Annotated in this window: 55 protein-coding genes and 1 tRNA gene; 39 read left to right on the forward strand and 17 right to left on the reverse strand. The window is 27.8% G+C overall.

Going from position 1 to position 42,793, the window contains the following annotated elements:
- Positions 1–244 precede the first annotated feature (244 nt).
- The gene (locus BUA62_RS02300) at positions 245–529 is read left to right on the forward strand and encodes a PfkB family carbohydrate kinase (protein WP_072863045.1); all 285 of its coding nucleotides are present in this window, start codon (positions 245–247) and stop codon (positions 527–529) included.
- A 76-nt stretch (positions 530–605) separates the two neighbouring features.
- Here BUA62_RS02300 and BUA62_RS02305 read toward each other — a convergent pair whose 3' ends face one another.
- Positions 606–1,586 (reverse strand): 2-hydroxyacid dehydrogenase, encoded by a 981-nt coding sequence (locus BUA62_RS02305; RefSeq protein WP_072863047.1) that lies wholly within the window; start codon positions 1,584–1,586, stop codon positions 606–608.
- Positions 1,587–1,791: 205 nt separating this feature from the next.
- Between BUA62_RS02305 and BUA62_RS02310 the strand changes: the two genes are divergently transcribed.
- Positions 1,792–4,770, forward strand: a complete 2,979-nt coding sequence (locus BUA62_RS02310) for an alpha-mannosidase (protein ID WP_072863050.1) — start codon at positions 1,792–1,794, stop codon at positions 4,768–4,770.
- A gap of 2 nt (positions 4,771–4,772) precedes the next feature.
- Positions 4,773–5,753 carry a dipeptidase gene (locus tag BUA62_RS02315; protein ID WP_072863052.1) on the forward strand — a complete coding sequence of 327 codons (981 nt, stop codon included), beginning with the start codon at positions 4,773–4,775 and terminating at the stop codon, positions 5,751–5,753.
- A 35-nt stretch (positions 5,754–5,788) separates the two neighbouring features.
- On the opposite strand, the gene BUA62_RS02320 is transcribed toward BUA62_RS02315, so the two are convergent.
- Positions 5,789–6,229 carry an OsmC family protein gene (locus tag BUA62_RS02320; RefSeq protein ID WP_072863054.1) on the reverse strand — a complete coding sequence of 147 codons (441 nt, stop codon included), beginning with the start codon at positions 6,227–6,229 and terminating at the stop codon, positions 5,789–5,791.
- A 182-nt stretch (positions 6,230–6,411) separates the two neighbouring features.
- Between BUA62_RS02320 and pcp the strand changes: the two genes are divergently transcribed.
- Entirely contained in the window at positions 6,412–7,038 is a 627-nt protein-coding gene (gene pcp, locus BUA62_RS02325; protein ID WP_072863056.1) for a pyroglutamyl-peptidase I, read from the forward strand.
- 12 nt (positions 7,039–7,050) lie between these two features.
- Here the strand turns inward: pcp and BUA62_RS02330 are convergent, their stop codons facing one another.
- Positions 7,051–8,082: an L-Ala-D/L-Glu epimerase gene (locus BUA62_RS02330; protein ID WP_072863058.1), complete on the reverse strand. Its 1,032-nt coding sequence runs from the start codon at positions 8,080–8,082 to the stop codon at positions 7,051–7,053.
- Complete coding sequence (locus tag BUA62_RS02335; RefSeq protein WP_072863060.1) at positions 8,075–9,424, reverse strand: transglutaminase-like domain-containing protein; 1,350 nt, start codon at positions 9,422–9,424, stop codon at positions 8,075–8,077. Before BUA62_RS02335 ends, BUA62_RS02330 begins: the two co-directional genes overlap by 8 nt.
- 219 nt (positions 9,425–9,643) lie before the next feature.
- On the opposite strand from BUA62_RS02335, the gene BUA62_RS02340 reads away from it, so the two are divergent.
- Entirely contained in the window at positions 9,644–10,261 is a 618-nt protein-coding gene (locus tag BUA62_RS02340; RefSeq protein WP_072863062.1) for a hypothetical protein, read from the forward strand.
- A 270-nt stretch (positions 10,262–10,531) separates the two neighbouring features.
- Here BUA62_RS02340 and BUA62_RS02345 read toward each other — a convergent pair whose 3' ends face one another.
- From BUA62_RS02345 to BUA62_RS02385, 10 genes are all read right to left on the reverse strand, one after another.
- Complete coding sequence (locus tag BUA62_RS02345) at positions 10,532–12,001, reverse strand: recombinase family protein (protein WP_072863064.1); 1,470 nt, start codon at positions 11,999–12,001, stop codon at positions 10,532–10,534.
- Positions 11,998–12,168, reverse strand: coding sequence for a hypothetical protein (locus BUA62_RS11435; protein ID WP_159429488.1), 171 nt, complete (start codon positions 12,166–12,168; stop codon positions 11,998–12,000). Before BUA62_RS11435 ends, BUA62_RS02345 begins: the two co-directional genes overlap by 4 nt.
- A 138-nt stretch (positions 12,169–12,306) precedes the next feature.
- Entirely contained in the window at positions 12,307–13,143 is an 837-nt protein-coding gene (locus BUA62_RS02350; protein WP_072863066.1) for a DNA adenine methylase, read from the reverse strand.
- Between the two features lie 101 nt (positions 13,144–13,244).
- On the reverse strand, positions 13,245–14,894 hold the full coding sequence (locus BUA62_RS02355) for an AAA family ATPase (protein ID WP_072863068.1): 1,650 nt from the start codon (positions 14,892–14,894) through the stop codon (positions 13,245–13,247).
- 121 nt (positions 14,895–15,015) lie between these two features.
- Positions 15,016–15,519: a hypothetical protein gene (locus tag BUA62_RS02360; RefSeq protein ID WP_072863070.1), complete on the reverse strand. Its 504-nt coding sequence runs from the start codon at positions 15,517–15,519 to the stop codon at positions 15,016–15,018.
- A 72-nt stretch (positions 15,520–15,591) separates the two neighbouring features.
- Positions 15,592–15,852 carry a DUF2283 domain-containing protein gene (locus BUA62_RS02365; protein ID WP_072863072.1) on the reverse strand — a complete coding sequence of 87 codons (261 nt, stop codon included), beginning with the start codon at positions 15,850–15,852 and terminating at the stop codon, positions 15,592–15,594.
- Between the two features lie 2 nt (positions 15,853–15,854).
- The gene (locus BUA62_RS02370; protein WP_072863074.1) at positions 15,855–16,301 is read right to left on the reverse strand and encodes a hypothetical protein; all 447 of its coding nucleotides are present in this window, start codon (positions 16,299–16,301) and stop codon (positions 15,855–15,857) included.
- A 12-nt stretch (positions 16,302–16,313) separates the two neighbouring features.
- Positions 16,314–16,832 carry a helix-turn-helix domain-containing protein gene (locus tag BUA62_RS02375; RefSeq protein ID WP_072863076.1) on the reverse strand — a complete coding sequence of 173 codons (519 nt, stop codon included), beginning with the start codon at positions 16,830–16,832 and terminating at the stop codon, positions 16,314–16,316.
- 12 nt (positions 16,833–16,844) lie between these two features.
- Entirely contained in the window at positions 16,845–17,285 is a 441-nt protein-coding gene (locus BUA62_RS02380; protein WP_072863078.1) for a hypothetical protein, read from the reverse strand.
- 180 nt (positions 17,286–17,465) lie between these two features.
- Entirely contained in the window at positions 17,466–18,086 is a 621-nt protein-coding gene (locus BUA62_RS02385; protein WP_072863081.1) for a LexA family protein, read from the reverse strand.
- Positions 18,087–18,269: 183 nt separating this feature from the next.
- On the opposite strand from BUA62_RS02385, the gene BUA62_RS02390 reads away from it, so the two are divergent.
- Together BUA62_RS02390 and BUA62_RS02395 are read left to right on the forward strand one after the other, a co-directional pair.
- A complete protein-coding gene (locus BUA62_RS02390; protein ID WP_072863083.1) occupies positions 18,270–18,479 on the forward strand; it encodes a helix-turn-helix transcriptional regulator in 210 nt (69 codons plus the stop codon).
- Positions 18,480–18,483: 4 nt separating this feature from the next.
- Positions 18,484–19,200, forward strand: coding sequence for a phage antirepressor KilAC domain-containing protein (locus tag BUA62_RS02395; RefSeq protein WP_072863085.1), 717 nt, complete (start codon positions 18,484–18,486; stop codon positions 19,198–19,200).
- Between the two features lie 98 nt (positions 19,201–19,298).
- Here the strand turns inward: BUA62_RS02395 and BUA62_RS02400 are convergent, their stop codons facing one another.
- The 3 genes from BUA62_RS02400 to BUA62_RS02410 form a co-directional block, all read right to left on the reverse strand.
- The gene (locus tag BUA62_RS02400) at positions 19,299–19,490 is read right to left on the reverse strand and encodes a hypothetical protein (protein WP_072863087.1); all 192 of its coding nucleotides are present in this window, start codon (positions 19,488–19,490) and stop codon (positions 19,299–19,301) included.
- A gap of 46 nt (positions 19,491–19,536) precedes the next feature.
- Positions 19,537–20,259 (reverse strand): hypothetical protein, encoded by a 723-nt coding sequence (locus BUA62_RS02405; protein WP_072863089.1) that lies wholly within the window; start codon positions 20,257–20,259, stop codon positions 19,537–19,539.
- A 73-nt stretch (positions 20,260–20,332) separates the two neighbouring features.
- The gene (locus BUA62_RS02410; RefSeq protein WP_072863091.1) at positions 20,333–20,686 is read right to left on the reverse strand and encodes a helix-turn-helix domain-containing protein; all 354 of its coding nucleotides are present in this window, start codon (positions 20,684–20,686) and stop codon (positions 20,333–20,335) included.
- Positions 20,687–20,852: 166 nt separating this feature from the next.
- Here BUA62_RS02410 and BUA62_RS02415 point away from each other — a divergent pair, with 166 nt between their 5' ends.
- The 32 genes from BUA62_RS02415 to BUA62_RS02560 all read left to right on the forward strand — a co-directional run bounded on the left by BUA62_RS02415 (position 20,853) and on the right by BUA62_RS02560 (position 42,613).
- Positions 20,853–21,086: a helix-turn-helix transcriptional regulator gene (locus tag BUA62_RS02415; protein WP_072863093.1), complete on the forward strand. Its 234-nt coding sequence runs from the start codon at positions 20,853–20,855 to the stop codon at positions 21,084–21,086.
- 27 nt (positions 21,087–21,113) lie between these two features.
- Positions 21,114–21,275 carry a hypothetical protein gene (locus tag BUA62_RS11440; RefSeq protein WP_156166116.1) on the forward strand — a complete coding sequence of 54 codons (162 nt, stop codon included), beginning with the start codon at positions 21,114–21,116 and terminating at the stop codon, positions 21,273–21,275.
- 14 nt (positions 21,276–21,289) lie between these two features.
- A complete protein-coding gene (locus BUA62_RS02420) occupies positions 21,290–21,751 on the forward strand; it encodes a hypothetical protein (protein ID WP_072863095.1) in 462 nt (153 codons plus the stop codon).
- A gap of 78 nt (positions 21,752–21,829) precedes the next feature.
- Complete coding sequence (locus BUA62_RS02425) at positions 21,830–22,312, forward strand: hypothetical protein (protein ID WP_072863097.1); 483 nt, start codon at positions 21,830–21,832, stop codon at positions 22,310–22,312.
- Positions 22,305–23,186, forward strand: a complete 882-nt coding sequence (gene bet / locus BUA62_RS02430) for a phage recombination protein Bet (protein WP_072863099.1) — start codon at positions 22,305–22,307, stop codon at positions 23,184–23,186. Before BUA62_RS02425 ends, bet begins: the two co-directional genes overlap by 8 nt.
- A gap of 324 nt (positions 23,187–23,510) precedes the next feature.
- Entirely contained in the window at positions 23,511–23,699 is a 189-nt protein-coding gene (locus BUA62_RS02435; RefSeq protein WP_072863101.1) for a helix-turn-helix domain-containing protein, read from the forward strand.
- Positions 23,700–23,782: 83 nt separating this feature from the next.
- Positions 23,783–24,520 (forward strand): hypothetical protein, encoded by a 738-nt coding sequence (locus BUA62_RS02440; RefSeq protein WP_072863104.1) that lies wholly within the window; start codon positions 23,783–23,785, stop codon positions 24,518–24,520.
- Positions 24,483–25,892, forward strand: coding sequence for a replicative DNA helicase (gene dnaB / locus BUA62_RS02445; protein ID WP_072863106.1), 1,410 nt, complete (start codon positions 24,483–24,485; stop codon positions 25,890–25,892). Before BUA62_RS02440 ends, dnaB begins: the two co-directional genes overlap by 38 nt.
- Complete coding sequence (locus BUA62_RS11445; protein ID WP_159429489.1) at positions 25,889–26,050, forward strand: hypothetical protein; 162 nt, start codon at positions 25,889–25,891, stop codon at positions 26,048–26,050. The genes dnaB and BUA62_RS11445 overlap by 4 nt, the downstream gene beginning before the upstream one ends.
- A gap of 4 nt (positions 26,051–26,054) precedes the next feature.
- Positions 26,055–26,480: a single-stranded DNA-binding protein gene (locus BUA62_RS02450; RefSeq protein ID WP_072863108.1), complete on the forward strand. Its 426-nt coding sequence runs from the start codon at positions 26,055–26,057 to the stop codon at positions 26,478–26,480.
- 11 nt (positions 26,481–26,491) lie between these two features.
- Entirely contained in the window at positions 26,492–26,911 is a 420-nt protein-coding gene (gene dut / locus BUA62_RS02455) for a dUTP diphosphatase (protein WP_072863110.1), read from the forward strand.
- Positions 26,911–27,186 (forward strand): hypothetical protein, encoded by a 276-nt coding sequence (locus BUA62_RS02460; RefSeq protein ID WP_072863112.1) that lies wholly within the window; start codon positions 26,911–26,913, stop codon positions 27,184–27,186. Before dut ends, BUA62_RS02460 begins: the two co-directional genes overlap by 1 nt.
- Before the next feature lie 3 nt (positions 27,187–27,189).
- Positions 27,190–27,435 (forward strand): hypothetical protein, encoded by a 246-nt coding sequence (locus tag BUA62_RS02465; RefSeq protein ID WP_072863114.1) that lies wholly within the window; start codon positions 27,190–27,192, stop codon positions 27,433–27,435.
- The gene (locus tag BUA62_RS02470) at positions 27,419–27,784 is read left to right on the forward strand and encodes a RusA family crossover junction endodeoxyribonuclease (protein ID WP_072863116.1); all 366 of its coding nucleotides are present in this window, start codon (positions 27,419–27,421) and stop codon (positions 27,782–27,784) included. The genes BUA62_RS02465 and BUA62_RS02470 overlap by 17 nt, the downstream gene beginning before the upstream one ends.
- A gap of 10 nt (positions 27,785–27,794) precedes the next feature.
- On the forward strand, positions 27,795–28,025 hold the full coding sequence (locus tag BUA62_RS02475; RefSeq protein WP_072863118.1) for a hypothetical protein: 231 nt from the start codon (positions 27,795–27,797) through the stop codon (positions 28,023–28,025).
- 14 nt (positions 28,026–28,039) lie between these two features.
- Complete coding sequence (locus BUA62_RS02480) at positions 28,040–28,522, forward strand: sigma-70 RNA polymerase sigma factor region 4 domain-containing protein (RefSeq protein ID WP_072863121.1); 483 nt, start codon at positions 28,040–28,042, stop codon at positions 28,520–28,522.
- 147 nt (positions 28,523–28,669) lie between these two features.
- Positions 28,670–28,744 (forward strand) — tRNA-Pro (locus BUA62_RS02485).
- 204 nt (positions 28,745–28,948) lie between these two features.
- The gene (locus tag BUA62_RS02490) at positions 28,949–29,410 is read left to right on the forward strand and encodes a hypothetical protein (RefSeq protein WP_072863123.1); all 462 of its coding nucleotides are present in this window, start codon (positions 28,949–28,951) and stop codon (positions 29,408–29,410) included.
- The gene (gene terL / locus BUA62_RS02495; RefSeq protein WP_072863125.1) at positions 29,367–30,743 is read left to right on the forward strand and encodes a phage terminase large subunit; all 1,377 of its coding nucleotides are present in this window, start codon (positions 29,367–29,369) and stop codon (positions 30,741–30,743) included. The genes BUA62_RS02490 and terL overlap by 44 nt, the downstream gene beginning before the upstream one ends.
- A gap of 4 nt (positions 30,744–30,747) precedes the next feature.
- On the forward strand, positions 30,748–31,896 hold the full coding sequence (locus tag BUA62_RS02500) for a phage portal protein family protein (protein WP_072863127.1): 1,149 nt from the start codon (positions 30,748–30,750) through the stop codon (positions 31,894–31,896).
- Positions 31,883–32,806: a minor capsid protein gene (locus BUA62_RS02505; protein WP_072863129.1), complete on the forward strand. Its 924-nt coding sequence runs from the start codon at positions 31,883–31,885 to the stop codon at positions 32,804–32,806. The genes BUA62_RS02500 and BUA62_RS02505 overlap by 14 nt, the downstream gene beginning before the upstream one ends.
- A gap of 44 nt (positions 32,807–32,850) precedes the next feature.
- On the forward strand, positions 32,851–33,741 hold the full coding sequence (locus BUA62_RS02510; protein WP_072863131.1) for a phage protease: 891 nt from the start codon (positions 32,851–32,853) through the stop codon (positions 33,739–33,741).
- A gap of 2 nt (positions 33,742–33,743) precedes the next feature.
- On the forward strand, positions 33,744–34,037 hold the full coding sequence (locus BUA62_RS02515; RefSeq protein ID WP_072863133.1) for a hypothetical protein: 294 nt from the start codon (positions 33,744–33,746) through the stop codon (positions 34,035–34,037).
- Between the two features lie 12 nt (positions 34,038–34,049).
- Positions 34,050–35,057, forward strand: a complete 1,008-nt coding sequence (locus BUA62_RS02520; protein WP_072863135.1) for a major capsid protein — start codon at positions 34,050–34,052, stop codon at positions 35,055–35,057.
- Positions 35,058–35,103: 46 nt separating this feature from the next.
- Positions 35,104–35,460 (forward strand): hypothetical protein, encoded by a 357-nt coding sequence (locus BUA62_RS02525; RefSeq protein ID WP_072863137.1) that lies wholly within the window; start codon positions 35,104–35,106, stop codon positions 35,458–35,460.
- A 1-nt stretch (position 35,461) separates the two neighbouring features.
- A complete protein-coding gene (locus tag BUA62_RS02530) occupies positions 35,462–35,881 on the forward strand; it encodes a phage virion morphogenesis protein (protein WP_072863140.1) in 420 nt (139 codons plus the stop codon).
- Between the two features lie 3 nt (positions 35,882–35,884).
- Entirely contained in the window at positions 35,885–36,196 is a 312-nt protein-coding gene (locus BUA62_RS02535; RefSeq protein ID WP_072863142.1) for a hypothetical protein, read from the forward strand.
- Positions 36,197–36,211: 15 nt separating this feature from the next.
- Complete coding sequence (locus BUA62_RS02540; RefSeq protein ID WP_072863144.1) at positions 36,212–37,177, forward strand: phage tail tube protein; 966 nt, start codon at positions 36,212–36,214, stop codon at positions 37,175–37,177.
- Positions 37,178–37,193: 16 nt separating this feature from the next.
- Positions 37,194–37,568, forward strand: coding sequence for a hypothetical protein (locus BUA62_RS02545; protein WP_072863146.1), 375 nt, complete (start codon positions 37,194–37,196; stop codon positions 37,566–37,568).
- Positions 37,552–38,040, forward strand: coding sequence for a hypothetical protein (locus BUA62_RS02550; protein ID WP_072863148.1), 489 nt, complete (start codon positions 37,552–37,554; stop codon positions 38,038–38,040). The genes BUA62_RS02545 and BUA62_RS02550 overlap by 17 nt, the downstream gene beginning before the upstream one ends.
- A 5-nt stretch (positions 38,041–38,045) precedes the next feature.
- Positions 38,046–41,966 (forward strand): phage tail tape measure protein, encoded by a 3,921-nt coding sequence (locus BUA62_RS02555; RefSeq protein WP_072863150.1) that lies wholly within the window; start codon positions 38,046–38,048, stop codon positions 41,964–41,966.
- 44 nt (positions 41,967–42,010) lie between these two features.
- Positions 42,011–42,613 carry a hypothetical protein gene (locus BUA62_RS02560; RefSeq protein ID WP_047267171.1) on the forward strand — a complete coding sequence of 201 codons (603 nt, stop codon included), beginning with the start codon at positions 42,011–42,013 and terminating at the stop codon, positions 42,611–42,613.
- Positions 42,614–42,793: the final 180 nt, after the last annotated feature.

The raw sequence follows: 42,793 nt of genomic DNA on the forward strand, positions 1-42,793 counted from the left end.
ATTATAAGTGTTATGGATGATGTTAGGTGTAAATGGTAAAATAAAAAAGAACAAAAAGAGGAAAATAAAAATGAACAAAATAGATAAAAAAACAAAGAAACAGTTTTAATCATCCATATTGGAATATATAAAAATATTGCAAGATACTCGAGATAGATAAAATAATTAGATATTTTATTTATTAATAAAAGATAATGAAAAAGACGATATTATAAGTGTTAATATTTCAGAGGTTGGTGGTAATTTGAAAAAAATATTGACTATAAGGGAAATGTTAATTGATTTTATATGTTTGGATAAAAATAAAGATTTATCAAAAGGAGTTAGTTTTGAAAAAAAAGCTGGTGGAGCTCCAGCAAATGTTGCCGCTGTTGTATCTCTTTTAGGTGGGGAAAGTTCGATTTTAGGAAATGTAGGAAATGATTCTTTGGGTATTTTTCTAGTAAATAAGATGAAGGAATATAATGTAGATACTTCTCTAAAGGAGAAAAAGATTATTTTAAGATTGCTAAGTTTGCTAATGAAGTAGGAGCATTGGTTTGTACAAAAAAAGGAGCGTTAACAGCTTTAGAGGATATAAGAAAAAGGGAGATTTAACTCCCTTTTTAAATTATAACATTTTGATTTAGTGTTCCGTTTTTAAAATTGTTAATATTTTCTAATGTGGTTTCAGCAATATTAGTTAAAGCTTCTTGAGTGAAAAAACCTTGATGACCAGTAATTAATACATTTGGAAATGTAGTTAGTCTAAGAAATGTTTTATCATCAATGATTTCTTCTGATAAATCTTCAAAGAAAATATTTTCTTCTTCTTCATAAACATCTAATCCAAGATAGCCTATTTTTTTTGATTTCAATCCATCTATTACAGCTTTTGTATCTATTAAACCTCCGCGGCTTGTATTTATTATCATTACACCCTTTTTCATCAAATTAATTGTATTTTTATTTATGATATGGTATGTATCTTTATTTAAAGGACAGTGTAAAGAAATAATATCTGATTTTTCAAATAATGTATTTAAATTAACATATTCTCCAATAAACTCATCATTTGGAAATTTATCATATCCTAAAATTTTCATGCCAAATCCTTTTAAAATGTTTGCAGTAATTCTTCCGATTTTTCCAGTGCCAATTATACCCACAATTTTTCCATGCAGATCGAACCCTAATAAACCATCAAGTGAAAAATTATTTTCTCTTATTCTTAAATAAGATTTATGAATTTTTCTATTTAATGAAAGAATTAAAGCTATTGTATGTTCAGCAACAGCGTATGGTGAATATTTCGGAACATGTACGACTTTTATGTTATATTTTTTTGCAGCTGAAATATCGACATGGTTAAATCCAGCAGATCTTAAGGCAATTAGTTTTATTCCGTTTTCTTTTAGTATTTTGATTACTTTTTTGTTTAGATCATCGTTTACAAAAGCACAAACAACATCAAAACCTTTTGCTAAAATAGCAGTTTTTTCATTTAATTTTGATTCAAAATATTTAATATCAAAATTATATTTTTCATTTAATTTATTAAAAAAATCCATATCATATTTTTTTGTGCTAAAAAAAGCAATTTTCATATATATCCTCTCCCTTTTGAATTAAATAATAATAGAATAATATGTTTTTAATCAACTATATTATAGCAAATATACTTTTCATATAATTTATAATCATATTACGACTTTTTTTGTCAAGATTAAAATAGATTTATTTTTATGTGATAAAATAATTATAATAAGAAAAGAATAAAGTCAAGTGAAAATTTTTATTAGGGGGGATATTATGTATCATAAAATTAAACATGAAGTATTAAGAATAGAAAAAATTATTGAAGATATATATCCATATCAATATATAGATATTAAATCTATTTGTAATTGGGAATTTGAAAATGGTATAAATATTAAAAACGTCAATTCTGGATTTGAATGGGATTATGATAAGTATCCTGTAAAATTTAAGAAAAAATTTAAAGTTCCAAGAGGTTATTATGGAGAATTTTGGTTTGGTGGTGAAACTTTAATAAAAATTGATGGAAAACCTTATGGTGAAATAAATGAATATCATAAAGAAATAGATTTATCTTTTATAGCAGACGGTAAAGAACATTTATTTGAAGCTGAAACAGTTCCATATAATCTTTTTGGTTCTCCTTCAAAAAAGAGGATTTTTGAAAGATCAAATTTAATTAAAATAAATTTTGATGTGAGAAAATTAATAAGATATCTTATTGGGATAAAGCAATTAATTGGAAATATAAAAAATAATTCATTAATTGATGAATTATCGGATTTAATAAATAATATGTTTAAATTTATCAAGATTCCTCGAGAAACTTCGTTGTATCTTTCCACAATTGAAAGATCTCCCCAATTATATAATAAACTTTCTAATATATGGTCAAAACCATCTTTTGATAAGTTTCAAGGTGGAATTTTAGATGTTTCAGAGGCTTTAAGTTATTTAAACAATAAATTGGAATATTTAAGAAATAAATATCCAAAAGTTGGTAAGGTTTATGTCACAGGACATGCACATATAGATTATGCATGGCTTTGGCCAATTGAAGAAACTAAAAGAAAGATAAAGAGAACATTTTCAAATGCAACTTTACTTGCTAAAAAGTATCCATATTTTACATTTATACAATCCAGTCCTCAAATGTATGAGGATATAAAAAATGATATTAATCTGTTTGATCAGATAAAAAAACTTTCAGATAAAGGTATGTGGGATCAAAATGGCGGTATGTGGGTAGAATCTGATACAAAAATACCTTCGATTGAATCACTAATTAGACAATTTTATTATGCACAAAAATTTTTTAAAGAAAATTTTGGAAAATACTCTAATGTATGCTGGTTACCAGATGTTTTTGGATTTTCATGGATATTACCTCAAATTGCAAAACAGGCAGGAATAAAGTATTTTTTCACTACTAAATTAACCTGGAATGAAAAAAATGAGTTTCCATATGATATATGTTATTGGCGTGGAATTGACGGAAGTGAAATTTTATATCATAGCTTTAATAATCCAAAAGAAGGTTATAATGGACATTTAGATGCAGAATGTGTATTAAAGACATTTAATAATTTTAGAAATAGAGATATATTTGATGGGACGTTATTAACATATGGATATGGTGATGGGGGTGGTGGCCCTTCTGAAATACATATGATAGATTTTGAAGTAACTAATAATTTACCATATGTTCCGAATTTAATTTCCACAACAGGGAGTAAATTTTTTGAAACTTTAAACAATGATATTAAAAATAAAGAAATACCTATTTGGGATAATGAATTATATTTTGAATTCCACAGAGCGACCCATTTTTCTCAGTTAAAAACAAAGAAATTGCATAAATTGTTAGAGGATGAATTATTTTTTACAGAATATATATTAGCTTTGGAAAATAAATCATCAAAAATGTTAGAAAAATCATGGAAGATTTTGTTAACAAGAGAGTTTCATGATATTATTCCTGGTTCTTCAATTAAAGAAGTATATGAAGAATCGGAGTCCTCATTACAAAAGGAAATAGAGAATTGTAAGGGTATAATAATTGAAGAATTAGAAATTAGTAATGAAGCTGTATTAGTAAATTATGGTAATTATAGTAGTGATAATTATTTTATTACGGATAAATCGTTTAAATTACCTTCTCAAAAAACATATGATGGTAAATATCTTTATATTATATCGCCTTTAAATAAATTTTCAAATAAAAAATTAGAGAAAGGAAAACCATATATACAAAAGAAAGAAAGTGATAAAACATATAATCTTGAAAATAATAATTATTTCATAGAAATTTTGAAAGATGGTATAAAAGTTTATGATAAAAAAAAGAAAAGGTCTTTGTTTAAAGATAAAGGGAATATTTTAATGATTTATGATGATGTTCCTTTAGCTTGGGGAGCTTGGGATATAGATTATAATTATAAGTATTTTGGTGAAAAATTAGAAATTAAGGATATAAAAATTGTTGAGGATGGAATTTTTAGAAAGGTTATAAGAACGTATTATGAATATGATGGAACTGATATAATGCAATATATTTCATTGGTTGAAGATTCAAACCGTATTGATATAAAAACAGTGGTTAATTGGAATTTAAGAAAAAAATTATTGAAGGTTTTATTTCCTGTAGATGTATTGTCCAGGTATGCTAGATTTGATATATCTGGAGGATATATAACAAGGCCAGTTCACAAGAATACTTCATATGAAAAAGCAATGTTTGAAGTATATATGCATAGGTGGATGGAAATATCCGAGCCGGATTTTGGTGTAGCTATTTTAAATGATGGAATATATAGTGCATCAGTTGACCATAATGTTTTAGGATTATCATTAATACATGGACCGATTTATCCTGATCTAAAAGCAGATGATGGAAAACATGAATTTTTATATTCAATTATGAGTCATTCAAATAATCTTGAAGAGATATATGTTGAATCCGAAAGATTAAATAAGCCTCTTCGAATTTTAAATAAAAAAATAAAAATTGTAGATAAGTTTATTGATTTTTCACCATTGAAGGTTGTTTCTGTTTTTAAAGCAAAAAATAGATTAATAATAAGATTAGTGGAAGTTGAAGGAAAAAGGGGTTTATGTGATTTTAATATAAAATTCGATTATAAAAAGGTATATTTATCAGATATATTATTGGATAAATTAAAAGAATTAGAATCTTCAAAATTTTATTATAAACCATTTAAAATATATACATTAATTTTTGAGGAGGAATAAAGATGAATATATTGAAAAGTATTGTTATAGATGGTCATTTTGATTTGTTAATTGATGTGTACGAAAAAAGGAAAAAAGGTAGGAAAAGTGTAATACTGACAGATCATTATGAAAAATTTAAAAAGGGTGGATTTAATATTATAGTTTCTTCATTATTTATTCCGGATATATATATTCCAGAAATGGCTTTGAGAAATGCGCTTGACCAAATTAGCTCTTTATATTTAGAGATAGAAGAATCAAATGGGAAAATAATGTTATGCAAAAATTTGAAAGATATAAAATATGCTGTAGATAATAATATTTTAGGAATAATGCTATCTTTTGAAGGTTTAGAACCAATTGGGAATGATATATATCTTTTAAGAGTATTTTATGAATTAGGAGTAAGATTTGCAGGGTTAGTCTGGAGTAGAAGAAATTATGTTGCAGATGGTTGTTTTTTTAATGAGAGGTTGGAAGGAGAAAAAGGAGGATTAACAGATTTTGGAGTTAAAGTTTTAAAAGAATTGGAAAAGCTAGGAATGATTGTTGATGTCAGTCATTTAAATGATGAAGGATTTTGGGATGTAATTAAATTTACTGAAAAACCAGTTATAGCTTCTCATTCAAATGTTAGAAATATATACCATTCCATGAGAAATTTAACAGATGATCAGATAAAGGCAATTGCAGAAATAAATGGTGTTATTGGTATAAATGGAAATGGATATTTTGTTACAGATAAAGATGAGGAAAATAATGCAGAAGGTTTAGTTAAACATGTTGACTATATATCTAATTTAGTTGGTGTTGAATATGTAGGTATTGGATTTGATTTTTGTGATATGTTTAGTGATTTTCATAGAGACTCTTTAAATGGTCATCACGAATTAGTTTTATTTATAGAAGCTTTAGAAAAACATGGGTATAATGAGAATGAGATAAAATTAATTTTAGGAGAAAATTTTTTAAGAGTTTATAAAAGTGTTTTTGATGATTAATTAAAAAAAAGATAAGGCATAAGACCTTATCTTTTTTAAAATGTTTTGATATTAAATTTAATTGGTGTTGGATTTGATAGATTATCTGAAACTGGACACCTTTCTTCAACTTTTTTTAACCATTCTTTTAATGTTTCTTCATTAGCATCTGTTTCAAGAATAAAGGAAACATTAATTTGAGTATAACCTGTTCGATCTTCAGAAGGTTTGCCCAAAAATTTTGCAGGGTTTAAGTCTCCGTCGATATTAATTTTCATCTTTCTTAATTTAAATCCCATCTCTTTTGCTACTAAATGACCAACAACGTTTAAACAACCGGCAAATGCTGCTAAAAGGTACTCTACGGGGTTTGCACCCTCATCTTTTCCACCAAGACTTTCTGGTTCATCTATAATCATTTCAAAACTTCTTGCTTTAACTATTGTTTTGGTTGGATTTTCACTTTCTGATGTGATTTTAAAATTTAAAAATGCCATAATTTCACCTCCGAATTAAACTGGATATTTTTTATCTAATTTAATTATATAATATATAGTTTACGATTATACGTGAAAATTATAACAATTATAAAGGAGACATGTGTAATAATTATTTAATAATGTTTTATTTTTAGTGTTATAATATATTGTATATATATGTAAGGAGAGGAGATGAAAAAATGAAAGTATTAGTTACAGGTTTTGATCCATTTGGAGGAGAAAAGATAAATCCGTCTTTTGAAGCAGTCAAGATGTTGCCGAATAAAATTTTAAATGTATCAATAGTTAAATTAGAAATACCTACTGTTTTTTATAAGTCAATAGAAACACTAAGAAGTAAAATATGTGAAATTCAACCAGACATTGTTATATGTACAGGACAAGCAGGAGGGCGCTCTCATATCTCAATAGAGAGAGTAGCAATAAATATTGATGATGCTTCGATTGAGGATAATGAAGGTAACAAACCAGAAGATAAACCTATATTTTTTGATGGAGAAAATGCATATTTTTCTAATTTGCCAATAAAAGACATTGTAAAAGGAGTTAAAAGTATAGGTATTCCTGCAGAAATTTCCAATACAGCTGGGACATTTGTTTGTAATCATCTGTTATATGGGCTAATGTATTATATTCATAAGGATTTTAAGAGAACTTTGGGTGGATTTATACATGTGCCGTATTTGCCTGAGCAAGTAATTAATAAGAAAAATGTACCAAGTATGTCTTTGGGAAATATTGCAAAAGCGTTAGAAAAAGTTATTGAAATATCAGTGGAATATTATGAGAAAAAGCAAAGAGCATAATGCTCCTTGCTTTTATAATGCTTTGTATATTGGAGGATTTGAAAGATATTTTCCTCTGAAATTGTCTTCTTTTAACATAAGTGCGGAATCTAGATCATGAAAAACAAAAGCACCTGTGCCCAATGCAAAATTAACACTTTGATTTATTCCAACACTAGATTCTCCCATACAGCCTATCATTAATTGTAAATTAGCGGATTTTACCATTTCTACTATAGCAAGAGCATCAGATATACCAGATTTCATAAGTTTTATATTTATAAAGTCAACAGCTTCCATTTTTATTAATCTCAAAACATCATATTTTGTTTTAGCACTTTCGTCAGCACCAACTGGAAATGGAGAATTAAATCTAACAATTTTTAGTCCTTCAAAATCAGTTGAAGCAACTGGTTGTTCAAATAGATGAATTTCAATATTTTTTGAATATAATGTTTTTACGAATTCTATAGCTTGTTTTGGTGTGTAACCCATATTAGCATCAACTATATATTTTGCTCCTCTGGTATTTTTGTAAATTTCATCTAAGACTTCGATATCTTTTTTCAAATCTTCACCGACTTTTATTTTAATTGTTGTAAACCCGGAATCAAATATTTCTTTAGCATCTTTTACCATGTTTTCTATTGTGTCGATTCCAACTGTTTTATCAGTTTCTATTTCATCTTTTGCCCCACCTAATATTTGATATACTGGCATTCCAATTTCTTCTGATAATGCGTCAAGAGTTGCATATTGAATTGCAGCTTTGATGCTTGGAAAAGCAAAGAATTTATCCATTACATCAAATATTTTCCTGTAATTTTTCACATTAAGCCCAATTAGGGCATCTTTTATAATTGGTTCGAGATGTATTAATGTTTCCACTTTTTCTCCATTTACTCTAAATGAAGGTGAAGCTTCACCATGTCCTTTTGCTCCACTTTCTGTTTCTATACAAACTTCAATGTTTGTTGCAAAATTTGAGAGACTTCCTGTTATATGAAAAGGTTTAAAATAGTCATATTTTTTTATAGTAAAGGTTATGTTTTTTATTTTACTCATTATCATCAACCTCCTCGAAACTTATAACTTTTATTTTATAAGTATATTTATCAGAATATATATTTCCTAATTCTGTTTCTAATTCGCCAACTTGATTATCATATGGATCGCTCCTGTAATATTTTTTATTTTTTAATCTAACCATAAAATCATTATTTGCAACCATTCTAAAACCATCTAAATTTCCAAAATAAAATTTCCTATACTTAGGAATATTTCTACGTGCTCCTCCAAAAGATAAATCAGCGGGTAACCAACCGTATGGCTCTATATAGAATAAAGCCCAATCGTGGGGAGAAGCAAAATATTTGTTAATATACCATCCTGATTGCCAACGAGATGGAATTCTTGCTATTCTACACATAGTAATAAATAGTAATGCCTGGAATCCGCAGTCTCCTTTTAAATTAGTCGCTACAAATTGCGGTATATTTTCATAAATGCCATAGGGTTTTACATATGAATATTTTATATTTAACGTTATCCAATCATATATTAATTTTGCTTTTAAATATGGATTTTTTTCATTTCCAACTATTTCTTCTGTTAAGTTTTTTAAATAATGAGTAAAAAGAATATGTGGAGGTTTTTCTACTAAAAATTCTTTATAATTTGAAAAATTTATTTCTGTGACTTTGTTAATATCAATGTTATCAATCCATTCAGAAATTTTGTATTCAAATTCAACATAGAAAGAACTTTTATTCGTAGTTTCATCTTCAAAATAGATAGTTCTTTGTTGAGAATTTAAAATAGTAAATTTTTCATGACTCGTGTCTAATATTTTTACATTACTAATTTGAAAGCTTTCATGTGGAATAGGTAACCAAACTTTTATTTTTTCTCCCATGATGTTTTCATAATCAGGAGTAACGGTTATTCTTGCTTTAACTTTATAACTTTTATTTTTGTCTCCGTTAATAATTTTATCTAATCTATTATGTAAAAGTTCTCTTCCTTTAAGAACTTTTTCATCAGTTTTTATCCTTTTTTTATATTCATCATATTTAAAGCCAATATTAAATGCAAAACGTTTTTCAAAATACATATTTCCATCAATGATAATATAATCTAGGTCACCATTGTTTAATAACTGTTCAAATTCTAGTTCGGAAAAACCTTTTATTGTTTTTTTAGCGATTTTTTTTGCATCTTTTATTGAATACGGATAATCGAGAATTAAACGATTTAATCTTTCTTTTTCATATAACAGTCTTTCTTTTAATAATTTAGGTAGTGGTGAAGTTAATTTTTTTTCTATTAATTGTAATGCTTTTCCAATATTACCTAAAAATAACTCTCTTTGAACATCTTCTGGTAATCCTACTGATAAGAATTTCATATTATTCCCCCTTTTTATTAAAAAAAGTTCGGTATACAAATCATTATATCAGATTATAATATAAAATTCAACCAATATAAGAATGTAATAAAAAATTTTGAAAAATAATATTCTAAGGAAATTCTAAGGAAAAACTAAGTTTCTTTTAAGGTTCATAAGATATTATATAGTTGTCGAAGATAAATAAAAGAAAAAAACAAAAACTACGGAGGTGTTATTATGAAGAAATTTTTAACAGTGTTATTATTAGGTGGATTGATGGTAGGGTCTATTTTTGCATTTAATGCAAATGCGCCAAGGGTATATCAGGATTCAACCGCTCCAATGTATCAAGAATATAACAGAGGTGTTCATGGTGGATATATGTTTTCTGAAGAAGATATGATTACCGTGAAAGGAACTATAGATTCAATTGAAGAGGAAGAAGAATTTCCAGGAATTAAAATAATAAAAGTGAAAACAGAAGATGGAGAAATTGTAGAAGTACATGCTAATGCATATTTTGCAACAGACATAGAAACAGGAAAAGAAATAGAATTAACAGGATGGAAAGTAGTATTAAATGGAGAAACGATATTTAAAACAGTAGAAAGTAAAATAGATGGAGAAGAAGTATTGTTAAATGGTTACAGAGGAGCAGCAAGAGGAATGTATGCACCAGTAAATATGTATGGATATGACCAAACACCATTTATGAGAAAACATGGAAATTTTGGAAACAGACAAATGCCAGGCTATGCTCCACAATATCAACCTATGAAAAGACACGGAAATTTTGGATACAATCAAATGCCAGGTTATGTTCCACAATACCAACCTATGCCAAGAGGCAGATGATAATAATTAACCCCTCTTCATTTTGAAGAGGGGTTAATTATTTTATATCTGACGTCAAGCAAGTCTCGATGTATTTGTCAAGTGAATAAAGGATCAGAATATAGTTGAAAAATGAGACGGAAAAATGTCAAAACTTAATTTTGATATTATAATTAAAAGTGCCCACGCTTTTGGGGAGGCGTGGGCAGGGAGATACTGGGATGATGTTTTCTCCTTACTTTTGCAGATGGTAGCCCCACCCCGCATTAAATGGATTAGTAAAAACACGTATTATTCAAACTGTTTGAATTTTACTTCAATATACTTATCTTTATAAACGATAATCTGTTCAATTAATTGATTATAGATTTCTATTAATTTATCCTCATCATAATTTTCAAGAGCTTCTATTTTTTCTTTCCATTTTTTTCTCAAATTCTCAGGTGTTTCTTCAACAATATTAACATTAGACATTTTTATTTTATTTATTAGATCATTCTTTTCTTTCATCAAAATTTCATTTTCTTTTTTTATTTCATCATTTATAATTCCAGATTTTATTGCCGTTGTTAAATTTATTAATTGTTCTTCAACTTCTTCCAACCTTTTTCTTAAGGCAACAATTTTATCGTTTTCAACGTTGCTTTTTAACTTTTTAATATAATTAATTGTTTCTGCAAAATCTTCCCAAAATTCTTCATCATTAAAATCTAATTTTAATAATTGATGTTTTACACGCAAAAAAACTTCTCTCTCTATTTTACTTTTAGATATACCAAGATATGTTCTTGTTTTTCCGTATTGCCAAGCAGAAGAAACATAACTTGGAGTTTTACCACCAGAACCAAGCATTCTATCTCCGAATTCTGTATATATTAATCCTTTTAATAAATATTTATTTTTTGTCAATGCAGAAGTCAATTTTCCATTCTTTTTATTTACTTCTTCAAAAACTTCTTTAGGAATAATAGGATCAACAAAATTTTCAATTATAATAGCATCTTTTAATTCTTCTTTCCTTTTTCTACCACGCTTTGTTCCCTTGCCATAAATGTATATTCCAGTATATAATGGGTTATTAACCATATCAAGAATTGTAGATGCTTTCCATGGATTACCTCGAGCGTTTTTTATACCTCGATCATTCAATCTTTTAGCAATTTCAGAATATCCGATATTTTTTAATCTTAATTCGAAAATTTCTCTAACTACTTTTGCTTGTTCTTCATTTATCTTTAATTTTCTTCTTTTTTTCCCTTCCTCGTCAATAATTTGATAACTATCGAAACCATAAGGAGGATTTCCTCCCATCCAATATTTTTTTGATGCTATATCTTTCATTCGCATTTTAGTTCTTTGTGAAATCATTTCCCCTTCTAATGTATATGAAGCCAGAATAATCGTTCTTGTAAAACGTCCTTGAGGAGTACTTACATCAAAGGGTTCTAATGCAGCAATGACAAGAACATTGTAATTTTTTTCTAAATCTTGGATTATTATTTGCCCATCAATTCCAGCTCTTGAAAAACGATCATACTTTTCAACAAGGATTACATCATATTTTCCTTTATAAGCATTTTCTAGAAGAACATCTAATTGTTCTCTTTTCATTTTTTTACCAGAGTCTTTATCTGAAAAATAGTCAACTATTTTAAATCCATATTGTTTTGCAAAATTTTCTATTGTTTTGAATTGTCCTTCAATTGAAATTTTTGATTGATCCTTTGTCGAAACTCTTGCATAAGCAGCAGCTTTTTTCATTCTTCGCTTCCCTCCTTAGAAACCTTCTGCAATGAAAGCAAAAACTTATAATAATTATAAAGTTCTTCTTGAGTAAGTTTTCGTTCATCCCAGAAAATAAATCCAAAATCTTTTAATAAGTCTAAGTCTTCTTCAGTTACAAGTAATTTAATTACTATCATTCGCATCACCTCAGGAATATTTTAATATATTTTTGTTAAAGGGATGCATTAGATTATGGTTTGACTGTGTAATTATTTATATTATACTGAATTTTTATTATTTTATGAAATAAAAAAATCCTGGAAAATCCAGGAATATAGAATTTAAAATACTATTGGTTTTAAAAGATTACTATAAATCATTATTTCTTTTCCTTTATATCTTCTATTTGCTGTATATTGAAGAGAATACTCGTAATAATAAAATTTATTATAAATTTGTCTTATTTGTTCTACATTATCATAAGTAACGATCCAAGGTATTTTTTTTATAGTTTTGATTTTTTTGGATAAATTTATATGTTCATTGTGTGTAAAATAATTTTGGTATAGTTCAGAACCTTTATTATAATATGGTGGATCAAAAAAAATGAAGTAATTTTTTCTATATTTTATTTTTTTTATTAAATCAAAAACATCTAGATTATAAATAGCTATTCGTTTTTTCATAGAAGACAAAAATTCCATTCTTTTTATTAAAGATTCTTTATTAAATCTACAATCAATTTTATATTTTCCATTTTGACTTTTTCCACCTAAAACACCACCTTTTATTATTCCTGAAACATTTGTTCGATTAAGAAAAAAAGTAGAAAAACCAAGATCAAATAAATCAACTTTATCTTTTATTTTTTGAATTTCTTTTTGTTTATACCATTCATCAATATTTATATTTGCTTTTCTAATTTTTTTTATAAAAAGCTCAGTATAATTCAAGGTTGAATACCAAAAAGCATATATCGATCTATCTAAATCATTTATAATTATTTTCTTTACCAAATTTTCTTTTAATAATAATAAAGCTAATCCTGCACCACCAGCAAAAGGTTCTACATAAGTAGAACCAATTAAATTATTTTTTATTAGAATTTCTTTAATCACTGGAAATAATTTTGCTTTTCCGCCAGGATATCTTAAAGGAGATAAAGAATATCTAGCCATGTTTTCACCTGCTTTATTTTCCAATTAAATTATACATTTTTTTTTAAAGTTTGGCCAGAAATATAATATTAAATTTAGATTTTTTTTTGTAAACATATCTTCTATTTCCTTTTAATTTTTGGAAGGTTATTAAGAGTAGCCAAATTATTATAAACTCTGATAAATTCATCAACAAATTCATCAACAACATCTTTATTATCCTCTTTCCAACGTTCAAAAAGATTTATTGTATCAAAAACTTGTTTAAAATGATTAAACCATCTTTTTTCTAATATCCTATCATCGTTTTTTTCACCTTGGATATTTTTTTTAAATTTGTCAAATGTTTTATTTTTAAATAGAATATAATCAAAATGTATTTCATTAAATTTTTGAGCTCTTTCAAAAATTTCATCATCTGGATTTAATGAATTTAAATAATTATAAATAACTAATTCTGGATTTTCATTCTCATTGCCAGGAAGAACTAAAATATTATCATATTTATTTTTAATCTCTTCAAATTTTTCTTTCTTTTTAACATCCGAATCAAAGATAATTATTGAATCATAAAATATTTCCTCTATATACTTTCTTATTTCAATTAATGAATCTGAACCTTGTGACATTTCCAGTAATTTTACATAATCCAAATAATCTTTTAATAGTTTTTTTATAAGCCATCGCGCTTCAGCATCCTCTGAAAAAATCCTAATTTTTTTTCTTTCTTTTTCTTCCTCTTTTTTAGCATATGCTTCATTTTTTAATATAGCTTCAATTTTTTCATATGAGTCTATATCAATATTAGATGCTTTAATATCCCCGATTCTTTTTAAGTATACTAATTTATATGGAAAAGGTTGTTGGCAATTATCTCCGCAACTATTAACATATTTTTTTAAAAAAGTTTCTATTAAAACTAATGAATGTGTTGTTGCTATAATTTGTAAATTTAATTTTTTCGACTCTTTTTTTAGAAAATCCAAAAGTTCAATTTGAGCACTTGGATGTAAAGTTGCATCTAATTCGTCTATTAACAATATACCCCCTTTGTAATTTTCATATGTTTCACGTAACTTTTTAAAAGATAATACAGCCATAATGATTTGACTTAAATTATCTTGTCCAGCTGAATTCGTTAAGAAGTCATAATATTTAGTCTCATGACCTAATGTTTTTTTAAATTTAAGATTTTTATAATTTATTTGTTTATAATTTTCATGTTCAAGATGTAAAGATAAAATGTTGTTATAGTTTTCTTGATACCACTTTATGTCTTCTTCATTTAATTTTGGTCCATTTTTTATATATAGTTCATTTTTTCGGGTTTCACCAATTGGATATAGTCTGCTTAATCCTAAATATAAAACTGGCCATTTTATTTTTGCAGATGTTTGTTTCCCGTTTGGAAGTTTCCCTCGAGGAGTTATTCTTATCCTATCATGATTTTTGTTATAATATAATCTAGTTTTCCTGTAATCATCATAATTATCATTTCTAAAACATATAGTATATTCCCATTCTTCTTTTTTTGCTTTATCTAAATCATAATGTTTTGACAGTTTAATTATTTCTGAAAATTCTGTCCTGAACTGATTTTGTAAAAGGGGTCTCCCATCTTTTACTTTTAATTCAAAAGCATTACCAATCATTGCTAACAATGTTGATTTTCCTAAAGCGTTTTGACCTGAAATTAAAGTTATGAGTTTTCCTATTTCAAAAGTAACATTTTCAAAGTTTCGGAATTTTTTAATCTCTACTTTAGTAACCATAAAATCCCCCCCTTTTTTTGTTACGCTACATGTCAACTTTCAGTTACATAAAAACCCGAAAAAACTAAATAAAATATAGAAAATATAATATGAAATTTCAAATTAAAAAATCAATATAGAGCTAAAAAGAGTATTTATATGGCTTATTATCTTTTAATTCCCATCTGGTACCGTCTGTGAAAATTACAATTGTAACCCAAACTGTAAAGTGAGTGGCCTTAGTTTCATATAATGACCAATAAGAGTAATAACCATATTCTTCTTCAGGTTTGATATTTAGTTCCTGAGCCATTAGTATATCTGCATCAATAATACTTGAAACTTTCTCACCAAAATCATCATAAAGTTTATATTTAAGTTTAAAAGCTCTAACGTTTTTTTTGCTAACATTTTTTACTATAACAAACATTTTTTTAGTGATATTATAATCCCCTTTTTCTAAATATCCATTTATTATTTTTAGTGGACAAGTGTCTGTGCTGTTTTCTGTTAAATATTCCCATGTACCGTTTTCATATAAAATAACTTTTTCTCCAAATGAAGTCGTCGCTATACTATATTTTTCTTTTCCAAAAATAAAAATCGATAAAAAAATAATACTTAAAATAAACAAAACTTTTTTCATACTTTCCCCTCCTTAACATAAAATTAATATATCTAAGATATGTAAATAAAAAACGAGACCGCTAAGGCCTCGCTAACTAATGTTGGTTGAAGAATATATTTTCTTTAGATCATCAAAAATATTTAAATTATAATTTTTTAATTTTCTTTCTAAATTTCCTTTTTCTAAAGTTTTTTTAAACGATAATATTTCAATTCCTACAATTTCATCAGTATCATCATCGAAAAAAAGTATGATGTTATCGTCAATCATATCACCATATTTACTTTTTGAATCTTTTAATTTTATATAAACAACATCACCTTTCGGACTATATCCGTATTTGTTTTTCATAATTACTCCTCCAAATTTTTCAAAGCTTTTTCCCTTTCTTCTTTTATAAAATCTGTTATATCCATTAAAGGTAAATAAATAGGTTGAGTAAATCCAAATTGTGAAGAGATCGATAATATTTTAGCCCGTGCAATTTGGAAAAGGTTTATAATTCCAGAATTAATAACTAGAACTCTAAATTCATATTCTTCCATTTCAGGATGACCCATAAATTCTCCTTCAATATGCATTTCAAGTTTTAATAAATGTTTTCTCCCTTTTTTAAAAATCAACTTAATATTTAAACCAAGAATACAATTATAAGGAGTATTAGCAATTTTTTCTTTAAATTTTTGAATAGCTTCAATTTTTAATTCAGGTTGAAAAGGTTCATTAATTAGAGTATCATCAAATTCAAATGAAAATTTTTTTATTCTATCTGAAATTAATTGGATGTAAGACTCCTTCATTAGTTCCACCTCTTATGCTGCTGTAAGTGCATTTTCATTATTTTTTGATTTTTTGTTTCTGCTTGACTTTCCGTTAAAATTTTTAAATTCAACTTTTATTTTTTTATAAGAAAAGTTCATAATTTCCATTGAAATTAATGCATCTATTTTTTCTTGAATTGTTTTACCTTCACTTTTTGCAATTTTTTCAAAAGTTTCTCTATAATTTTCTGGTATAGTATAAGTATATTTGCCATGTGGAGTTATTTTCATTTCTCCGCCTAATGCTTTAATTATCTTTAATAAAAATTTTAATGATGGATTTGAACTTGCATTTTCTAATCTTGAAATAGCTGTTTGTTTTGTGCCTATTTTTTCAGCAAGTTCTTTTTGAGAAACACCTTGTTCCATTCTCATTAAAGTTAATTCGCTTACTAAATCTATAATAATATTTTCTAATTCTTCTTCCAACGATTCTGACTTTAATTCAAATTTTTCAAACTTTCCTTCTTTGATTTCTCTGATTATATCATTTCCCATATTTTTATTCATAAAAAAACCTCCTTATTTTAAAGCATTATCAACTAAACTTTTCAAGTTATTGTACGCAGCTTCAATTTTTTTAGCTTTTTTTTCTGTTTTAAATTCTGCTCCTAATATAATTACATTATTATTGTTTAAATAAAATTTCTCAGGATAGAACGTAAGATAAACTCTAAAAACACCTGTACGACTTTGTGGAGGTATTCTTAGTTCATAAAGAGAAAAATTATTATAATCGTCTATATGAGCTATTTTTTTATTTTTGTGTGTTTTCAATTTCTCTTCATCAATTAATTTTAAGATATATTTTCTTCCACCTTTATTTATATTTATTAGAAATAGTTTTAATTTTTTATAAGAGGATTTTGAGCCTTTATTTTTAAAATCTCCTTCAACTTCTTTTTTTATTTTATTCTTATCTTCATCATTATAAATAGGGAAATAATATAAATATTCGTTCATAAATATCTTTCTCCTGCATTTGTATTATATAACATATATGTTATATTTAGCAACTTGATTAAAATAAATTATTATCAATTAAGAGTTAAAATCTTTGTTTTCCTCCGTTATTCTTCTTTTTTTATATTGTGTAACAACTTTCTATAACAAATGTGAAAATTCCAAAAAAGATATAATTTCTCACTCCCACTTCTCGTATTTCCCCACTACTTTACCAACGATGAGAATGTCATTCCAATTTCGCCTTGGTATTACTATTGGCGGGTGATTTTCATTTAAACTGATCAAAGTAATTGCATTTTCAGATTTATAATATTTTTTTACTACGCCTTCATTTCCATTGATAATGATTACTCCAATTTCTCCGTTTTCAAGAATTGGTTGTTTTAAAACTACAGCTACATCTCCATCCTTTAAACGAGGCTCCATTGAATCTCCTTTAACGATTAAACCAAAATCACCTTTCATACCGTCGGGTATAACAATATAATCAATCAATTCTTGATAAGCAATTTCCCCATGTTCACTGTTAGCAGCAACATAACCATAAACAGGGATTTGCTTTAAAGTAAGTTTGCTATCTTCGATAGGAGTTGTTTTGTTATTTATTCCTAAAAGAAAATCGACAGATACATCTAATATTTTTGCAAGTTCAGAGGCAATTTTAATATCAGGAATTGATTTTCCTCTTTCCCACATTGCTATAGTAGACTGACCAACATGAAGCAAATCAGCTAAATCTTTTTGTCTTAAATTTTTATTCAATCTTGCTTGTTTTAATCTTTCTGCAAATTTTTCCATAATTTCACCTCGTGAAAATTATACACCAAAATCAACTAAATTGATACATGTATGTTTAATATTAATTTTTAATATAAAATTCATATTTTTGTAATTGACATATCAATACAGTTGATGTATAATATCAATGTAATTGATTTTTAAATAATAAACATTAATTTAAATGATACAGGAGGTGAATAAATGAAAAAAATAAAATTTTATCGTTTAAAAAAAGGCTTGACACAAAAAAAGTTAGCCAAGCTCTTAAATGTTCAACAAAACACCGTAGCCATGTGGGAAACTGGTAGAAGCAAACCACCGCTTGACAAAGCCCTAAAAATAGCCAAAGCACTCGGAACGACTGTGGAAGAACTTTTCGATTTTAATGATAAACCATTAGCGAGGAGGTGATGCAATGAGAGAACTTATTCCTGTAAGCGAAAAGATTTTTGGTGGAGAAAAAATTCAAACAGTAAATGCAAGAGAATTACACAAAAAGTTGAAGGTTGGATCAAGGTTCAATGATTGGATAAGAAACAGAATAGAAAAATATGGATTTATAGACGGTATTGATTTTATAACGCTTACTAAAAATTTAGTAAGCGGCGGAAAACAAAAAGAATATTACATTTCACTAGACATGGCAAAAGAATTATGTATGGTTGAAAATAACGAATTAGGAAGAATGTTCAGAAAATATTTTATTGAAGTTGAAAAGCGATATAAAAAAATACAAACACCAAAACTACCGCAAAATTATCTTGAAGCATTAAAAGAATTAGTAAGAGTAGAGGAAGAACGTCAAGCTCTTGAAGCAGAAAATAAACAAATGAAACCCAAAGCAGAAGCATTTAATGATTTGATTTCAACAGAAGGCAAATACACAATGTCAGAAGTTGCAAAATTATTAAACTGGGGACGAAACAGATTATTTAAGTTTTTAAGAATGCAAGGAATTTTAAGAAGCAACAACGAGCCTTATCAAGAATATGTAGATAGAGGATATTTTAAATTAAGAACATATACAATTAAACACACAGATTTTGAAGAAGTAAAAGTTCAAACTTTAGTTACACCAAAAGGTCTTGAGTGGATCAGAAAAATTTTAAAAAGAGAAATTGAGTTTATATAAGACCAAAAGCTCTTTGGAAAGTGAATAAAAAGGTTGCACAAGGCAACCGTTAAAAAACTACTTTGTTAATATTTTTAATATTTTCTTAAATTTTTTAATTAATTATGATTTTCACCAAATTTAAAATGCATAATAGCTCCACAATTATTACAAATAGATATTTTAACTTTGATACCTTCCATAGGTTTAATTAGTTCCCCTCTTTTTTGATTATCAATGGGTATCAAAAAGTCTCCGTTTTGAATTTCTAAGTCACCATTTTTACAAATTGGACATTTATAAATTTTCATAAAAAAATACCTCCTTAATAATTTGTTTGAAAAATTAAAATTAAAATTAAAATTCTAATTCATCAAATCCATTAAATTCTTCGGCTATTGAAATGATACGTTGAACTTTTTCTTTTTTAGCTCTATCTAGAACACTAATAGCAAAGTATTTAGCATTCATTTTTACTTTATTGAATAGCTTTTTGGTTCCAATGTTATGTACAAGCATTTCTTGAGAAATATGGTAAACATAAAAACCATCATATTTAAGGTTGTTTTCTTTTATTAATTCTGTACCAATAGCATACAAAGCTTTTACGTGATCCGCCTTCCAAATTTTTTTTGAAGATGGAATGATATATAGTAAATATTTTTTATTTTTGTTTTTTAATACAAAATGTGGAGTTAATTTAATACGTACGCCTTTTTCATAATCATTTCCATATTCAAACAGAATTCTTAATGTATTTCCTTTATATAAGAACAACTTATTTTCCCACTTTTTTGATTTAAGAAAATTTGCAAATTTAGTAAAAGTTTCTATATTTTTGTTTTTCCAATCAATATACTTGTGATTAATATAATTAGCTGAATTTAAAAAATCATATATTTCAGATTCTTGGATTCCATTAATCATTTTTTCAACAGAATCAAAAAAAACTGAATAAGCACGTGGAGCAAATTTAACTCCTTCTTTGAATTTTTTATATAGTTTTTCATAACTGGTAACAGGTTCATTAACTAATTTAGCAATTAAACTAGCTGAAATATTATGAACACTTTTTTCCATAAAAATCATCCCCTTTATATGATTTTTGCCATTAAGGCATTATTGTCCCCCGATTAAATTTTCAAAAAATAATTTATTCAAAATCCTTAATTTTCTTAGAAATATCGATTAACTCATTACCGATGATTTCTAATTTTTCAGAAAGTTTTAATGATTTCAATTCATCGATTTTTGTAATTTGTTCTTTGACAAAGTCTGGTAGTTTGTTGGGTTTAGGGATCTCAAGTGTGTCAATTTCTTCAAAAAAATATGCTGTAGATACATTTAATGCTTTTGATATTTTTTGAATAACATCAGCACTTGGGATTCTCTCACCCTTTTCATAAAAATATAGCGAAGATAAAGCTATACCTGTTTCTTCGGCTAATTTTTGACGAGTGTATCCTTTTAATTCACGAGCATTTCTCAAACGTTCTGGTAAAGACATTAAACCACTCCTTCTCTTACAATTGTAATAATAAACTTTTTTTGAAAATTTGTCAATATTCGGATAATAATATTGTAACTTTTTCTTAATTGACTTTTACTTACAATAGTAGTATTATTATAATAGAAGATAAAAAACAAACATTCGTTTTGTAGGAGGTGAAAACATGAAAAAAATTATAAAAAACAATTTAAGGTTTTACAGAGAAAAAGCTGGATTAACTTTACAAGATTTAGCCAATGCAACAGGAATATCTATGTCAATGCTTTATTTTGTCGAAAAAAACAACAGAGGAATATCTTTCTTTTTAGCCGACAGAATCGCATATGTTTTAGATGTTCCACTTGAAGAAATATTTCCTGAATTTGCTGAAAGAAAATCACCGTTACCAACTAAATAATAAAGAAATTTTATGGAGGTGATACAAATGGAGACTTCTAAAGAAAAAAATAAAGAAAAATTTATGAGATTAGCGAAAATATTTCTTATTCTAGATGAGGAGGACGAGAAAAATGGAAAAATTACACCCACTAGGAGTGTTTCTTTACAGAAACAAGAAAACAAGAGAGTATCTAATTCAAATTGCTAAAAGGAGGGGAGAAAATGGGGAAGATAAGAAAAGTAGCGATTCCAAAAGTCCCGGTTGCTTATCTAATCCAAGAAAACACCAACAGTATTGCCAACAGTGATTTTATATTAATCGATCTTCAAAAATACAATGATCTTGAAGAGAAAGAAAATGAAGCTTTTGAGGTATTGAAAAATATTTTAGAAAACACTAAAGAATATAGTAAGTATGAGATTATTGACAGAGTACGGAGAGCTTTAAAAATGTTAAATTTTGTAGACATGAAACAAGATGAAATTATAATAAAAGTTCAACTTAGATCAATTCAAATTAAAAAAGAAAATAGAAAATCGAATGGGTATCTTCAAATTTATGATATCAAAGGTCCATATCAAAAATGGAAGATAAAAGAAGGAATTAAAAAGTATAAAGAAGAACAATCGAGATTAATGAAATTACCCCTAAAAGAAAACGCCCACACCGTGGGGTCGGTGTGAGCTTAGGAATTTTGGGAATGATAAGTATTCCATTGATATTATACCATAAAAAATAAAAAAGTCAAGAGGAGGGAAAAAATGGGAGAAAAAACTTTTTTAATTAAAGAAAAAACAATTAATGGGTTAAAAGAAATGAAAAAAAACGAAAATGTGGATTATGGAAAACTAGCAGATAAAATAGCAGAACTAAAAGAAATGGAAGATAAATTAAAAGCTCGTAGAGTTGAATTACAAAAGAAACTTACAGAACAATTGCCAAGACCTTTAGATAAAGCAACATTATATGTAGAAGGCTCTAAAGCAAAACTAAAAGTATCATGGACTGAAAGTTATAAGATTAGTCAAAAAGAAGCTAAGATTTTTGCTGAAAGATATCCAAGAGTAGCCCAAAAAGTTTTTTCTATTACTTATAAGCCAAAAAAGAGTAGCATATCAACAATGGAAAGAACTATTAAGGATGCTCCTGAATACGAAAAGCCATTACTTGAATTAAAACAAATAATAAAAATAGAAGAAGACGTAAGAGTTTCAATAGAAAAGGCAGGTGAAAAAGATGAGTGAAATTAAACCTGTCGAGTCAAAAGAAATAAAATTTTCAAGCGAAGAAGTTCAATTAATAAAAGAAACTGTTGCTAAAGGCACAACAGATGTAGAATTTAGATTTTTTTTGGAGTTAGCTAAACGTTATGACTTGGATCCGTTTAAAAAACAAATTTGGTGCGTAAAGTATGGAAATTCACCGGCAACTATTTTTACTGGAAGAGATGGATTTTTACATATTGCTCATAAGTCTGGTAAATTTGCAAGTTTAAAGACATTTGCTTTGGTTCTAGATAAAAATGGAGAAGTAAAGGAAGCTGATGTTTGTCCTGATCCTAGAAGATTAGTTGGAGCAAAATGTTATGTTTTTAGAAACGATTGGAAAGAACCTTTAGTTCAATCTGTTCTTTTAAGAGAATATAACACTGGGAAAAGCAATTGGGCAAAAATGCCAGAGACAATGATCAAAAAAGTTGCAGAATCTATGGCATTAAGAAAAGCTTTTGATGTCTCAGGATTATATGCTCCTGAAGAATTTGATCAAGTAAAAGAAGAACAATACACCGAAACAAAAAATATAAGAAAGCAAAAAACTATGTCAAAAAATAATAAAAATATAAATCCACAATTGATTTTAGTTTTAAGAGAAAAAGTAAAAACTTTATCTGAAATGCTTGGTGTAAAAGAAGAAATGATATTGCACGAATTAGAAAGAAGAGTGAAAAAAACAATTGGAGAATTTACAAATGATGAAAGAAATCAAGCAATAAAATTTCTTATTAAATGGATTGAAAAAGAAGAAAAAGCACAACAACCTGAAATAATAATTGAGGAACCATATAAAGAAGAGAATTTAATGGCAGAGGCAGCAAGATTATTTGAAGAAAACGTTTAGGGGCTCCCCCCGCCCCTTTTTTCAAAGCTCTTTAATATCTTCCCCTTTCAGTGTATTAAGTTGGTGGGATAAAATGTTGGGAGTGCAGGATGTATTAATTAGGAGTAGAACGTCTATGACCACGTACTTTTTCAATTTTACCATTTTTTTTACGGGTATAAGATTTAACTGGAACTATCTTTTTCCCTTTATTTGTTTTGGCCATTATATCACCTCCTTTCATTGAAAATTAAATAAATTTTAGAATTATATCTGCACTCCCAATTTTATTATACAACATATTGTTATACAAAATCAAGTTTTACCATATATGGTGGTGATAAAATGTTTTCAGATAATTTAAGAAGAATAAGAATAGAAAATAAAATTAATCAGAGAGAACTTGCAAAAAAATTGAATGTTACACAAGAAACTATTAGCTATTGGGAAACTGGGAAAAGGCAACCGACTTTAGACAAATTAGTAAAACTTTCTAAAATATTCAATATTTCAATAGATGATTTATTAAAATAAATTTTAAAAAGCTCTTTGACAAGTTAATATCTGAAATTTTAGCTATAAGAACGAATACTATATCAATAAAAGAGGTGGAATATATGCAACTTGCCACAGTTTTTAGCTGGTTTTGGCGAGACCGCCTGAATTGGGAACTTAGTGATTCTGAGATTGCTTTATTCTTTGCTATTTTGGCCGAAATTAACAGGACAAGAGGAAAGAATAACAATCTCTTGGAATCAAGGATCTCAATCGGGACTCCCAAGCTGGAATTATTGGCTGGCATATCACGAGCTGAAATATATAGAGCAAGAAATAGATTAAAACAATATGGATTAATTAATTTTATTAGTGGAAAAGGAAAAAAAAATTATGCAACGTATTTTCTTGGTAATGAATTTAAAAAAGTGTCTCATATTGAGACAGTAACTGAGACGGTTTCTGGTACGGTTTCTGAGACACTTTCTGAGACACTTTCTGAGACACGTTATAAGAATATAGATATAGATAAAGATATAGATATTATAAAAAAAGAAAAAAAATTTAAAAAAGAAAAAAAGAAATTTTTGGAGTTTGTGTTTTTAAAAGAAGAAGAATATGAAAAATTGGTAGAACGTTTTGGAAAAACTATAATTGACGAATATATTGAAAAATTAAATAATTATATTGGTAGTAAAGGCAAAAAATATAAAAGCCATTATCATACCATTTTAAATTGGTTAAAAAAAGATAACATTGATGAATTACCAAAATTGGTAAATGAAACTTCACTATTAAATGAAAATGATGGAGTTGAAAATTATGAAATTACAAAACCAGAACTTAGAAAATTTATTTAGTACAGAAGCAGAAAAAGGAATTATAGGAGCTATATTTTTAGAACCAGAAATTTTTGATGATGTAATAGAGAAGATCACACACAAAGATTTTTTTCATCCACAACATATAGAAATTTTTAAAACTTTTGAGGTGTTATATGACTATGGGATGCCTTTAGATACTATAACAGTTATGGATCAACTAAAAAAAAGAAAAATATTTGAAAAAGTGGGTGGAGAAAATTATATTATAGAACTCGCTAGTTATGTTCCAAACTTAATTTCAACAAATCATTACATAAAAATTATAAAAGAATTTTCAGAAAAACGTAAGTTATTAAATTTATCAAAAAAAATAATTGAAATGGTGGCAGACAATAGCATTGAAATTGGAAAAGTAAAAGATTATGTTGAGAAAGTAATAATTGATACTGAAGATGTTGGAAAAATATTGAGATTTGATGAGGTACTTCCTCAAATTTTATCAGAGTTAAATGAAACAAGAAATCTTAGGAAACAAGGAAAATCTAATATAGAGATAACTACAGGGTTCAAAAATTTAGATAATATGCTTAATGGGTTGCACAAAGGTGAATTAACAATAATTGCAGCTAGACCTGCTATGGGAAAAACTGCATTTGTATTAAATATGATTGAAAATCAAATAAAAAAAGATATTTCAGTAATTTTCTTTTCATTAGAAATGAGTAAAGATCCATTAGTAAAAAGAACTATTTCTAGTCTTTCTGGAATAGATTCTCAGAAAATAAGAGAAGGAAAAATAACTGATAAAGAGTGGGAAAGAATATTATATTATACACAAAACATATTGAACAAAGATTTTTATATTGACGATACCCCAAATTTGACACCAAGGTTATTAAGAAGCCATGCAAGAAAAGCAAAAAGAAAATACGACATTGAAGTATTATATGTAGATTATTTGCAATTAATAAATTCAAATAGTAAATATTTCAATAAAGCAGTAGAAGTTGGTGAAATTTCTAGAGCTTTAAAGCTTATTGCGAGAGAGTTAAATATTGCAGTAGTGGCTTTAGCTCAATTATCAAGAGCAGTTGAACAAAGGGACAACAAGAGACCACAATTAGCTGATTTACGTGATTCTGGAGCAATAGAACAAGATGCAGATAATGTTTTGTTTTTATACAGGGATAATTATTATAAAATGCAAGAATTAGCAAAGAAAAAAGAAAAAGCAAAAACTGAAGAAGAAAAATTGAGATATGAAAATGAAATTAGTGCTTTACAAAATCCACATGAAGTTGAAATTTTAATAGCAAAACAAAGGAATGGTCCCGTTGGAGTAAAAAAAGTGATGTTTGATCCGAAAATTACAAAATTTTATGAAATTCTTAGGGAGGAAGAGATATGAGGTTTAAAAAACATATAGATATTTCAGAAAAGGAAAAGAAAATAAAAAAACTTAGGGAACAACTTGATGTAGTGAATGATAAAAATAAAAAGAAAGAGATAATGAAAGAAATATTTAATATTTTAAGTACCTTAAAAAACAAAGATACGGAGGGATGAATATATGAGTTATTCATTTAATAGAGTTATTTTAGTAGGAAGGCTTACGCGTGATCCTGAGATTAGAATGACTACAACAGGTGAAAAAATCGCCAATTTTGATATTGCTGTAGATAGAGGTTATGGGGATAACAAGACTGTTGATTTTATAAAAATTGTCGCTTTTAATAAAAGAGCTGAATTTACCGAGAATTACTTGAAAAAAGGATTATTGATTCTTGTTGAAGGTTCTTTGAGAATAAATAAATGGAAAGATAACAATGGAAATAACAGAGAAAGAGCTGAAATATGGGCTAATACATTACAATTCATGGAATCAAAGAAACAACAAAATGTTGAGATAATTGAACCTGAAGAACCTTTTGGAAATATAGATGAAAAGGTTGATTTAAATTCAGATGATATACCACAATTTTATCCAATTGATTGAGGAGGGAGATAATGATTAGATTTTATTACGAAAATAATGCTGTTAAGCCATATAAGAAACATTGGAGTGATGGAGGTTATGATATTCGTTCGAAAATAGATGTAGAAGTGAAACCGATGGAAAAAGTCGTAATACCTACAGGATTAACAATGGAAATTCCATATAAACACGTAGGAATTATCAAAGAACGTTCTTCTTTTGCATTAAAGGGAATAGTGGTTATTGGTGGTGTAATTGATTCAGAATATCGGGGAGAAGTTAAAGTAATAATGCTTAATTTAGGCGAAGAAACATTGCAAATAAAAGCCGGAGATAGAATAGCTCAAATTTTAGTTGTTTCTATTGCTTTGACTGCAGAGTTATTACTTGGTAAAGCTGAAGTAGATACCAAAAGAGGTGCAAAAGGATTTGGTTCAACGGGGGTGAGATAATGGGAAGTGTTAGATCAGACGGAGCTTCTCAATATTTATCAAGTGCATTTGAAAGATTTGGACCACAATTGTATGAAACAATGCCATCTAGATTAGATATGCAGTATGAACAAATTTTGATCTCTTTAATGGATAGATTCACAAGAATTATATTAAAAAAAATAGGTGATGAATATGTTTTACATATTTATAAGGGGAATAAAATTCAACATGAAGTGAGAAATGAAAGTTTTGATAGATTGATGTTTGATGCTGCAAGATATATGGGGGTGTGAAAAATGTTTGAATTTTTACTTACTTTTATTGTGGGAGTTTTTGCTGGTTTTTTAATATTATCGTTACTTACAATTTCAGCAAGAAATGAACTTGAGGATGATATTTTGAGATTGAATTTTAAGTTATCTGAACAATTTTCTTTGAATGAAAGATTGAAGAAGAGAGTAAAAGAATTATCAAACGAAAACGCTAAATTATTTTCAGAAAATATGCGATTAAGAAGGGGTAAAATTGAAGCTAAAAATTGAATTGGATTGTATTCCACCATCAACAAATCATGCATATAAAAAAAGAGGAAATGGATATGGGATGTATATGACAAGAACAGCGAAAGAATTCAAGGAATATGCAGCTTATAAAGCTTTAAAGATTGTAAGAAAGTATAAAGTTACTCCATTTCCAAACGATAAGAAATTTTATAAATTACATTTTGAATTCCATTTTAAAAATCGCAGGCATCCAGATCCAAATAATTTGTTGAAAATATTAATTGATAGTCTTGAAGGTATTGTGTTTGAGAATGATCGAAACATAGATATATCAACAACATCTAAAATAACAGGCAAAGAAAAAACAATAATAGTTTGGGAACGATAGGAGGGAAATTATGAAAAAATATAGTTTTTTTAATTCACGACATTTAAAACAAATTTATGTTGAAGATTTAAAAGACGGGATTGGATTATTAACGGTATTAAACTCTAAAAATCCAATCCTCACGGATGAAAATAATAATTTAATACAACTTTCAAATATCCACGATGTAATTATACATGTAGAATTTAAGGCTGATACAAAAATTTTGAAGGAAGGTAAAAAGAAACCTGCAGTTATATAAGGACGTGATAATTAATGTATGAAGTTGTTTCCTTTTTTGCTAGATTAAGAATAGATAAAGAAACTATAATAGATTTACTCCAAAAATATAAAAAATCATTGCAAATATTAATGGAAAGGCGAATACATTTATATATAGACGAAGATGGAGAAATACATGTTGAAGGGGCTTTTAAAAATGATGAATATCAAAAAGTAAAAACATTTACAGCATTAAAAGTAAAAGATTTTAATACTTTAATTATGGACGGTATTCCAAAAGATATAGTCAATTCTATAGTAATTTTAAAATTGATTGATGAATGGATGAGTATTTTAACCACTAAAGAAAAAATAGCGCTATTCCATGCTTATATCAATCATGATTTTGAAAAAGATGGAAAAAGGTATAAAACACTAAGTATTAGAGAAATTTCTAAAAAAATGAATTTACCTAAAAGCACAGTTTATGATTTAATACGAAAAAGCTTAATGAAAATTTTACAATACAATATATAGTATATTTTTGACTTTCTCGGACAGAATATGGTATAATTTGTTATGATGGGATACTATACTTACGGGGAGCCTTAACAGGCTCCTTTTTTTATTATTTCGACAAACATCGACAATTTTCGACAGACTTCGGCACTATAATAATTGCGACAGGATATGGTGTTAATGGTAGCATTCCACACTTGGGATGTGGAGGTGCAGGTTCGAATCCTGCTATCCTGACCATTATCCCTCCTTGAAATAAATACCGGCACAATCCGGCATTTTACCGGCATTCCTGCTTTAAAGAGACGGTGCTATTTAAATGTGCTGATCTCTTTAAGGTGTTAGTGAGTGCCGGTTTTTTTATACTAATCAGAATTATACTAATTTAAATTAGTATATTGATTATTTTTATTTTAAATGAGGAGATGAGAGAGGTGAGGTGAGATGACTAAATATACAGATGAAGATAAAATGAAAGCAATTGTAGAATTGGAAAATAATATAAATCATCAAACAGGAAATCCAAATTGGACAAAAGTATCGAAAAAACTAAACATTTCAAGAAAAACATTACAAAAATGGTGGAAAGAAAAGAATAAAGAAGATACTGAACACATACGCACACTTAAAAAAGAAGAGTTTATAAAAAAAGCTTGGGATAATATATTCTATGGTTTAGGATTGTTAAAAGAGAAAGCAGAAAAAGCAAATTACAAAGATTTAATTGTAGGGATGGCAACTTTAATAGATAAGATTCAATTGCTTCAAGGACAACCTACAGAAATTACTAAAAACGAAAACAATAATACAGAATTAATAGAAATAGATCCAGAAATGCTATCTCCAGAGGCGGTGAGTAAAATTGCCGAAAAAATATTACATAAACAAAAACAAGATTCTGAGTAGATATTTTAAAAATAATTTTTATGCTTTTTTAAAATATGATGGTTCTGGATATTGGAAAGATGGAAAGCATTTAATATTTTTAGCAAAGAAATTAGAAGAAGTTGCACAAGGTAAAATAAAAAAACTTATGGTATTCATGCCGCCAAGACACGGAAAGTCTGAATTAATATCAAAGAAATTTCCCGCATGGTTTTTAGGAAAATATCCAAATAAAGAGATAATTATAACTGCATATAGTGCTGAACTTGCATATGATTTTTCAAGAATTGCAAGAGAAACAATGAGAAGGCACGAGAGTCTGTTTGATGTAAAACTAGATAAAAGAACTCAAGCTGTGCAACACTGGGGAATAGAAAATACTCGTGGTGGATTAATGGCTGCAGGGGTGGGAGGACCCATAACAGGAAGAGGGTTTCATATTGGAATTATAGATGATCCAATAAAAAACAGAGAAGAAGCGAATAGTGAAACTATTAGAAATAAAATATGGGATTGGTATAGATCAACTTTTAGGACAAGGGCTTATCCTAATTCATCTATAATATTAGTTTTAACTCGATGGCATGAAAATGATTTAGCAGGAAGATTGTTAGCAGAACAAAAAGAAGAGTGGGACATAATAGAATTACCAGCTATTGCAGAAGAAAATGACATATTGGGTAGAAAAAAGGGAGAACCGCTTTGGCCAGAAAGATATTCGTATGAAGAATTAATGCGAATAAAGAAAGATATAGGGACATACGAATGGCTCTCATTATATCAACAACATCCTACAGCTTTAGACGGAAATATATTTAAAAAAGAATGGTTGCAATATGTAGATAATTATCCAAAAGGATTAAGAATATATCAAACTGTTGATTTGGCTATTTCTAAAAAAGAAAATTCAGATTATTCTGTTATTTTAACTTTTGGTATCGACAAAAATAAGAATGTATTTATTTTAGATTTATATGTTGATCATATTGATTTTCCGCAACAAATAGAACAAATACAGTTTTACTATAACAAATGGAAACCATTAAGAATAGGGATTGAGTCGATTCAATATCAAGCTGCATTAACACAGTATTTTAAAGCAAAAACTGTAATCCCTGTTAAATCTTTAAAACCGGTAACAGATAAAGTTACACGCGCAATGAGAATAACACCGCATTTTGAAAATAATAAAGTTTTTATTTTAAGGCATTTGAATAAATTATCATTGCTTGAAGAACAATTAATAAGTTTTCCAAATGGAAAACATGATGATATTGTAGATACCATTGCATATATTTTTGAATTTTTAAATGTTGGAGGAATTGTTAAAACAGGAAAATATGATTTGAGGTGATAGAATGGAAGTCAAAAAAGAAGAATTGACTAAACAAATAGCAACAACTTGGGCAGCATTAAGACAAGATGTTAGTGAAATAATGAATATACCTGATTTAGATAATGATACTATAAAAAACATGCTTAGAGATGAAACTATATCTTCTGCGTTAAATTTTTTGACGAAAAATATAATAAATTTCATTGGCGAATATGTTCATGAAGATGAAGAGAAAAATGCCTTTGTTAATACAAACTTTGAAAACTTAGATATTTCTTTAGAAGTTATATCAGAAAGAATTTTAACAGATGCTATTGCATATGGCTTTTCTGTTTCTGAATTAGTATGGGAATTGAAAAACAACAAATTATATTTAAAGAAAATAATACCATTGGATCCATCAACTATAAGTTTTTATCTTAGCGATGGAGAAATAATTAAAATTATACAAAAAACATCTAATAAAAATATTGAAATACCGGTAGAAAAATGTTTTATATTTAGATTAAATCAAAGAGAATTGTATGGGAAAACCGAATTGGAAAAAATATATCGTGCTTGGAAATTTAAAAGTATAATGTTTAAATTCTGGGCAATAGCAATGGAAAGATATGCTATGCCAATAGCTCACGGGAAAACTTTAGGAGATACAGAAGAGTTATTAAATGCGTTGAAATCTATATGGTCGCAGGGAGTAATTGCAACGGATCCAGAGACTGAAATTGAACTATTAGAACCAAAAAGTACAATAGCAGATTCGTTTGAAAAATCAATAGAATATACAAATATGCTTATATATAGAGGGTTATTATTACCTCAATTATTAGCAGGAACTCAAAATGTTGGAAGTTATTCATTAGGTAAAGTTCATATGGATCTCTTTTTATCTTCAGTAAGAAAAATGGCTAAATATTATTCTGAAAATTTAATTGATTCAGTTGTTGCTAAGATGATTGAATATAATTTTGCTGATGTGAAATCATATGGCAGATTTTTGGAAGCAGAACAGCCTTCAAATGATGAAAGAACTAAATTAGCCCAAGTTGTAAATACATTAATAAATACTGGAATAGTTGATCCAATAGAAGATAATGATTGGATCAGAGATTTATTCAAATTCCCTAAAAATGCAGAAATATCAAAGGTAGATGAGGCTGATGACTGGAATTAGGACTATAGCTCAAAGTTTAACTAGAATTGAAAATAGAATAATGAATTTATCAAGGAAAAGCTTCAAAAACATAAGAGAAACGACTATAAATCAAATCACAGGCAATTTTGATTATATAGACGTAAGCTCTTTAGCAAATGCATTTTATATTGGATTGTTGAGTGGATATATACATGGAAAAATGAGTGTTGTTGGAGCGTTATTGCCTAAATTGAAAAAGAAAAAAACATTTGAAGAATGGAGTGATTATAGAGAAATATTTTCTGTATTTATTAGAGATAAAGAATTAATAATGAAATTAGTTAAACGAAAATATACAGCAAAAGAAGCTATGGAAAAATTTTTTAAACCTAATGAATATATTCTTGAATACTTTAGGGAATATTCTCTTAAACTTGCTAATATTGAAGTTGAAGATACTATAAAAAAAGCAACAGAATTAGTTAGAAAAACAATAGAAGAAGGTATGAGCGAAACTGAAGCAACAAAATATATTAAATCAGGACTTGAAAAATTTTCTAAACATAGAATAAAAGCAATTGCGAGGACAGAAGCTACAAGAGGTTATAATGTAGGAGCATTGGAAGAAAGTTATGCATCTGATGTTGTTATTGGTTATCAATTTGAAGCAATATTAGATAAAAGAACCAGCGAAATATGTAGTTCAAGATGGGGAATGTATATTGATAAAAATGATAAAGATAAATTAGCAAGGAATACACCTCCATTACATGTAAATTGTAGAAGTTTTTTAAGAATGGTAACTATTTATGACAAAGAAATGCCTGTTAAAAAAGAAAATATACCTAAAAGTAATTTAGAGTTTTTGCAAAAAACAGAACAATTACCAAAACCAAAAACTCGTGATTATGATGTAAATGTGATAAGAGAAATATTAAATAGACTATAAACCCTTTCATAGGGTTTATTTTTTTATGAAAGGAGGCAACTTTAATGCTTAGAGTTACAAAGTTTAAGGAAGCAAAAAAAAGATTTTGGCATAATGCTTTACCGCTTTCGGAATTTTATGATCCAAGATACGGAAAGATAAGCATTACTAAAGATTTAGCAGAACAAATGGTAAAAAATTTTAAAGATAACATTCCTTCATATAATCCACCAGTCAATATATCGCATATTGATGAATTAGGAAAATATGGAGAAGTAGTAAATATGGAAGTTAGAGATGATGGATTATGGATAGAAGTTGAATTAACTGACGAAGGGGCAAAGCTTTTAGAAGAAAGAAAGTTTGAATATTTGTCAGCAGAATACGTTGAAGAATACAGGGATAAAAAGACAAATAAAAATGTTGGGGCTGTATTTATTGGGGTTGCATTAACAAATAAACCTGCACATCCAGAAATGAAAAAGATCAGTTTTGAAGATTTAATGTCAGAAATAGTTAAGTTGAAAGAGAAATTAAATGGAGGTGAAAGTATGGAACTTGAGAAAAAGTTGGCAGAATTAGAAAATCAAATGAAGACTTTTACGGAACAAATTAAGTTAAAAGATGCAGAACTCAAAGAGTTAAGTGAAGAAGTGACTAAATTAAAAGATGAAAACAAAAAACTTTTAGAGGAAAAAGCAGAACAAGCTAAAAAATTGCATGAAGCTAAAGTTGAAAAATGGGCAAAAGAATGGTTAGAAAAAGGAATTACGCCAGCAACAATTGAAAAAGCAAAAGAAAAAGTTTTGTCTGATGAAAAATTATTTGATGTTTATAACGAAATTTTTGAAAGTATGCCTAAAATTGAGAAAAAGCAAATGTCTGAAGAAAATAATGGAATTAATGTAACAGAAAAAGCTGAAAAAATTATTAAATTTATTCATGGAGGTGAATAAGTATGTTAGACAGAAAAGTTTCTATTGTACCAGTAGATGTTACAACAGCAATACCTAAAGGCTCTATAGTGGAATATAACAGTACAAATCAAAGCTATGCTAAGTTATCAGCTGGCACGCCTGCTGGAATATTAGCAGAAGATGTTGCGGCATCTCAAATTCCTGCTCAGGCAGCGGTTATATTCTTTGGTGTAGTATATGAGGATGAGTTGGACGCAGGAGTAACAGTAACAGAAGATTTAAAAGCTCAGTTGAGACAGGTTGGTATATTCTTAGAATCAAGAGAACAAGCTTAGGAGGTGTAAATAATGGGAGCTATTGATTGGAAATTATTAACAGAGTTATATAGAAAAACCCCAATTGAAAATTATTTTTTAACTAAAAATCTTGGTAAAAACGTAAAGTATAGTCCAGTTCCAAAAGTAACAATAAGAACAGAAGATTATGGTATGACAATTGCAAATTTAGGATTAATTGGGGATCCTGCAAAACCCATTAATGTGCAAAATAATGTAACGGAAATTGCTATTGATCCAGCACAAATTTTTGAATATGATAAATTAACAGAAGATGATATTTTTACAAATTCAAATCCTGCAGTATTAGCTCTTAGTGGTTCAGATGGTGTAGTAAGCAACAAAGAATATGTTAGAGCTATGAAAATAGAGGGTTTAAAAAGAAGAGTCCAAAGAAGAATTGAACAAATGTTTGCGCAAATAATCTCTGAAGGAAAATTATCCTATAATGATGGCAAAAGAAAATATGAAGTTTCTTTTAATAATGTTACTCCACAAGCATATACTTTAAGTTCAACAACAAAAATATATAATGATTTAATCGATGCTACAGATGCAATAAGAAAGAGCGGATTTGTTCCAGATATGATTATAATGTCAAAAGATGTAGAAAAAGCTTTGTTTGACAACACGCAAGTAAAAGATTTAATTAAAAAACAGGAATGGAGTTTAGCAAGAGCACAAATGCAAAATGAAGATGCATTAGTAAGAAGAAGTTTTGAAGCAGTAAATTTACCTCAAATGTATGTATATATGGGAGAATATAACGATGGGACAGCAAAAAAATATATTCCAGACGGTACATTGATAGTCTTATCTTCGCAGGCATTTAGGTTATCATATGGAGCTATTGTTCAATTTGATGTTCAACCAAATGGAAATCCTATTATGACTGACGTTTTATCATGGGAAAAGATTATTAATGAAGGTACAGAAAAAGCCTTATATGTAATGTCAAGACCTTTACCTTATTTAATTAATTCTGAAGCTTTAAAAGTATTCAATGTAACTATTTCATGATAAATGAGCCCTTCGGGGCTCTTTTTGATGAGCGAGGTGATTATATATGGTCACGATAGATAATATAAAAAAAATAATGCCTGATGAAATTCTTGATCAACTTGCATCAGATGATGTAAATACAACAGATGAAGTATTACAAGAATTAATTGACAATGCTACAAATTTTATAAATGCAATATTTTTAGATTTTGATGAAAATTTTAAAGATGAAATGATCAGAAATTATGTAAAAAAAGAACTATATTTAAATGCTGGAAAAATTGAAGAAGCACAAATGATTCAAGAAAGTTTTAATGTTGCAATTTCTCAAAGAGAAAAACAAAAAACATCAAGTGCAGGGAAAATTTCATATTCTTCAGCATCACAAGTTTTTACTAATGATGAATTAGAGAAGTGGTAATATGAAAATAATAATTAATGATAAAGAGTTGAAAAAGAAACTTAGTGAATTAAAGAGAAAAACAAATGATTTAACTCCAGTAATGAAAGATACAGCCCTCATTATGAAACAATCAATTTTAAAGAATTTTGACGATCAAGGTACAGAACAGAAAAAATGGAAAGATTTATCAAGAAAGACAAAAAAAAGAAAACAAAAGGAAAAAGGTACTTCTTATCCGATTTTGGTTGATACCGGAAGGTTAAAGAAATCATTTAATACTTCATATACAAAATACACAGCAAGAGTCTATACAGGAGTTAAATATGGTGTTTATCATCAAACGGGAACAAGAAAAATACCAAAACGTCCGTTTATGCATGTTAGAAAAGAACATCTTGAAACTATAAAAAGATTAATACTTAAATATTTGGAGGAATAAAAAATGATTACCGAAATAAAAACATTATTAGCTAATAATGGTTATAAAGTTGTAGAGTTTGATAGATTGTTAAATAATGCATGTTCAGTTAGAGAAATAAAAGGAAGTATAACTCCTTTAACTTCTAATAGATATAGAATATTTCATCAATTTCAGATTATATATAAAACCAGCAAAACAAATTTGAAAGATATTACTATAAATATTGCAAAATTGATTTATTCTAATTTTGATGAAATTGAAAATATAGAATATTCAATTGATGATGAAAATAATATTTCGGTTATAGAATTTGTAATTCCAGAAACAATATAAAGCGAGGTGAGATAAATGGCATATACAGGTGCAAAATCAAGTGTATTACTTGGAATAGAAAGTAGTTTTGCAACAGAAGCAACAGTGAAATATAAATTACCTTTTAAAAGTGAAAGCATTAACCACAAAATAGAAACTGCAAAATCTGAGGCATTACTTGGAATAAGAGGAACAAAATCATTGGTTCCGACGAAAGAAGGAGCAGAAGGTTCTTTGGAATTAGAAGCATACCCAACAGCAAGTGGATTAGCATTTTATCTTGCGTTAGGTAAATCAGTGTTAATGGACCCTGATTCCACACCTTCAAGTGGAGATGAATATACAAAAATAACTCCTATTGATTTAACGGCAGATATACCAAGTGCAACGGTACAAGTAGATCATTTTGGACAGAAGATGAAATATTTGGGAATGAAAGTAAATTCATTAAAGTTTAGTGGTGCGGTTGGTTCAATACCTTCAATCAGTTTAGATTTAGTTGGTAAAGAAGAAGTGATTGGAGCAGCAACACAAGGAACTATAGTCGATGTAGATCCACAACCGTTTTTCTTCAAAGAATTAATATTATATACAGACGAATTTGTTACACCTACAGATTTATATTCAAGTATTGAACTTAATATTGCAAACAATTTAGATACAGATGACTACAGACTTGACGGAACAGGAAAAAGGAAAACATTAGAAGCAGGTAATCTTGAAATAACTGGAAGTCTTGACATTATATTTGATGCAAGTGTTATTTCTGGAGAATATACAAAATTCAAAAATTTTCAAGATGCTCAATTAGGAATTAAATTAGAAAAAACAACAGGAGAAAAATTGGAAATATTCTTACCAAGAGTAAATTTCAGTGAAATGACACATGATATCAGTGGAGCAGAAAAAATAATGATTAAAGCAAACTTTACAGCATTAATTCCAACTTCAGGAGATATAATTGTGATTTCAGATTATCAAAATACAACAGGAACATATTAGATTGGAGGTAGAGAGTATGGGATTTTTTATTGATAACGAAAAAACAGAAAAAATATATTTCGATGAGAAGTTAAATATTTCAAATAAAAAAACTAATTTTTGGGTTGAAATTAAATCAGAACCTAATTTTTATTTGATAGAAGAGATAAAAAAGTCTATAAAACCAAAGACTATTAAAATGAACGCAGCAACAAATGAAATTGAATTAGATACAGAAAAAATGGGAGAAGTACCTTTAGAATTATTAATAAAATTAATTTTAAATTGGAGTGAAGACGAAAAACCAACATTGCAGGTTTTAAGGACAAAAACACATCCGAAATTTTTGCAAAATCTTTGGAATAAACTATTAGAATTGTATGAGGTAGGGAACGATGTTTTTAGAACTTGATGATAATTTAATTTTTTTTAAAGAAGATACAATCAGAACAATTGATTTAAGAAGGCAGGGTAAAGATGTTGAAACCCTGCCTTTTTTAATTTATTCCTGGACATTTGACAAAGAATTGAATTTGAAAAATATTTTGCAACTAAAACCGTGGATACTAAAAAAAATCTTAAATAAAGCAATTGAAGGATATTTAACAATAACTAATATAAATGAAAAACAATTAGAATTGTTTATAAAATCGACTTTTATATCAGATAAGATAATATTTACAGGGTTCAAAGAAAAAGAAATAGAACATTTAAAACAATGTTTAATTGCAAAAAATAACATTTTTGATCATAGAGGGAATATTATAAATTATCCCGAAGCTGGAGGATATCTTGATCAAAATGCTAAATATATGTATTTTCTTAATATATATAGAAAGGTTTTAATTGGAAAAATTAATGAAGAAAATAATAAAAGGCGGTGATAAATGTGGCTAATACCGCAGAATTAAGCATATTATTACAAGCTAAAGATTATGCTTCTAAAGCCTTAAACTCAGTTACAGGAGCAATGAATAAATTAGAAAATGCGACTCAAAAAGCTGGTAGAAGTTTTCAACAATTTAGAAACTCAATGAATGAAATAACCAAATATGCAAAATATGCTTTAGGAGCAATAACTGCAACAGGTACAGCAATAGTTGCTTTTGGAAAAGATACAGAAAAGGCTATGGCAAACGCTTCTACAATGTTTGGAGTAGCGGGAAAAACATTTGAAGAACAACTTGGAAATAAAGTGGCTAAAATATCAAAAAAATATGGAATATCTTTAAAAAATATGTGGGATGCTACATATACATTAGGAAGTGCAGGGATAGCACTAAAAGATGTTCCTATAGTATTAGAACAAGTTGCTAAAGCTTCAGTTGCAGGTGGAGCGGATATAAATATAGCCTTTGAAGGTGCAATAAAGCAAATAAAAGGTTTTGGTCTTTCAATACAAGATTTAGAAAAAGTTTTTGCAGTACAATTTCAGGCAGTGAAATATGGACTTTTAAATTATGAACAATTAGCACAATATATACCTGAAATTTCTGCTTCTGCAAGAAGTTTAGGTGAAAATTGGAAAACAGCAACAGCAACATTTGCGACTTTGACAAAATATATGCCGGATGCATCTCAGGCAGCTAATGCATTACAAAATGCTTATGATGAATTGACACAAAAATCAGATCAATTAACAAAAGCAGGAATAAAACTTTATAAAGATGGTAAATTTATAGGTTTTGTAAATGTTATAGAACAATTACACAATCAATTGAGAGGAAAAACAAATAAAGAAGTAGCTGAATTCATAAATCAATTACAACTTTCAGATACAGCAAGACAGGCGATTGTAAATCTTGTTAATAATTTTGATGATTTAAAGAATATAACAAACTCGGTTACAGATGATGTTTCCGCATTGAATGAAATGTATATAAAACAAACATCTACTTTGGAATTTCAGTTAAGGAAATTATTTGTAGTATTAGATAATCTAAAACAGAGCATATATAATGCATTTAAAGGAACGTTAATACAATGGATTCAGAAAACAATTATATGGTTTCAAGGATTAAACAGATGGATCAGTGAAAATAAGGAAAAATTTGTTAAACTTATAAGTGCAATAACAAGATTATTAGTAGCAGTCGTAATATTCAATATGATAATCAACGTCATGAGTAAATTAGGAAGTATTATAAGTTCTCTTTCTAATCCTTTTACGTGGCTTCTAATCGCATTTGGTACTTGGTTTGCTAATTTAGAAAAAGCAGAAAGGATGAAAGTTTTACAAACAATATTCAAGGCGTTTGGTGATATGGTCAATTGGATTGGTGAACAATTTAAGAAAATTAAAGAATCAGGATTTATAAATTGGTTTTTAGGACTTTTCAAAGAAATAGGAAAAAGAACATTTGATATAACGATAAATCTTGTAAAGGGTAGTGCAGAAAAATTATGGGATTGGTTTAAAACAGGAGTAAGACAAATTGGTATTTTCGCAATAAATGCAGGTTTTGCACTTTGGAGTTGGTTTAAGGAAAAAACACAAGAAATTTTAATTAACGTAAAACAAGGAGTAATAAAACTTTGGAGCTGGTTTGTAGATAAAATTCAAACAATAAAAGTTTTTTTAATTTCTGGAACAATAAATTTGTGGGACTGGTTCGTCAATGCGATAAAAATAATAAAATTGAATGTTTTACAAGGCACTTTAAAACTTTGGGATTGGTTTTATGAAACATATAAAAACATAAAAATAAATTTAATTTCGGGTGCAATAAAGCTTTGGGGCTGGTTTTTAGAAGGTACAAGACAAATAAAAGTGGTTCTTCAAAATACAACTCAAAAAATAGTTTGGGCTGGAGAACAAGTAATGAAAATATCCTTAGAATATATACAAAACACAGCCAATATAGCAAAATGGATATTAAACGGCATGAAAGAAGTTGTTTTATATTTTATAGCAAATATTGGTAATTTGCCAAAATGGATTTTGGAAAATGCTTTAAATATCACACTAGCATTTATTTTAATTTATAAAAACATGTATGATTGGATAACTAAAAACACAAAACAAATACTTTTAGAAATAAATTTTGCATTTGCAAAAAAATCAATGAAAATTTGGAATTTCTTTCAAGATTTGATTAAAAACGCTTGGAAAAAGACAATACAATTCACAATAGATTTAATAAAAGGGAAAAATGAATTGGAAGAAAAACCGGTAAATCCCGAAGCAGATAAAACAATTAAAGAAAATCCTTATATAATAACAGGAGATACAACAGCTAAATTAACTAATTCTGCTAATTTAACAACAACATTAAAAGGGGATATGCCTTTATCTACAACTCAATACGCATTAAGAATGGCAGGAATTTTTGGTAGTATAGGAGCAGGTGTTTTAACGTCAACAACTCTTTCAGGAGTTTTTCTTGAGCAAGCTTTAAAATATGCTCTTATGGGAGTTGGTTTTGCAACAGGTGGATATACAGGTAGTGGAGGGAAATATGATGTTGCAGGAGTAGTTCATAAAGGAGAGTATGTAATTCCAGCTTGGATGGTAAAAGAACATCCTGAATTAGTTGCATTACTTGAAAAGAAAAGAAAAGGATATGCAGAAGGTGGAGCTGTAGATGCAATAATAAAATACTTCTCCGGAACAGGAAATACAAATATAAGCGGTGATATAACCATTACAAAAGATACAGTACTTGAACTCTTAAATTATGTTGTTAATTTTAAAGAGAGTGCAGAGAGTGAATCAGAAACAATAAAACAAGCTTTAGATAGCATATTCAATACTGAACAAAAGCAAGAAGAAAAACAAAAAACATTAATACAAATTTTAAACGAAAATCTACAATTATTTCAATCTTTATATCCTGAAACAAAAGCCTATTATGATTTTGAGAAAAAACAAGCAGGAAACTTATTCCAAATATTCAAAGGCGGATTTGATGTTTTAACAGGAAGTATAAGGAATATAGGTAGTTTAGTTGCTGATGGAATTGCAAAAACTCCATGGGCACAAAGTATTGCAAATTGGACAAAAAAACAGGTAAATTCTGCAGGACGAGCTATTGGCGGTGCTATGTCTGGAGCTGGTAATGCATTAGGAAATCTCGGCAGTCAAATAAGTTTAGGTCCTGTTTTTGATCCAATATTGAATGGACTAAAAGGAATTTTCAGCGGTATAACAGGGTTATTTGGGCAAATGTTCGGACCTATAGTTCAATCACTTATGAGTCTCGGAAATGTTGTTGCTATTCTTAACCCTATTAATACAATAATTGAAGCATTAATGGCAGTATTAGGTCCATTAATAAATGGAGCATTACAACCGTTTGTAAATATCCTTAAAGCTTTCGGGCAGATGTTAGGAACATTACTTGTGCCATTACTTAATCCGCTTTTTGCAGGTCTTCAAGCATTTGGAGCAATTTTGACATGGATATATAACGCAGTGCTCGTTCCTATCGGAAGAGGATTTTACGTTATTTTTGGGATGGTTGCTAATGCGTTTAATTGGTTATACAATGTGGTTTCAGATGTGGTTCGAGGTTTAACTTTTGGAACAGTAAATATTGGAAAAAGAGCAGTAAAAAGTATGAATGCAATAATGAAAGAAGCAAATGAAAAAATAGCAAAAGTAGATATGAATGTGGAACAAAATGTAGAAAATTCTTACCAAAGTCAATATACTTCAACAGTTCAAAGAAGCGGTCCGGAAACAGTTAATAATTATATTACTTTGAACGCTGCAGATAGTTTTATTTTGGATCACAAACAAACATTCAAAGAATTTTTAGCAGAGACAATACAAGAATTATATAATGAAGGACAAATTAAATTTGCATAAAAAATCCCTTCTTTTGCGGTATAATTATCGCAAGGAGGGATTTTATGAAAAATTATTATATTAATAATAATGAATATGAATATGTTTTTTATAGTAAGTTTGAATTAAATACACTTATTTCAGCAATAATCACTCAGTATAACCAAGCTGCTTATTCATTGGAAATGTATTGGTTAGTAAAAGAAAAAATTAATGAACGCGAATATTCTTACTTACGTCAATATTCTATCCCTTTTTATTATGCGGAGAATTATTTTGTTAAATTAGACATGTGTGTGAAAATAACAGATGAAATAAGAAAGTATACTAACAAAAAAAGTAATATAAAAAATTTTTTAAAAAGAATTAATAAAATATTTCCTAATTTGAAATATGTTAGAAACTCTATTGCGCATTATGAGGCTAGAATACAAAATAAAGGACCGTATGACAAAAAGGCAATAAATGATGATACTAATGTGATAATAGGTAATATAATTGATGATAAATATCAAACAGAAATATATGTGGAAAAAAATATTAAATTTAAAGCAAATCATAAAAAGAAAAAAGTATATGAAAAGAAAAGAATTACAATTGAGCTAACTCCAATAAAATTGGGAGAGTTTAAAGAACAGTTATTAAAGTTATTGAAGAATTTAGAATAAAGAAGAGCCTTAATCGGCTCTTTTTTTATTTAATTATGGAGGTGAAAATATGGCAAAAAGTGAAACAAGACCAAGCGAAATACAAATTATAAGTGTTATGGATGATGTTAGGTGTAAATGGTAAAATAAAAAAGAACAAAAAGAGGAAAATAAAAATGAACAAAATAGATAAAAAAACAA

Source organism: Marinitoga hydrogenitolerans DSM 16785 (genome assembly GCF_900129175.1).
Taxonomy (GTDB): domain Bacteria; phylum Thermotogota; class Thermotogae; order Petrotogales; family Petrotogaceae; genus Marinitoga; species Marinitoga hydrogenitolerans.

Excerpts from the sequence above, each read along its gene's own strand:
- BUA62_RS02305 (WP_072863047.1), bottom strand. The coding sequence starts at position 1,586 with ATGAAAATTGCTTTTTTTAGCACAAAAAAATATGATATGGATTTTTTT.
- BUA62_RS02310 (WP_072863050.1), top strand. The coding sequence starts at position 1,792 with ATGTATCATAAAATTAAACATGAAGTATTAAGAATAGAAAAAATTATT.
- BUA62_RS02315 (WP_072863052.1), top strand. The coding sequence starts at position 4,773 with ATGAATATATTGAAAAGTATTGTTATAGATGGTCATTTTGATTTGTTA.
- BUA62_RS02320 (WP_072863054.1), bottom strand. The coding sequence starts at position 6,229 with ATGGCATTTTTAAATTTTAAAATCACATCAGAAAGTGAAAATCCAACC.
- pcp (WP_072863056.1), top strand. The coding sequence starts at position 6,412 with ATGAAAGTATTAGTTACAGGTTTTGATCCATTTGGAGGAGAAAAGATA.
- BUA62_RS02330 (WP_072863058.1), bottom strand. The coding sequence starts at position 8,082 with ATGAGTAAAATAAAAAACATAACCTTTACTATAAAAAAATATGACTAT.
- BUA62_RS02335 (WP_072863060.1), bottom strand. The coding sequence starts at position 9,424 with ATGAAATTCTTATCAGTAGGATTACCAGAAGATGTTCAAAGAGAGTTA.
- BUA62_RS02340 (WP_072863062.1), top strand. The coding sequence starts at position 9,644 with ATGAAGAAATTTTTAACAGTGTTATTATTAGGTGGATTGATGGTAGGG.
- BUA62_RS02345 (WP_072863064.1), bottom strand. The coding sequence starts at position 12,001 with ATGAAAAAAGCTGCTGCTTATGCAAGAGTTTCGACAAAGGATCAATCA.
- BUA62_RS11435 (WP_159429488.1), bottom strand. The coding sequence starts at position 12,168 with ATGCGAATGATAGTAATTAAATTACTTGTAACTGAAGAAGACTTAGAC.
- BUA62_RS02350 (WP_072863066.1), bottom strand. The coding sequence starts at position 13,143 with ATGGCTAGATATTCTTTATCTCCTTTAAGATATCCTGGCGGAAAAGCA.
- BUA62_RS02355 (WP_072863068.1), bottom strand. The coding sequence starts at position 14,894 with ATGGTTACTAAAGTAGAGATTAAAAAATTCCGAAACTTTGAAAATGTT.
- BUA62_RS02360 (WP_072863070.1), bottom strand. The coding sequence starts at position 15,519 with ATGAAAAAAGTTTTGTTTATTTTAAGTATTATTTTTTTATCGATTTTT.
- BUA62_RS02365 (WP_072863072.1), bottom strand. The coding sequence starts at position 15,852 with ATGAAAAACAAATACGGATATAGTCCGAAAGGTGATGTTGTTTATATA.
- BUA62_RS02370 (WP_072863074.1), bottom strand. The coding sequence starts at position 16,301 with ATGAAGGAGTCTTACATCCAATTAATTTCAGATAGAATAAAAAAATTT.
- BUA62_RS02375 (WP_072863076.1), bottom strand. The coding sequence starts at position 16,832 with ATGAATAAAAATATGGGAAATGATATAATCAGAGAAATCAAAGAAGGA.
- BUA62_RS02380 (WP_072863078.1), bottom strand. The coding sequence starts at position 17,285 with ATGAACGAATATTTATATTATTTCCCTATTTATAATGATGAAGATAAG.
- BUA62_RS02385 (WP_072863081.1), bottom strand. The coding sequence starts at position 18,086 with ATGGAAAAATTTGCAGAAAGATTAAAACAAGCAAGATTGAATAAAAAT.
- BUA62_RS02390 (WP_072863083.1), top strand. The coding sequence starts at position 18,270 with ATGAAAAAAATAAAATTTTATCGTTTAAAAAAAGGCTTGACACAAAAA.
- BUA62_RS02395 (WP_072863085.1), top strand. The coding sequence starts at position 18,484 with ATGAGAGAACTTATTCCTGTAAGCGAAAAGATTTTTGGTGGAGAAAAA.
- BUA62_RS02400 (WP_072863087.1), bottom strand. The coding sequence starts at position 19,490 with ATGAAAATTTATAAATGTCCAATTTGTAAAAATGGTGACTTAGAAATT.
- BUA62_RS02405 (WP_072863089.1), bottom strand. The coding sequence starts at position 20,259 with ATGGAAAAAAGTGTTCATAATATTTCAGCTAGTTTAATTGCTAAATTA.
- BUA62_RS02410 (WP_072863091.1), bottom strand. The coding sequence starts at position 20,686 with ATGTCTTTACCAGAACGTTTGAGAAATGCTCGTGAATTAAAAGGATAC.
- BUA62_RS02415 (WP_072863093.1), top strand. The coding sequence starts at position 20,853 with ATGAAAAAAATTATAAAAAACAATTTAAGGTTTTACAGAGAAAAAGCT.
- BUA62_RS11440 (WP_156166116.1), top strand. The coding sequence starts at position 21,114 with ATGGAGACTTCTAAAGAAAAAAATAAAGAAAAATTTATGAGATTAGCG.
- BUA62_RS02420 (WP_072863095.1), top strand. The coding sequence starts at position 21,290 with ATGGGGAAGATAAGAAAAGTAGCGATTCCAAAAGTCCCGGTTGCTTAT.
- BUA62_RS02425 (WP_072863097.1), top strand. The coding sequence starts at position 21,830 with ATGGGAGAAAAAACTTTTTTAATTAAAGAAAAAACAATTAATGGGTTA.
- bet (WP_072863099.1), top strand. The coding sequence starts at position 22,305 with ATGAGTGAAATTAAACCTGTCGAGTCAAAAGAAATAAAATTTTCAAGC.
- BUA62_RS02435 (WP_072863101.1), top strand. The coding sequence starts at position 23,511 with ATGTTTTCAGATAATTTAAGAAGAATAAGAATAGAAAATAAAATTAAT.
- BUA62_RS02440 (WP_072863104.1), top strand. The coding sequence starts at position 23,783 with ATGCAACTTGCCACAGTTTTTAGCTGGTTTTGGCGAGACCGCCTGAAT.
- dnaB (WP_072863106.1), top strand. The coding sequence starts at position 24,483 with ATGAAATTACAAAACCAGAACTTAGAAAATTTATTTAGTACAGAAGCA.
- BUA62_RS11445 (WP_159429489.1), top strand. The coding sequence starts at position 25,889 with ATGAGGTTTAAAAAACATATAGATATTTCAGAAAAGGAAAAGAAAATA.
- BUA62_RS02450 (WP_072863108.1), top strand. The coding sequence starts at position 26,055 with ATGAGTTATTCATTTAATAGAGTTATTTTAGTAGGAAGGCTTACGCGT.
- dut (WP_072863110.1), top strand. The coding sequence starts at position 26,492 with ATGATTAGATTTTATTACGAAAATAATGCTGTTAAGCCATATAAGAAA.
- BUA62_RS02460 (WP_072863112.1), top strand. The coding sequence starts at position 26,911 with ATGGGAAGTGTTAGATCAGACGGAGCTTCTCAATATTTATCAAGTGCA.
- BUA62_RS02465 (WP_072863114.1), top strand. The coding sequence starts at position 27,190 with ATGTTTGAATTTTTACTTACTTTTATTGTGGGAGTTTTTGCTGGTTTT.
- BUA62_RS02475 (WP_072863118.1), top strand. The coding sequence starts at position 27,795 with ATGAAAAAATATAGTTTTTTTAATTCACGACATTTAAAACAAATTTAT.
- BUA62_RS02480 (WP_072863121.1), top strand. The coding sequence starts at position 28,040 with ATGTATGAAGTTGTTTCCTTTTTTGCTAGATTAAGAATAGATAAAGAA.
- BUA62_RS02490 (WP_072863123.1), top strand. The coding sequence starts at position 28,949 with ATGACTAAATATACAGATGAAGATAAAATGAAAGCAATTGTAGAATTG.
- BUA62_RS02500 (WP_072863127.1), top strand. The coding sequence starts at position 30,748 with ATGGAAGTCAAAAAAGAAGAATTGACTAAACAAATAGCAACAACTTGG.
- BUA62_RS02505 (WP_072863129.1), top strand. The coding sequence starts at position 31,883 with ATGACTGGAATTAGGACTATAGCTCAAAGTTTAACTAGAATTGAAAAT.
- BUA62_RS02510 (WP_072863131.1), top strand. The coding sequence starts at position 32,851 with ATGCTTAGAGTTACAAAGTTTAAGGAAGCAAAAAAAAGATTTTGGCAT.
- BUA62_RS02515 (WP_072863133.1), top strand. The coding sequence starts at position 33,744 with ATGTTAGACAGAAAAGTTTCTATTGTACCAGTAGATGTTACAACAGCA.
- BUA62_RS02520 (WP_072863135.1), top strand. The coding sequence starts at position 34,050 with ATGGGAGCTATTGATTGGAAATTATTAACAGAGTTATATAGAAAAACC.
- BUA62_RS02525 (WP_072863137.1), top strand. The coding sequence starts at position 35,104 with ATGGTCACGATAGATAATATAAAAAAAATAATGCCTGATGAAATTCTT.
- BUA62_RS02530 (WP_072863140.1), top strand. The coding sequence starts at position 35,462 with ATGAAAATAATAATTAATGATAAAGAGTTGAAAAAGAAACTTAGTGAA.
- BUA62_RS02535 (WP_072863142.1), top strand. The coding sequence starts at position 35,885 with ATGATTACCGAAATAAAAACATTATTAGCTAATAATGGTTATAAAGTT.
- BUA62_RS02540 (WP_072863144.1), top strand. The coding sequence starts at position 36,212 with ATGGCATATACAGGTGCAAAATCAAGTGTATTACTTGGAATAGAAAGT.
- BUA62_RS02545 (WP_072863146.1), top strand. The coding sequence starts at position 37,194 with ATGGGATTTTTTATTGATAACGAAAAAACAGAAAAAATATATTTCGAT.
- BUA62_RS02550 (WP_072863148.1), top strand. The coding sequence starts at position 37,552 with ATGTTTTTAGAACTTGATGATAATTTAATTTTTTTTAAAGAAGATACA.
- BUA62_RS02560 (WP_047267171.1), top strand. The coding sequence starts at position 42,011 with ATGAAAAATTATTATATTAATAATAATGAATATGAATATGTTTTTTAT.